This window comes from Monoglobus pectinilyticus (genome assembly GCF_002874775.1).
Classification (GTDB): domain Bacteria; phylum Bacillota; class Clostridia; order Monoglobales; family Monoglobaceae; genus Monoglobus; species Monoglobus pectinilyticus.
The window spans coordinates 1,054,896-1,112,566 of record NZ_CP020991.1 but is presented as its reverse complement, the minus strand read 5'-3'; the positions used below and the strand labels follow the sequence as shown (position 1 = coordinate 1,112,566).

52 protein-coding genes, 3 tRNA genes and 1 pseudogene (2 of these 56 cut by a window edge) are annotated in these 57,671 nt (G+C 39.8%); 36 read left to right on the top strand and 20 right to left on the bottom strand.

Annotated elements, in window-relative coordinates; translation table 11 throughout:
* The 4 genes in view from rho to B9O19_RS04930 are tightly spaced (at most 55 nt apart) and all read left to right on the top strand, a layout consistent with a single transcriptional unit that may run on beyond the window.
* Positions 1-1,248: the 3' portion of a transcription termination factor Rho gene (gene rho / locus B9O19_RS04945; RefSeq protein WP_102365372.1), read on the top strand. Its footprint begins 204 nt before the window's first position; 1,248 of the gene's 1,452 nt are visible here — the last part of the coding sequence; its start codon lies beyond the left edge, outside the window; the stop codon is at positions 1,246-1,248.
* Between the two features lie 20 nt (positions 1,249-1,268).
* Entirely contained in the window at positions 1,269-2,369 is a 1,101-nt protein-coding gene (locus tag B9O19_RS04940) for a polysaccharide deacetylase family protein (protein ID WP_102365371.1), read from the top strand.
* A gap of 55 nt (positions 2,370-2,424) precedes the next feature.
* A complete protein-coding gene (gene trxA / locus B9O19_RS04935) occupies positions 2,425-2,736 on the top strand; it encodes a thioredoxin (protein WP_102365370.1) in 312 nt (103 codons plus the stop codon).
* A 10-nt stretch (positions 2,737-2,746) separates the two neighbouring features.
* Positions 2,747-3,634, top strand: a complete 888-nt coding sequence (locus B9O19_RS04930; protein WP_102365369.1) for an NAD(P)/FAD-dependent oxidoreductase — start codon at positions 2,747-2,749, stop codon at positions 3,632-3,634.
* Between the two features lie 52 nt (positions 3,635-3,686).
* Here the strand turns inward: B9O19_RS04930 and B9O19_RS04925 are convergent, their stop codons facing one another.
* From B9O19_RS04925 to B9O19_RS04885, 9 genes are all read right to left on the bottom strand, one after another.
* Positions 3,687-3,938, bottom strand: a complete 252-nt coding sequence (locus B9O19_RS04925; protein ID WP_102365368.1) for a hypothetical protein — start codon at positions 3,936-3,938, stop codon at positions 3,687-3,689.
* A 190-nt stretch (positions 3,939-4,128) separates the two neighbouring features.
* On the bottom strand, positions 4,129-4,539 hold the full coding sequence (locus B9O19_RS04920) for a VOC family protein (RefSeq protein WP_102365367.1): 411 nt from the start codon (positions 4,537-4,539) through the stop codon (positions 4,129-4,131).
* Positions 4,540-4,809: 270 nt separating this feature from the next.
* Positions 4,810-5,754, bottom strand: coding sequence for an alpha/beta fold hydrolase (locus B9O19_RS04915; RefSeq protein ID WP_102365366.1), 945 nt, complete (start codon positions 5,752-5,754; stop codon positions 4,810-4,812).
* 61 nt (positions 5,755-5,815) lie between these two features.
* Entirely contained in the window at positions 5,816-7,168 is a 1,353-nt protein-coding gene (locus B9O19_RS04910; RefSeq protein WP_245863042.1) for an MATE family efflux transporter, read from the bottom strand.
* Positions 7,169-7,252: 84 nt separating this feature from the next.
* The gene (locus tag B9O19_RS04905) at positions 7,253-7,975 is read right to left on the bottom strand and encodes a hypothetical protein (RefSeq protein WP_102365365.1); all 723 of its coding nucleotides are present in this window, start codon (positions 7,973-7,975) and stop codon (positions 7,253-7,255) included.
* The gene (locus B9O19_RS04900) at positions 7,972-8,280 is read right to left on the bottom strand and encodes a hypothetical protein (RefSeq protein WP_102365364.1); all 309 of its coding nucleotides are present in this window, start codon (positions 8,278-8,280) and stop codon (positions 7,972-7,974) included. The genes B9O19_RS04905 and B9O19_RS04900 overlap by 4 nt, the downstream gene beginning before the upstream one ends.
* Positions 8,280-8,759, bottom strand: a complete 480-nt coding sequence (locus tag B9O19_RS04895; RefSeq protein WP_102365363.1) for a hypothetical protein — start codon at positions 8,757-8,759, stop codon at positions 8,280-8,282. The genes B9O19_RS04900 and B9O19_RS04895 overlap by 1 nt, the downstream gene beginning before the upstream one ends.
* 198 nt (positions 8,760-8,957) lie before the next feature.
* A complete protein-coding gene (locus tag B9O19_RS04890; protein WP_102365362.1) occupies positions 8,958-9,650 on the bottom strand; it encodes a response regulator in 693 nt (230 codons plus the stop codon).
* 255 nt (positions 9,651-9,905) lie between these two features.
* Positions 9,906-10,790, bottom strand: coding sequence for a ComEC/Rec2 family competence protein (locus B9O19_RS04885; RefSeq protein ID WP_102365361.1), 885 nt, complete (start codon positions 10,788-10,790; stop codon positions 9,906-9,908).
* Between the two features lie 226 nt (positions 10,791-11,016).
* Here B9O19_RS04885 and B9O19_RS04880 point away from each other — a divergent pair, with 226 nt between their 5' ends.
* From B9O19_RS04880 to rlmH, 10 genes and pseudogenes are all read left to right on the top strand, one after another.
* A complete protein-coding gene (locus B9O19_RS04880) occupies positions 11,017-11,643 on the top strand; it encodes a YigZ family protein (RefSeq protein ID WP_102365360.1) in 627 nt (208 codons plus the stop codon).
* Between the two features lie 8 nt (positions 11,644-11,651).
* A pseudogene (locus B9O19_RS12250) lies at positions 11,652-11,990 on the top strand (GNAT family N-acetyltransferase); the annotation flags it as partial.
* A gap of 105 nt (positions 11,991-12,095) precedes the next feature.
* Positions 12,096-12,707, top strand: coding sequence for a sugar O-acetyltransferase (locus tag B9O19_RS12245; RefSeq protein ID WP_169925280.1), 612 nt, complete (start codon positions 12,096-12,098; stop codon positions 12,705-12,707).
* A gap of 148 nt (positions 12,708-12,855) precedes the next feature.
* Positions 12,856-13,437, top strand: a complete 582-nt coding sequence (locus B9O19_RS04870; RefSeq protein ID WP_102365358.1) for a helix-turn-helix domain-containing protein — start codon at positions 12,856-12,858, stop codon at positions 13,435-13,437.
* 100 nt (positions 13,438-13,537) lie between these two features.
* Entirely contained in the window at positions 13,538-14,257 is a 720-nt protein-coding gene (locus B9O19_RS04865) for a ZIP family metal transporter (protein ID WP_102366611.1), read from the top strand.
* Between the two features lie 64 nt (positions 14,258-14,321).
* The gene (locus B9O19_RS04860) at positions 14,322-15,284 is read left to right on the top strand and encodes an L-lactate dehydrogenase (RefSeq protein WP_102365357.1); all 963 of its coding nucleotides are present in this window, start codon (positions 14,322-14,324) and stop codon (positions 15,282-15,284) included.
* Positions 15,285-15,413: 129 nt separating this feature from the next.
* The gene (locus tag B9O19_RS04855; protein ID WP_102365356.1) at positions 15,414-15,674 is read left to right on the top strand and encodes a DUF3795 domain-containing protein; all 261 of its coding nucleotides are present in this window, start codon (positions 15,414-15,416) and stop codon (positions 15,672-15,674) included.
* Positions 15,675-15,785: 111 nt separating this feature from the next.
* Positions 15,786-17,087: an apiosidase-like domain-containing protein gene (locus tag B9O19_RS04850; protein WP_102365355.1), complete on the top strand. Its 1,302-nt coding sequence runs from the start codon at positions 15,786-15,788 to the stop codon at positions 17,085-17,087.
* Positions 17,088-17,341: 254 nt separating this feature from the next.
* Positions 17,342-19,285, top strand: a complete 1,944-nt coding sequence (ftsH, locus tag B9O19_RS04845) for an ATP-dependent zinc metalloprotease FtsH (protein ID WP_281254342.1) — start codon at positions 17,342-17,344, stop codon at positions 19,283-19,285.
* Positions 19,286-19,351: 66 nt separating this feature from the next.
* On the top strand, positions 19,352-19,819 hold the full coding sequence (gene rlmH, locus B9O19_RS04840) for a 23S rRNA (pseudouridine(1915)-N(3))-methyltransferase RlmH (RefSeq protein WP_102366610.1): 468 nt from the start codon (positions 19,352-19,354) through the stop codon (positions 19,817-19,819).
* A gap of 1,942 nt (positions 19,820-21,761) precedes the next feature.
* Here rlmH and B9O19_RS12240 read toward each other — a convergent pair.
* Both B9O19_RS12240 and B9O19_RS11635 read right to left on the bottom strand, forming a co-directional pair.
* Positions 21,762-21,944 carry a helix-turn-helix domain-containing protein gene (locus B9O19_RS12240; RefSeq protein WP_281254347.1) on the bottom strand — a complete coding sequence of 61 codons (183 nt, stop codon included), beginning with the start codon at positions 21,942-21,944 and terminating at the stop codon, positions 21,762-21,764.
* Between the two features lie 162 nt (positions 21,945-22,106).
* A complete protein-coding gene (locus tag B9O19_RS11635; protein WP_158648918.1) occupies positions 22,107-22,283 on the bottom strand; it encodes a hypothetical protein in 177 nt (58 codons plus the stop codon).
* Between the two features lie 319 nt (positions 22,284-22,602).
* On the opposite strand from B9O19_RS11635, the gene B9O19_RS04830 reads away from it, so the two are divergent.
* The 8 genes from B9O19_RS04830 to B9O19_RS04795 all read left to right on the top strand — a co-directional run bounded on the left by B9O19_RS04830 (position 22,603) and on the right by B9O19_RS04795 (position 30,648).
* Positions 22,603-22,869, top strand: a complete 267-nt coding sequence (locus tag B9O19_RS04830) for a helix-turn-helix domain-containing protein (RefSeq protein ID WP_102365353.1) — start codon at positions 22,603-22,605, stop codon at positions 22,867-22,869.
* Between the two features lie 186 nt (positions 22,870-23,055).
* The gene (locus tag B9O19_RS04825) at positions 23,056-23,292 is read left to right on the top strand and encodes a helix-turn-helix domain-containing protein (RefSeq protein WP_102365352.1); all 237 of its coding nucleotides are present in this window, start codon (positions 23,056-23,058) and stop codon (positions 23,290-23,292) included.
* Positions 23,293-23,891: 599 nt separating this feature from the next.
* Positions 23,892-25,214 (top strand): DUF1015 domain-containing protein, encoded by a 1,323-nt coding sequence (locus B9O19_RS04820; protein ID WP_158648917.1) that lies wholly within the window; start codon positions 23,892-23,894, stop codon positions 25,212-25,214.
* Between the two features lie 62 nt (positions 25,215-25,276).
* A complete protein-coding gene (locus B9O19_RS04815) occupies positions 25,277-26,506 on the top strand; it encodes a homoserine dehydrogenase (protein ID WP_102365350.1) in 1,230 nt (409 codons plus the stop codon).
* Between the two features lies 1 nt (position 26,507).
* Positions 26,508-27,416 carry a homoserine kinase gene (gene thrB / locus B9O19_RS04810; protein ID WP_102365349.1) on the top strand — a complete coding sequence of 303 codons (909 nt, stop codon included), beginning with the start codon at positions 26,508-26,510 and terminating at the stop codon, positions 27,414-27,416.
* A 90-nt stretch (positions 27,417-27,506) separates the two neighbouring features.
* Entirely contained in the window at positions 27,507-28,712 is a 1,206-nt protein-coding gene (locus tag B9O19_RS04805) for an aspartate kinase (protein WP_102365348.1), read from the top strand.
* A gap of 53 nt (positions 28,713-28,765) precedes the next feature.
* A complete protein-coding gene (gene ymfI / locus B9O19_RS04800; protein WP_102365347.1) occupies positions 28,766-29,488 on the top strand; it encodes an elongation factor P 5-aminopentanone reductase in 723 nt (240 codons plus the stop codon).
* Between the two features lie 11 nt (positions 29,489-29,499).
* On the top strand, positions 29,500-30,648 hold the full coding sequence (locus B9O19_RS04795) for a class I SAM-dependent methyltransferase (RefSeq protein WP_102365346.1): 1,149 nt from the start codon (positions 29,500-29,502) through the stop codon (positions 30,646-30,648).
* A gap of 1,182 nt (positions 30,649-31,830) precedes the next feature.
* On the opposite strand, the gene B9O19_RS04790 is transcribed toward B9O19_RS04795, so the two are convergent.
* Together B9O19_RS04790 and B9O19_RS04785 are read right to left on the bottom strand one after the other, a co-directional pair.
* Positions 31,831-32,769: a peptidoglycan DD-metalloendopeptidase family protein gene (locus B9O19_RS04790; protein ID WP_102365345.1), complete on the bottom strand. Its 939-nt coding sequence runs from the start codon at positions 32,767-32,769 to the stop codon at positions 31,831-31,833.
* Positions 32,770-33,374: 605 nt separating this feature from the next.
* Complete coding sequence (locus tag B9O19_RS04785; protein ID WP_158648916.1) at positions 33,375-34,328, bottom strand: ComEC/Rec2 family competence protein; 954 nt, start codon at positions 34,326-34,328, stop codon at positions 33,375-33,377.
* A gap of 209 nt (positions 34,329-34,537) precedes the next feature.
* Here B9O19_RS04785 and B9O19_RS04780 point away from each other — a divergent pair, with 209 nt between their 5' ends.
* The 3 genes from B9O19_RS04780 (at position 34,538) to B9O19_RS04770 (ending at position 36,521) form a co-directional block, all read left to right on the top strand.
* Positions 34,538-34,879, top strand: coding sequence for a helix-turn-helix domain-containing protein (locus B9O19_RS04780; RefSeq protein WP_102365343.1), 342 nt, complete (start codon positions 34,538-34,540; stop codon positions 34,877-34,879).
* Between the two features lie 34 nt (positions 34,880-34,913).
* Positions 34,914-35,252, top strand: a complete 339-nt coding sequence (locus B9O19_RS04775) for a helix-turn-helix domain-containing protein (RefSeq protein ID WP_102365342.1) — start codon at positions 34,914-34,916, stop codon at positions 35,250-35,252.
* A 993-nt stretch (positions 35,253-36,245) separates the two neighbouring features.
* On the top strand, positions 36,246-36,521 hold the full coding sequence (locus B9O19_RS04770; protein WP_102365341.1) for a helix-turn-helix domain-containing protein: 276 nt from the start codon (positions 36,246-36,248) through the stop codon (positions 36,519-36,521).
* Positions 36,522-37,375: 854 nt separating this feature from the next.
* Here the strand turns inward: B9O19_RS04770 and B9O19_RS04765 are convergent.
* The 4 genes from B9O19_RS04765 to B9O19_RS04750 all read right to left on the bottom strand — a co-directional run bounded on the left by B9O19_RS04765 (position 37,376) and on the right by B9O19_RS04750 (position 39,109).
* Positions 37,376-38,134: a hypothetical protein gene (locus B9O19_RS04765; RefSeq protein WP_102365340.1), complete on the bottom strand. Its 759-nt coding sequence runs from the start codon at positions 38,132-38,134 to the stop codon at positions 37,376-37,378.
* Between the two features lie 135 nt (positions 38,135-38,269).
* Positions 38,270-38,345 (bottom strand) — tRNA-Ala (locus B9O19_RS04760).
* 67 nt (positions 38,346-38,412) lie between these two features.
* A complete protein-coding gene (locus B9O19_RS04755) occupies positions 38,413-38,850 on the bottom strand; it encodes an RrF2 family transcriptional regulator (protein ID WP_102365339.1) in 438 nt (145 codons plus the stop codon).
* 70 nt (positions 38,851-38,920) lie between these two features.
* A complete protein-coding gene (locus tag B9O19_RS04750) occupies positions 38,921-39,109 on the bottom strand; it encodes a hypothetical protein (RefSeq protein ID WP_102365338.1) in 189 nt (62 codons plus the stop codon).
* Between the two features lie 129 nt (positions 39,110-39,238).
* Here B9O19_RS04750 and B9O19_RS04745 point away from each other — a divergent pair, with 129 nt between their 5' ends.
* Positions 39,239-39,523 carry a helix-turn-helix transcriptional regulator gene (locus B9O19_RS04745; RefSeq protein ID WP_102365337.1) on the top strand — a complete coding sequence of 95 codons (285 nt, stop codon included), beginning with the start codon at positions 39,239-39,241 and terminating at the stop codon, positions 39,521-39,523.
* A gap of 72 nt (positions 39,524-39,595) precedes the next feature.
* Positions 39,596-39,682: transfer RNA gene (locus B9O19_RS04740), tRNA-Leu, on the top strand.
* 825 nt (positions 39,683-40,507) lie between these two features.
* On the opposite strand, the gene B9O19_RS04735 is transcribed toward B9O19_RS04740, so the two are convergent.
* Together B9O19_RS04735 and B9O19_RS04730 are read right to left on the bottom strand one after the other, a co-directional pair.
* On the bottom strand, positions 40,508-41,002 hold the full coding sequence (locus B9O19_RS04735) for a TM2 domain-containing protein (RefSeq protein WP_102365336.1): 495 nt from the start codon (positions 41,000-41,002) through the stop codon (positions 40,508-40,510).
* 15 nt (positions 41,003-41,017) lie between these two features.
* The gene (locus B9O19_RS04730) at positions 41,018-41,395 is read right to left on the bottom strand and encodes a DUF2752 domain-containing protein (protein ID WP_102365335.1); all 378 of its coding nucleotides are present in this window, start codon (positions 41,393-41,395) and stop codon (positions 41,018-41,020) included.
* Positions 41,396-41,556: 161 nt separating this feature from the next.
* Here B9O19_RS04730 and B9O19_RS04725 point away from each other — a divergent pair, with 161 nt between their 5' ends.
* Together B9O19_RS04725 and B9O19_RS04720 are read left to right on the top strand one after the other, a co-directional pair.
* On the top strand, positions 41,557-43,347 hold the full coding sequence (locus B9O19_RS04725; protein ID WP_102365334.1) for a HAMP domain-containing sensor histidine kinase: 1,791 nt from the start codon (positions 41,557-41,559) through the stop codon (positions 43,345-43,347).
* Between the two features lie 242 nt (positions 43,348-43,589).
* Positions 43,590-43,666: transfer RNA gene (locus B9O19_RS04720), tRNA-Lys, on the top strand.
* A gap of 168 nt (positions 43,667-43,834) precedes the next feature.
* On the opposite strand, the gene B9O19_RS04715 is transcribed toward B9O19_RS04720, so the two are convergent.
* Positions 43,835-46,900, bottom strand: a complete 3,066-nt coding sequence (locus B9O19_RS04715) for a pectate lyase family protein (RefSeq protein WP_102365333.1) — start codon at positions 46,898-46,900, stop codon at positions 43,835-43,837.
* Positions 46,901-47,346: 446 nt separating this feature from the next.
* Here B9O19_RS04715 and glmU point away from each other — a divergent pair, with 446 nt between their 5' ends.
* From glmU to B9O19_RS04680, 7 genes are all read left to right on the top strand, one after another.
* Positions 47,347-48,717 carry a bifunctional UDP-N-acetylglucosamine diphosphorylase/glucosamine-1-phosphate N-acetyltransferase GlmU gene (glmU, locus tag B9O19_RS04710; RefSeq protein WP_102365332.1) on the top strand — a complete coding sequence of 457 codons (1,371 nt, stop codon included), beginning with the start codon at positions 47,347-47,349 and terminating at the stop codon, positions 48,715-48,717.
* 24 nt (positions 48,718-48,741) lie between these two features.
* Positions 48,742-49,308 (top strand): aminoacyl-tRNA hydrolase, encoded by a 567-nt coding sequence (gene pth / locus B9O19_RS04705; protein WP_102365331.1) that lies wholly within the window; start codon positions 48,742-48,744, stop codon positions 49,306-49,308.
* 19 nt (positions 49,309-49,327) lie between these two features.
* Complete coding sequence (gene mfd, locus B9O19_RS04700) at positions 49,328-52,861, top strand: transcription-repair coupling factor (protein ID WP_154058623.1); 3,534 nt, start codon at positions 49,328-49,330, stop codon at positions 52,859-52,861.
* A gap of 182 nt (positions 52,862-53,043) precedes the next feature.
* Complete coding sequence (locus B9O19_RS04695) at positions 53,044-54,495, top strand: peptidylprolyl isomerase (protein WP_102365329.1); 1,452 nt, start codon at positions 53,044-53,046, stop codon at positions 54,493-54,495.
* Positions 54,496-54,643: 148 nt separating this feature from the next.
* Entirely contained in the window at positions 54,644-55,216 is a 573-nt protein-coding gene (locus B9O19_RS04690; RefSeq protein WP_102365328.1) for a YdcF family protein, read from the top strand.
* A gap of 259 nt (positions 55,217-55,475) precedes the next feature.
* Positions 55,476-57,596 (top strand): sodium-translocating pyrophosphatase, encoded by a 2,121-nt coding sequence (locus tag B9O19_RS04685; RefSeq protein WP_102365327.1) that lies wholly within the window; start codon positions 55,476-55,478, stop codon positions 57,594-57,596.
* 15 nt (positions 57,597-57,611) lie between these two features.
* Positions 57,612-57,671, top strand: the start of a protein-coding gene (locus B9O19_RS04680; RefSeq protein WP_102365326.1) for a zinc-ribbon domain-containing protein. The gene runs 348 nt beyond the window's last position; only the first 60 of its 408 coding nucleotides appear in the window; the start codon lies at positions 57,612-57,614; its stop codon lies off the right edge, out of view.

Sequence of the window (57,671 nt, the reverse complement as noted above, 5' to 3'; positions counted from 1 at the left end):
CAGGCGTTGCAAAAAAATAATGTTTCAGAAAAGGAACCTCAGAATAACAGCCGCCCGGGCGGAGAAAATAAAAATGATAAACCGGCTGTTCAGCCTGTAAAAAATGAAGTTATAGAATACAGCGACCCGGTTCGCCGCACAAACTTAATGAGCGGAGTTCTTGAGGTTCTTGAAGACGGATATGGATTTTTGAGGTCGGATAATTACCAGTCGGGTCCTGACGACGTGTATGTGCCTCAGGCTCAGATTAGAAGATTCAGACTTAAGACGGGGGACTATATTGTCGGAAACACGAGAATGCAGCATGAGGGTGAAAAGTATCAGGCTCTTCTTTATGTTCAGTCCGTTAACGGCGATAAGGTAGACGTGTCAATACGCAGAAAAGCTTTTGAGGATTTGACGCCTATCTATCCCAGAGAGCGTTTGAAGCTTGAGACAGTCAAGACGGATTATTCTATGAGGATAATTGACCTAATAGCGCCTGTCGGAAAAGGTCAGAGGGGAATAATAATTGCTCCGCCTAAAGCCGGAAAAACAACGCTTCTTAAAAATATAGCGAATAGTATAACCCAAAATAATCCTGACGTTAATTTGATAGTTCTGCTGATAGACGAGCGCCCTGAAGAAGTTACCGATATGCAGAGAAGCATAAAGGGCGACGTTATATATTCTACCTTTGACGAGGAGCCGCAGAATCATACAAAAGTGGCAGAAATCGTATTGGAAAGGGCAAAGCGTTTGGTTGAACATAAAAAGGACGTTGTTATACTGCTGGACAGCATAACACGTCTGGCCAGAGCGTATAACTTAACTATAGCTCCAACCGGAAGAACTCTTTCAGGCGGATTGGATCCCGGCGCCTTATATAAGCCCAAAAGATTTTTTGGCGCGGCCAGAAATATTGAAGGGGGCGGAAGCCTGACAATTTTAGGAACCGCGCTCATAGAGACCGGCAGCCGCATGGACGACGTGATTTATGAGGAGTTTAAAGGGACCGGAAATATGGAGGTTCATCTTGACAGAAAGTTACAGGAGCGCCGTGTATTTCCGGCAATAGACATAGCCAAATCCGGCACGAGAAAAGAAGAGCTCTTGTTAAGTCAGAGAGAAAAGGAAGCTGTTTGGCGTATCCGCAGGGCTCTTGTGGGACAGAATACAGCAGATGTAACAGAGACTATACTTAGGTACATTGTAGGTTCACAGAATAACGATGAATTTATTAGTGTAATAGAAAAAGTTTTTAAGTAAACAATAAAGGAGAATTGATTATGAAGAAATTATCCCTGGTTTTAGCGGCGATGATTGCTGCTTCATCAATTTCATTTTATGGAACGGCGGCATTTGCCGAAGAAACCGGTCTTGATTATGATGGCAGCGTTAACGTTGCTTTTGGAAATACTACGGGAAGCTCAAGCGCAAACTCCGAGACGGGAAATCCGCCTTCTTGGATAAAGGATATATATTCGACCGCCACTCCGGAGCCGGCTTCCACAAAAGACCCGAACGCTACGCCTGAACCGACTAAGAACCCAGATGCCACGCCTGAACCAACAGCAGCGCCTACCCAAAAACCGTCGGCGACGCAGCCTCCTAATGAGGTTAGAGCCGGAACACCGGAAGCTGATGTTGTTAAGGTGCCAATATTGTTATATCATCATATATCGGATGATTTTGACAGCTCAAATGCGATATCTATTATCTCACCAAGAGATTTTCGTTTGCATATGACGGCGATTAAGACGCAGTATACTCCTATATCATTAAGAGATTATGTGGATTTTGTGAAATGCCGTGACGGTTCTAAGACTATCCCAACAAATCCTATTATAATAACATTTGACGACGGATACTCGTCAAACTATGAAGTGGCGTTTCCAATTTTGAAAGAACTCGAGATCCCGGCGACTATTTTTGTAGTAACCGATACAGTAGGGGCTACAAAGGAAAGCGGAAAGGTGAATTATTCACACTTCACATGGGAGCAGGCAAGAGAGATGCAGGACAGCGGTCTCATTGATATAGAATCGCACACAAACGACCATGTTAAACTCGGCGAGCTGGATAAGGACACTCTTAACTACGAGCTTCGCAAGTCTAAATATTTGATAGAAAAGAACTTGGGAAAAACATGCGATATGATTGCATACCCCTACGGTTCATATTCTGATATTGCTATCGACGCTTCACACAAGGCGGGATTTATTGCTCAGTGTTTGGTTGGAGACGATGCGACGGATATAGATTATGAGGTGAATATACCGCGGGACGGGGTTGAGAATATGACAAGGATAACTGTCAGCGGGCTTATGGGAAACGTCAATGTAATTGAGCTTATAAGACAGGCGGTTTCGAATAAAATTATAAATTAAAATATTAAAATTCAGAAAGGAAAAGCAGGGCGATAAACCTTGCAGGTAAAAGCTTATGTCAAATGTAATAACTGTAACATCTGAAAATTTTGAATCTGAAGTATTGAATTCGGAAAAACCGGTATTGGTGGATTTTTGGGCTTCATGGTGCGGACCGTGCCGTATGCTTTCTCCGATTGTTGACGAGATAGCCGAAGAGGTTCAGACCATAAAGATTGGAAAAGTTAATGTTGACGAACAGCAGGATTTGGCGGGTAAATTTGGTGTAATGTCTATTCCTACCCTTATATTATTTAAAAACGGACAGCCGGTAAACAAGTCTGTCGGCGCAAAATCGAAAGCCGCTTTGCTTGACTTTATAAAATAGAGGTGAGACAATGTACGACGCAGTGATTATAGGTGCCGGAACCGCAGGAATGACTGCAGGAATATATCTTGCAAGACAAGGCAAACGCGCGATAATTCTTGAGGGAAACACTTATGGAGGACAGATTGTTAATTCTCTCGGGGTTGAAAATTACCCCGGAATAAAAAACATATCCGGGTTTGATTTCGCTACCGCTCTTTATGAGCAGGTATTGGAGCTGGGCGGAGAGATAGATTATGGAGAAGTCGTGGGGATAAAGGTTAACGATAATTCCAAAACAGTGCTGACTGCCGATAAAGAGTACGAATGCGAACGTGTTATAATAGCCACAGGCGCAGCAAACCGTAATCTCGGCGTTGATGGCGAGGAGGATTTAGTTGGTCTCGGCGTGTCTTATTGCGCAACCTGTGACGGAGCCTTTTTCAGAGAAAAGAAAGTTGCCGTTGTCGGAGGCGGAAACACAGCCTTAGAGGACGCGGAATTCTTATCGGGATTATGTGAGACTGTATATATTATTCATAGGAGAGATGAGTTCAGAGGCGACCAATCCACGGTTGAAAAGCTGAAACAAAAATCAAACGTGGAATTCATACTCAACTCTACAGTAACGGCGTTTAAAAAGGGCGAGGATGGCAGGCTGAACGGAGTGGAACTGCAGAATAAAATAAGCGGTGAAATTTCAGGGCTGGCTGTGGATGGCCTTTTTGTAGCCGTGGGACAGATTCCGAACACTGGTTTTTTAAAAGGCTTGGTAGAGTTAGACGCCGCCGGATATGTCATTTCCGGCGAAGACTGCAAGACAAATATTGATGGAATATATGCAGCCGGAGACTGCAGAACAAAACCGCTCAGACAGCTGGCAACAGCCGCCGCAGACGGCGCAGTGGCTACAATGTAGAAAATTTTTGTTTTAATCGAATTTTTTATCGTTAGGATAGCAATTTCAGGCGTCATAAGGCGGCAAGCTGTTTCATAGCTTTCCCCGCAGACCCGCATGAAATGGGCGTTTCCTCAAATCCGGCGACTAAACCGGCACAATCTGTAACAGCATGGTTTTGTAAATCCCAGCACCATTTGGGCACCACAAAACAAAAAATCAGCAAGCCCTTGTCCGGCCTGCTGACAGCCTTATTATACAGCGTATGCCCTGAAAAAGCAATCCCTGAAAAGCTGCTAACGGTAAGCAGACGCAGTCTGAACAAGCCCCGGCATGAGAAGTGTGCTATCTCATACCGGGGCTATTTTCATGCGCGGCGGGAATTCCGATTCCACCGAAAATAATAGTGGCAAGCAGGGCAAAGTGCCCTGCTTGCCACTATTGAAAACGGCTAAAGAAGGAATACGTATTATGCAAATAAGGCGCATTTAATCAGCCCGGCAAACTGGGATTTGTCATTTGTCTTTTGTTTCAAAGGGTTTGTTCCACGAACCGATTTCAATAAGGTTTCCTTCAGGGTCAGCTATATAACAGGTTCTCTGTCCCCAAGGCTCTGTTGTGGGGTCCAAAACAGCCGTTGCGCCTTTATTTATTGCATTTTTGTATTCCAAATCCACCTCTTCAAAAGTATCAACATAAAGTGCAATTTCCGAATGACCGTTCAGGCCCTTCACATATTCATATTTTTTGCTTGTCATATTCTCAAAGTCTTTTCTGCCATAAAGCAAAAACAATGTGCCATCTTTCACAAGATAAACATTCGATGTCTGCTCATTTTCCTTAATTGCGAAGCCGAGCACATCTCTATAAAATCTAATCATAGTTCCCATATCGTTTACGAACAATCCAAAACCGTCTAACCTCATAATTAACCTCCAAATTCTAATTTGTTAAATACGCTTTATCCGCCTAAAGCCTACAAGCCCATAACTATCTTTTTCATTTTAATATGGCCGCATGGAAATGTCAAACAGCTCATTTCGTTTCATTACTTCATGCTGCTGTTTATAACTGTATGTTCGCTTGGGCACCATTTTACCCTTTGCAGGACGGTTTTTCAGATGACAGAAATGCTGATTTCATAAGCCTTTCCGGCTGAAAAAAGTATTTTATAATCACCAAAAATTTACTATTTTCTATAATATTTTTTTCATCTGTTTAAAGAGTTCGATATGCTTTAATATGTCTTCATATACCTGCTCTTTGCCAATTTCATTTAGTATCTCGTGTCTCATACCGGCATACATCTTGCTTCCTACATAATAATATCCGGCTTCCTGCTGTTTGGAAACCGCCTCGATATGTTTTTTGTATCCCAGCATACATGAATCTTCACAGCCTGACATAAATATGATTGGAAGCATGGGGTTTCCGGCTGTTAATGTGTTGTCGAGATACGTTCGGTTGAGAAGCTCCAGCAAGCCCATGTATCCGTTAATCGTAAAAGAAAATCCGCACAGCGGGTCGTTTACAAACTCGTCAACTACGTTTTTATCACTGCAAATCCATGCGCTTTTTTGGTTCTCGTCTTTAAATACAAAATCAAAGATTCCGACAAAAAGGTCGTTTATCAGCTGGTCTTTATAATGGTCCCCCCGGAGTTTGGCATATTTATCAAGCACAGGGGTTATGACGCCTGTAGAGTTGTCAGAGCTCGGCGCGCCGCATAGAAATACCCCGGAAGGTATATAGTCATATTTTTTTAAATAAACCCGGGTTACTAAGGTACCCATGCTATGGGCAATCAGATATAGAGGTAAATCCGGATAGAGGTCTTTAACATATTCTGACACACGGCGCAGATCTTCAACTATACCCGTAGCACCGTCTTCGTAAAAATATCCTAGGTCATCACGGTTTTTCACACTTTTTCCATGGCCGCGGTGGTCATGAATTATACAGATATAACCTTTTGAAGTAAAGTATTTCATAACGTTTAAATACCGTTCTTTATGTTCGGTCATACCATGTGAAAATTGAAGTATCCCTTGTATGTTTTCGGTGGTATCAGGCGTGCATAACATTACGCTAAGTATAAGCGAATCGTGCTCAGAAATTAATTTTAACGTCTTTGATTTCATGGAATTATCACTTCCCAATATATAAGCTATAATTATATTATAGCCTTAAAATATTAATTAATCACAACTTTTTGTATACAGTCAGTATCATAGTGGTGAAAGCGGCAGCGCCTCCTATCAGATTTGAGATAGGCTCCGCCCAAAACACGCCGTTTACATGCGGCGTCCAGAAAACGGGGAGCAAAATTGTCATAGGGACCACAATAATTATTTTCCTGAACATAGAGAAAAAAACAGCTTGCTTCGGTTTGTCCAAAGCGGTAAAGACTGTTTGAGCGCAGAATTGCAGAGCCATAAAGAAAAAACCAAAAAAGTATATGTGCAGAGCCGGAACGCCTCCGGCAAGCAAATCTGAATTCTCCGTAAAAATCCGTATAAAAAATTGGGGAAAGACAGCAACGGTCATCCAAGCTAAAACAGTATATGATATTAAAATCACAGACATATATTTTATTGCTTTCTTGACTCTGCCATTTTTTTCAGCCCCGTAATTGTATCCAAGCACGGGCTGAGCTCCTTGTGAAAATCCCTGAACAGGCAGAACAAGTATATCCCTGACAGATGTTATTATCGTCATGATTCCAATATATAAATCGCTTCCGTATTGTTTTAGCGTCATATTGCAGACCATTTGAACTGCCGCGTTTGTAGCGAGCATTGTAAACCCTGCCAACCCGAGCGACAGTATTTTTTTAATCCTTCTGGAATTAAGTCTTATCATATGGCGAAGTTTTATGGTATATGTGGCCTTTTTGCTGAGTAAAAAGCCTACTGTCCAAATGGCTGAAGCAATTTGAGAAATCACAGTTGCAATCGCCGCTCCTGCCACGCCCATATTAAATACAAAAATCAGTATCGGGTCAAGAATAATATTGAGCATGGCGCCGATAGCTATGGTGAGCATACCGGTTTTTCCAAAGCCCTGGGCGTTTATTATACTGTTAAGCCCCAGAGCTATCACCGGGAAAATGGCTCCTATAAGGTAGATAGTGATATATGAATCAGCGTATGGAAGTGTTGCGTCGCTTGCTCCAAGAAGCTTTAAAATCGGAGTTTTAAAACATAAGCCCAAAACAGAAATTGATATACCGACAATTATAAGCAGACTGCAGGCGTTTCCGAGAATACTTTCCGATTCCTCGCCGTTGTTGCGGCCGCGCTCAATTGATATGAGCGGCGCGGCTCCGGCGCCTATCAGATTTGAAAAAGCCATTATAATTGTAACGATGGGAAGGCAGACTCCCACTCCGGTAAGCGCGTCAGTCGTTTCTACACCGCCTATTCGCCCTATAAACATTCTGTCCACTATGTTATATAGTATGGTTATCAGCTGCGCTATCGTCATAGGTATAGCTAAACGCAGTATATGTTTAAGAATGCTTCCCTTTGAAAAATCATTAGCGCGGGTTTTAATATCGTTCAATTTTTAGGCTCCTTTCCGCAAAATTCAAAAAAGAGGTTATAAAACCCCTTTTAAATATATTTAATTTAGTCAATGTTATATGTCGTTGAAACGCTGCTCAAGCTTTGGGTATACCTTTTCTTCAACAAAAATATACCAGTCGAGCAGATTTTTGGTTTCAAAATAGTATTTTTCAACATCCTCGTCTATATAGTAGTCGTTTGTGTCAGACTTGCGGTTTCTAATTTCGCTTATTTCTTGATTTATTTGTATAAGCTGAAGTCTGACTGTGTTGTAATCGTCCCACACTGAGGCAATCTGCGGATATGTAAAGCCGTTTAAGCATTCAGCTATTTTCTTTCTGAGTAATATTGAGAGAAAGTCCGCCGTATCAAAGAATGCTTTGCACTCATGCCCCAAAGCGGCCCTTAAATTGTCGAGAACATACTTTGGGTTGGAATCGGAATTACCGATTCTTGCCATATAGTCGTTGGCGCACACATGAATGATATTCTCATACGCGTTTTTAAGGCTGTTTATCGGAAGAAAGAAAGTCTGAAGTTCAGAGCCGTACTCTTCAGCTAAGATATACAGTTCCTTTGTTTTGAGGTGAACATAGAAAATACGTTCCCAATATTCATTCTCAGTCATCTCATTTTTCCTATAAGAGTTTATTCCTTCAAACAAAGCTTTGTTTGAAGCGTCTATGCTATCCTTGTCAGGGGCGCCGTCAGTTGTCTTTTTTATATTTTTATCATTTTGGACAACCGGTATGACTTTAGTGGTTTGGTCAGCGACAGCAGTTTTTTGTCTTTTCATATATTATACCTACCTTTCGGAAGTTTAATCGGCGATGTTTTTCTTCTCAGAGCGTTAACATTTTCATCTGAATAGAACAGTCCCATAGCAAACCTTGCCTCGGACGCGGGTCTGTTATAAAAATCTTCAAGTTTTTTCACATTTTTTTTGGTAAGATGTTTTGTAGTGCTGGGGAACTCAGCGTCTATAAGCCGCGTCGAGTGCCAGGCTTCCGAGATTTTATAGGACATATAAACTATACAAATAAGTATACATACTCCGGTGATTATAACAGAGGCCAGTAAGAAAGAAAATCCCATATTCATTATTTTTCAGCTCCTTCTCGTACCCTGAAACTAACTGACAGGAATAATACAAAAGCTAAAACGACTGATATAGTAACAGCCCAAATATTAATTTTATATACTGTTTCTCCAAACAAAACAGGGTCTCCTTCCAGCATTAAATACCCCATCATAGCCAAAAATATCCCAACAACCTCCAAGACTGCAATGAGATATACAGCCACAGAGTTCCTTTTTCCTATTAAAATCGACATACCCACGGCGACTACTGATATTGCAACGACAAGATATAAAACATCATTGTCACTGAACACCATAATCCAGTATCCAATATCCATTGTTTCAGCAACATTGGTAAACATAGGTCTTAAAATAAGGGGGAAAAACGAGAATATGGCGCATACGAGCCACACGGAAAGCATCCCAAAAAATCTTCGGTAATCAAAATATAAAGCGTTTCCAACTTTTCGGCTGCTGATTTCTTCCTGAATATTTACCAAGATAATACCCCCCAATTGTTATATACGGCAATAAATCCTATATGTTATTACATATTTCGACATATTTCATAATAAAAAGGTACCATAAAACAGTTAGAAAGTCAAGAGCGTTTTAAATATTGGAAGATAATTGTTAAAATATTCACTACCATATATAAATAAGCAATAAAAAAGAGCCGAATTTTCGGCTCAATTAAATTATATTGCAAAGTAATAACCAACACCGCGTTTAGTCATTATATGTTTTGGCTGAGACGGGTCGTCCTCAATTTTTTCTCTGACGCGCCTAACAGTAACGTCAACAGTTCTGACGTCGCCGTAGTACTCATAATCCCAAACATATTCAAGCAGACTCTTTCTGGAATATATTTTATTCGGCTGTGCTGAAAGAAATTTAATAAGTTCAAATTCCCTGACTGTTAAATCGATAAGCTTTCCGTTTTTATAAAGCTCATATCTGTTACAGTCAAGAGTGAAACAGCCGATTTCAACTATATCGTTTTCAACCTCAGCCTGCTGAGGAACTATATCGCTTCTTCTCATATTGGCCTTGACTCTTGCCAAAAGTTCACGTACGCTGAAAGGTTTGGTTATGTAATCGTCAGCTCCGAGCTCAAGCCCTAAAACCTTGTCCACTTCTTCTTCACGTGCTGTAATCATTAAGATTGGAACAGAAGAAGTCTCTCTGATTTTTTTGCAGACAGAAAAGCCGTCCATATTCGGAAGCATAACGTCAAGCAGTATCAAATCAGGTTTTTCGGATTCCGCCTTCCTAACGGCTTCTTCGCCGTCATATGCCTCGCATACCGTGTATCCTTCATTTTTTAAGTTAAGAGTCAAAATTTCAACAATGCTTTTTTCATCGTCAACGACCAAGACTTTTTTACCCATACCGGTTTAGCACCCCCATAGTTTTCCAATGAATTATATGTAAATCTATACCACTTCGCCTAAAGGCGGTAAAAACCAAACACAAAACAATGCAATTAAAAAATAGGAATAATTACATTTCCATTACATATACACTAATTTTATACTACTTCTCTTAAAAAATCAAGGTTTTTATTAAAATATTTTTAAATCTTTTATACTATTTAAATAAACGGTATTATATTTGGGAAAAAATAACAATTAAGGCGGCGCTGTTTAAGTCTCCGCAATAATAACTTCGGGACCATTATCATCAATTTTAAAGTATACCGCACCGTTTTTGGTTTCAAAGACTTCTGTTCCCAAATCCTTATATGCTTTCAAAACCTTTTCCGAGGCAGGTTCGCCGCCACTGTCGGTGATTACCGCGTATTTTGCAGAGACGGCTTCTGCAAGTTCTAAACTTTCGTTTCCGTCCTTTTTGCCGTGGTGAGGCACCTTAATAAAATCGCAGCCAAGTTCAATGCCTGAATTTAATAGTTCCTCTATTCTCTCGCTCTCGGCGTCTCCGGCAAATAATAGCCGAACTCCGTTATATTCTGCTATAGACACAATTGAGAAGGCGTTGTCGTCTTCGTCTTTTGTGTATGGCTCAGTTCTCTTCGACGGATATAGGGAAATAACTGCGTTTCCCAAAGAAATATTTATGTCGTTTTTAAGAGTTAAAGGCTCAATATTTTTTGCATTTAACGCATTCATAAAGCTATTATAATTTTTACTGTCCCTTACGTAATCAGGGATAATAACGTTTTTGACTGATGTTCCGCTAACGACTGCAGCTGCGCCGCCGACATGGTCATTATCAAAGTGTGTGATTAAGAAGTATTTTATATTATCTATGCCGCAGGATTTGAGATGAGCTAAAACATCGTCTCCGTTTTCAGTTTCCCCGGCGTCTATAACCATCGTTTCCCCATCAACTGTAAGTATTATTGCATCAGACTTTCCGGTATTGAGTATCGCGCCGTACACTCCGCTTGCCGGTAAATTCCCGGAGCCGTCTGTATACGGTGAATTATGGCTCCCTGTGCAGGAGGTAAGAAAACTGATTGTAAAAATTAATAGTATGGAAAATAAAATGTTGGTTTTAAATCTTTTCATAAAAAATCACCTCATAATAATTTTGGTGTTTTTCATATAATATTTCTGACGTTTTAAAAAGAAATTCCATTCTTAATAATTTTATCATATGTTAGAAATTTAGGTGTTAATATTTTGTAAATTAGCCGTAGCTTACTCAATATGTATTTATAAATCAGAACTATTGATAATTGATTGTGTTAGTGATATAATCAACTTTATAAAAAGAACATATGGAGAAACTAAAATGAAGGATAGATATAAGACTGTTAAGAATATGGCGAGCGCAGAAATAGTCGAGAAGCGTTCCAGATTCATAGCGTCAGTAAAACCTGTGGAAAGCGAGCATGAAGCCGTAGAGTTTATAAACGAGCTCAGAAAAAAATACTGGGACGCCAGCCATAACGTTTATGCCTATATTGTCGAGGAAAATGGTGTAATGAGATACAGCGACGACGGCGAACCGTCAGGCACAGCAGGAATGCCTGTGCTTGATATGTTAAAAAAAGAAGGATTAACAAACACGGTCGTTGTTGTTACTAGATATTTTGGAGGAATATTGCTGGGTACCGGCGGATTGGTTCATACGTATTCAAAAAGCGCAAAGGCCGGAGTTTTAGCGGCAAATATTTTAGAAATGATACTGTGCCGCGAGCTTTCTGTTATCTGTGATTACAATATGCTGGGAAAGATTCAGAATGAACTGCACAGCTGGGAATTCATACAGGGTGAAACACTATATTCCGACAGCGTAGAGCTTTCATTATATGTTCCGATAAGTGACTGTGCCGGATTAAAGGAACGTATTGTCGATATAAGCAATGGAACTGTTAAAATTATAGAAGGTTCAGAAATCTATAAGGAGAAAGTTTAAACAATTATATGAAAATAATAAAAGTTGAGAACAATAAAAAGAAATACTTAGATCTTCTTTTGTTGGGCGATGAGCAGGAAAGCATGATAGATTTGTATTTGGATAAAGGCGATATGTTTGTCGCCGCTGACAATGGTGTTAAAGCCGAGTGCGTTGTTGTAAAGTGTGAAGACAGGGTGTATGAGCTTAAAAATATCGCGGTCGCTCCTGAGTTTCAAAGAATGGGATACGGAAAAAAACTTGTTGAGTATATATTATCTTATTATAACGACTGCGATACTATGTACGTAGGAACGGGGGATTCTGAGAAAACCCTTAATTTCTATAAAGCGTGCGGATTTAAAGAGTCGCATAGAGTTAAGAATTTTTTTGTTGATAATTATGACCATCCTATGTTTGAGGATGGAAAACAGCTTGTTGATATGATTTATTTAAAAAAGGAGACAACAAATATGGATAAGTTTAAAAAGATTCTAAGCGGTGAGCTTTATGACCCTATGGACCCTGAAATAGCAAAGGAACAGTTTCCTAAAATAGATAAAATCATATTGGAGTATAATAATACAAGCATAAATGATACTGAAAAGCGGGAAAAAATGCTTGGAGAAATTTTAGGCCGAGCCGGGAAAAATTGTTTTATACTGAGTCCATTCTCCGCTACATGGGGATGCAATACTTATGTTGGGGATAACTTCTTTGCAAATTTCAATTTTACACTTCTGGATGACGCCGAGGTACATATCGGGAATAATGTTAAATTTGGACCCAACGTAACTATTGTAACCGCCGGGCATCCTATATATCCTGAACTGCGTGAAAAGGGTATAGAGTATAATTTACCTGTCAGAATCGGCAATAACGTTTGGATGGGAGCGGGAGTAATCGTTCTGCCCGGTGTGACAATAGGGGACAACAGCGTCATAGGAGCAGGAAGCGTTGTTACAAAAGATATACCGCCCAATACTGTGGCGGTTGGAAGCCCGTGCAGAGTTATGAGAGAAATCGGCGAAAGAGATAAAAAGTATTACTACAAAGATATGGAAATAGGCAGCGAGTGGAAATAAAGTAACTCAAAATCCTTAGAGGTTCAGCGGTTTTTGTCATCCAAACGGAGCGTTTGTTGTGCAGTCTTATTTATCACGGTATAATAAATGAGTAAAATAAAGTAATTTTAGACTGCAATGTAATAAAAATGAGCCGGGAGGTGATAAAATGGATTGCAGAAAAGTAGGAGAGTTAATACAAAAGCTGAGAAAAGAAAGAGGCTGGACGCAGAAATATTTGGCTGACAAAATGAATATCAGTGACAGAACCGTTTCAAAATGGGAGCGCGGACTGGGTCTGCCGGATGTGGGACTGCTTAAAAACTTATCTGATATATTCGGAATAGATTTAGGAAAAATGCTGGACGGCGATTTAAACGAAAGAGAGACTGACGGAGGGAATATGAAGAAAGTAAAGTTTTATTTCTGCCCTGTTTGCGGCAATCTAGTAACCGCGGCAAGCGGCGCTGACGTGATATGCTGCGGACGCAAACTTGAGCCTATGATAGAAAATGAGACAGACGAAAAACATCTTGCTGAAGTTAAAATAATAGATGGGGAGTATTATATATCGTTTGGGCATAAAATGGAAAAGGAGCATTATATAAATTATGTGCTGTGTACGGGATATGACAGGGCTTTGGTTGTCAGACTGTATCCCGAACAGGGCGGAGAGGTTAGAATTCCGCGGATTTCCGGCGCAAAAATTTATTTGGTGTGCAGCAGAGACGGGCTTTTTAGGATTATGTAATTAAAGAAATTAAAATGAATCAGGTGATATTTTGAACGATACTATAAAAATTTGTCTAGGAATAATTATTCCGCTTGTCGGAACATCTTTGGGCGCCGCTATGGTGTTCTTTCTTAAAGATAAAATGCAGCCTATGCTGCAGAAAGTTTTGCTGGGTTTTGCCTCGGGCGTAATGATTGCCGCCTCTGTGTGGTCGCTTATTATACCGGCTATCGATATGGCGGAGGAGAACGGATCCATTCCGTGGGTGCCGGCGGCAGTTGGATTTTTGCTCGGTATCGGATTTTTGCTTCTGCTGGACAGTATAACGCCGCATTTGCATTTGAATTCCGATAAACCTGAGGGGCGGAAAGCAAAACTTCGCAAATCAACAATGCTTATTTTTGCGGTGACGCTTCATAATATACCGGAAGGTATGGCGGTAGGCGTTGTCTTTGCCGGAGTGCTCAGCGGAAACGCCGCCATTTCAATGTCCGGCGCGTTTGCTCTCGCTATAGGTATCGCTATTCAGAATTTCCCTGAAGGCGCTATTATATCAATGCCTTTGCTTGGGAATGGAATCTCAAAGCGCCGCTCCTGTTTATACGGGATTCTTTCCGGGGTAGTTGAGCCGATAGGCGCGATAATAACTATAATACTCACATCATTGATTGTTCCAATACTTCCGTATATACTTGCGTTTGCGGCAGGCGCTATGATTTACGTTGTTGTGGAGGAACTGATTCCCGAAGCTCAATCCGGAGACCACAGCAATATTGCCACTATCGGCGTTGCTGTTGGTTTTACAATTATGATGATTCTTGATGTTGCTCTTGGATAAAACTATATATTATGGATTATAATAATGTGTATACTGGAATTATAGTATAGAGGAGGAATACACTTTGAAAAATTCAAATTGTGATGTCAATTTAAGAAAAGTGGCGGTAATCGGATGTGGTTTTGTGGGTTCAGCTTCAGCTTTTGCGCTTATGCAGAGCGGAATGTTCTCTGAAATGGTGCTGATAGATGTTGATAAGGACAGGGCGGAGGGCGAGGCTCTTGACATAAGTCACGGCGTGCCTTTAAACAGACCGATGAAAATATATTCCGGCGAATATAAGGACGCATCCGACGCGGCTATAGTTATTATTACCGCCGGCGCCGGGCAAAAACCGGGAGAGACCAGGCTTGAGTTGGTGCATAAAAATGTCGGTATTTTTAAGTCAATAATTCCGCAGATAAATGAGTGCAATTTTAAAGGAATTCTGCTTATCGTTTCAAATCCTGTGGATATTTTAACGTATACAGCTATAAAATTGAGCGGTTTGCCTGAAAATAGAATAATAGGTTCCGGAACGGTTCTTGATACGGCAAGATTAAAATATCAGCTGGGTCAGCATTTGGGGGTAGACAGCAGGAGCGTGCACGCGTTTATAATCGGCGAGCATGGAGACAGTGAAATTGCGGCATGGAGCAGCGCTAACGTTTCGGGTATCCCAATTAATTCATTCTGTGAGATGAGAGGTTATTTTAATCATGAAGAAGCAATGATAAGAATAGCCGACAGTGTAAAAAATATGGCTTATGAAATCATAGAAAAGAAAAAGGCGACATATTACGGTATAGCTATGTCGGTAAAGAGGATATGCGAGGCTATACTCCGCGATGAAAAATCAATTTTGCCTGTGTCGTCTATGATGCATGGGGAGTATGGTATAGAAAACGTTGTTCTCAGTATGCCGTCAATAGTCGGAAAGGACGGTATAGAGACAAAGGTTCCGATAACAGTAAATGAGAACGAGTGCACTCATCTTATGAAATCGGCAAACGCTCTAAAAGAAGTAATTTCTGAACTTGAATTTTAATAAAAATAAAATAAAATAAAACGGAAATGTGCAAGAGGCGGAAGAATAGATTGATAACTTGACATAATTATAAAAAACAAAAAAGCTTTTTTGCGCATTTCCAAATATTAAAAGGGAGACGCGGTACATATGTTTGAATCAAGATGCGGAATCGGATGCGATTCCTGCGAAAGAAAAGAAGAGGTTGGCTGTACGGGATGTTTAACGATGAAAAAAACTTTTTGGGGCGGAGAATGTGAAGTTAAAACCTGCTGTGAGAGCAAAGGGCTCAATCATTGCGGTGAATGCGAAGAATTCCCGTGTGAAATGGTCTCTGCCATGGGCGTTGAAATGGGATTTGACCCAAAGCCCAGATTGGAAAACTGCCGAAAATGGGCTAAAGAAAAATAATCTGTACATATGCGCAGGTCCAAATTCGGACTTGCGTATTTTATTGTTTTAATTTCCGAACGTATGTGATATAATTGCAGGATAATAAAATGATATAATGAGGTGAATAAAATGTTAGCTGTTTACAAAAATAATAAAAATTTGGCAAAAAAAGATATTTCCGGAGAACTAAAACCATTTTTTTGGCTTGGGGATACAGCGTGGCTGCTAGCTCAGAAATTGACCGCTGACGAAGCAAACGTATATTTTGCGGACAGAGCTGAAAAGAATTTTAATGTAATTCAGACAGTTCTTGTACATAATATGAATGTTGAAGAGCCGGATGGAAAAATTACGGCTGTACTAGATAATGATTTTTCTAAAATCTGCAGTTACAGCGGCTATTGGGAAAAAATAGATACCCTTGTGGAGATGGCTGCCGGCTATGGTTTGTATATGGGATTGCTTCCAGTGTGGGGATCGATGGTCAAAAAAGGATATTTAAACGCTGATAATGCGGAAAGCTATGGAAAGTATCTCGCTGATAGGTACGGACAGCATGAGAACGTCATTTGGATTCTTGGAGGGGATATAAGGGGCGAGACCGGTTTTGATGTATGGAACATATTAGGAAATACTATAAAAAAATATGCGCCGGAACAGCTGGTAACATTCCATCCTTTCGGCAGAACCTCGTCTGCTATGTGGTTTAATGACTGCGGCTGGCTGGATTTTAATATGTTTCAGTCTGGGCACAGGCGTTATGACCAAAGCTCGCTGGGCTTTTGGGACGATAATAATGTTTCAGAAGATTTTTACGGGGAGGATAACTGGAGATATGTAAGAAGAGAACTTGCGCGTACGCCTTTAAAACCTGTTCTTGACGGAGAGCCTTCTTATGAAAATATACCTCAGGGACTGCATGATTTTTCACAGCCGTTATGGAAAGCAAAAGATGTAAGAAGATATGCGTACTGGTCAGTGTTTGAAGGAGCCTGCGGCCATACCTATGGGGATAATGCAATAATGCAGTTCTATAGGGAAAACGACAAAGACGCAGGGTATAATGTTAAAACCTGCTGGAGAGAAGCCCTGAACGACCCGGGTTCAGCACAGATGGGATATTTGTATAATCTTATGACGTCTGTAAATTTTCAAGACGGTAAACATAACGATAACTTAATAAATAACGGCGGTTTCACAAAATACGACCGTATCACAGCTTTTTCAGGAAAAGACTTTGCCTTGATTTATAACTACAGCGGCCGCAGTTTTGAATTAAATCTTGAAGCGCTGGAATTTAAACCTGTATCAGCCCGTTGGTATGACCCGGCAAGCGGTGTGTTTTTAGATAAAGAGACCGCTTTTTCGGATGTGATTGACGTACCGAAAAATTCCTCCGGTGAATCCGATATGATTTTGGTTTTGAAATAGTAAATTTTGGGCAGGATAAAAACAGAAAGTTATTTAAATAGTAAATATTATTGATAAGTTTGATAAAACGGGCATAAGGTAAAATTGGGGCGTATTGGTATTATAACAAAACATTTGAATTTTTTGTTAAGATATCAATAATTTGGTTGTATTTTTATTTTATGTATGATATAATCACTCATTGTATCAATATTAAAATAGCATTTAAACTGGTGTTATATGTGTATCAAAATTTTTTGACAGGAGGCGACAGAGTGAAAAAATATTTAAAGGGTATCGGGTTTTACTTGTTGTTGTTTTTAGTTATCCTTATGGTATTTTTTATGACGAGAGTTACGCCTAAACAGGATAAAGACGTATATTCAGAATTAGTAAGAGATATCCAAAATCACGAAGTCAGCGAGATTAGTATAGCTGACGATGTTGCTACGGTAAAGATGAAAAACAGCGATTCAATAATTAAGGTTGAAGTTCCGGGTTATGAAACACTGAGGAGCGACGTCGGAGACGAGATGGAAAAACAGATAAAGGATGGGTCGCTTAAGGTTGAGACTCCTCTTCCGTCCAGTATACCTTGGTGGGTAACATGGCTGCCAACGCTTGGAATGGTCTTGCTTTTCGCTGTATTCTGGTTCATGTTTATGCAGCAGTCAGGAAGCGGCGGCCGCGGTATGATGAACTTTGGAAAGAGCAAGGCAAAGCTTACCAACGAAGGGCAGTCGAAAAAAACTTTTGCCGATGTAGCAGGCGAAGAGGAAGAAAAGGCCGAACTTGAAGAAATAGTCGAGTTCCTAAAAACGCCGGAAAGATTCAGGCGTTTAGGAGCCAGGATACCAAAGGGCGTACTTTTGGTGGGCCCTCCGGGAACAGGTAAGACTTTGCTCGCAAAAGCTGTTGCAGGAGAAGCCGGAGTTCCGTTCTTCTCAATATCAGGTTCTGACTTTGTTGAGATGTTTGTCGGCGTGGGCGCGTCGCGTGTCAGAGATTTGTTTGAAAACGCTAAGAAAAACGCCCCATGTATAATTTTTATAGATGAAATCGACGCAGTGGGCCGTCACAGAGGTGCAGGACTTGGCGGCGGACATGACGAGAGAGAGCAAACCCTTAACCAGTTGTTGGTTGAGATGGATGGTTTCGGTGAGAACGACGGCGTTATTATAATTGCCGCAACCAATAGGCCTGATATCCTTGACCCGGCGCTTTTGAGACCCGGCAGATTTGACAGACAGGTATTGGTTGACGCGCCTGATGTTGTCGGACGTGAAGCGATTTTAAAAGTACACACTAAAAATAAGCCTTTGGGCGATGATGTTAAACTTAATGTTTTAGCTAAGACTACAATCGGATTCACCGGCGCAGACCTTGAAAACCTTGTAAACGAGGCGGCTTTAGCTGCCGCGCGCGCAAATAAGAAGGTTATAAACATGATAGACCTTGAAGAATCTATCATGAAAGTGGTTGCCGGGCCTGAAAAGAAGAGTAAAAAGGTAACCGATAAGGAAAAGAAGCTTACTGCTTTCCACGAAGCCGGTCATGCGGTTGTGTCAAAGATGCTTCCGACACAGGACAGGGTTCATCAGGTTTCTATAATCCCCAGAGGCAGAGCCGGGGGATATACTTTGTCGCTCCCTAAGGAGGATACCAGTTATAACAGCAGAACCGAAATGGTTGAAGAAATAATAGTTTTGCTGGGCGGCCGTGTCGCTGAGAGTTTAACTTTGGATGATATAAGCACAGGCGCTTCAAATGATTTGGAGCGCGCTACCAAAATCGCCAAGAGCATGGTTACAAAGTATGGAATGAGTGAAAAGCTCGGCGCAAGAACATTCGGCGAACAGAACGGCGAGGTGTTCCTGGGGCTCGAAGCTGGACATTCGGCTGATTACAGCCAGGAAACTGCAGCTATTATTGACGAGGAAATCCATAGGATTATAAGTGAATGCTATGAGAGATGTAAAGTAATCCTCACAGAAAATATGGAAAATCTCAAAAAAGTGGCGGAACTCTTGCTTGAAAAAGAAAAAATTGAAGGCGACGAGTTTGACGCTCTGTTCCAAACCGGCGACGCTGAGGCGATTGACGCGGCGCTTGAGGTTATGAATGATACGGATAACGCCAGAAAAGAGAAAGATATAAAAGAGGAAACCGGCGACGTTTCCATGAAGAAGACAGAATTTAAAGAAAAACCAAACGCTTAAATAAATAGGTGCCGTACAGTTTGCGGCACCTATTGTTATGTAAGCTTTAAAGAGGGATATATTATGTTGAATATAACTTTGATTTGCGTCGGAAAAATAAAAGAGAAGTTTTATTGCGGCGCCATCGACGAGTACAAAAAACGTCTCAGCAGATTTTGCAAGCTTAATATCATACAGGTTAAAGATGAACCCAACGAGGACGGGCAGCAGAAAATTGTTTTAAATAAGGAAGCCGAGAAGATTGCGGCGAAAATACCGAAAGGCGCATATATAATTTCCCTTTGCGTTGAAGGAAAGCAGCTTTCATCAGAACAGCTTTCCGAAAAAATAGAGTCCCTTTCTGTTACCGGGGAAAGCCATATAGTATTTATAATTGGAGGGTCACTGGGCCTTGATGACAGCATAAAATCAATTTCTGATTTAAAGCTGAGTTTTTCAAAGATGACGTTTCCGCATCAGCTGATGAGGGTAATTCTGCTGGAACAGATATATAGGGCGTTTACAATAAGCGCCGGAATAACCTATCATAAGTGATTATATTTTATAACCAAACTGTCTTATTTTGATAAACCTGCAAGGTGCTGCACCTAAAAGGTGCGTGTAAGCCAAAGTAGTTTGTATTGATGAACCTGCAAGGCCTGTGACCCCACCTTTCAGGTGGGTGTGATACTAAATAACTTGTTTTGCCATTATCTACAGTGTCAATTGTGGCTACACTTTTGTTTAAAAGTGTATGTTATATAAGCCATATAATGTTATACAAACTATAAATGCCAATAATTAACATAGTTGTTATATAATAAATTACTTAGTTGTGATGTATTGTGACCCCGCCGGTATGGTGGGTGTGATACAAAGAGACTTGTTTTGCCATTACCTACAGTGTCAATTGTGGCTACACTTTTGTTTAAAAGTGTATGTTATATAAGCTATATAATGTTATACAAACTATAAATGCCAATAATTAACATGGTTGTTATATAATAAATTACTTAGTTGTGATGTATTGTGACCCCGCCAGTATGGTGGGTGTGATACAAAGAGGCTTGTTTTGCCATTACCTACAGTGTCAATAAATTACTTAGTTGTGATGTATTGCGCATTTATGCGCCGCATTAGGTGAGCTATCATCTGAACACGCAGTGTTCAATATATAAATTTAATAAATATATTTTGTTTATTAAAAATAATATATATCAACTTTGTATATGACCCCATATAATATATATTATTTTACTTATAATAGGTGTTTGAACCATTTCTTTTTCTGGCAAGAAAAAGAAACGCTTTACCTGTGACCACACCTGCAAGGTGTGTGTAATATAAAGTATCTTGTTTTGCCATTACCTACAATGTCAATAATATGTATACGCAAAGAAAGAAAAAGTGCTTGCTCGCTTAGGTCGCCTGCGGCTCCAAGGGGCGCTCGCACCCCGCTCATTTCACCATGAAGCCATGGCTTCATGATGAAAAAAGCCCTACTACTTTCCCGTTGACTTTGTGAACTGCCGTGAAAAAAATATTCCGAGTTCCTATTAGTTTAACTTATCAAAAAACTAAGTTTTCAGCTTTTATAATACATAAAAAAAGTAGGTTTTTCAGTGAACTTCGGTAGGGCGTGCGTGCACGCCGCGTGAGGTGAACTATCATCTGAACACGCAGTGTTCAATATATAAAATTATATTATTTTGTTTATAAAAAACTATCTATGTACTTTGTATATGACCCCATATAATATATTATTTTACTTATAATAGGTGTTTGAACCATTTCTTTTTATTTGAGTTTGAGTATACATATTATTGACATTGTAGGTTATGGTAAAATAAAATCATATGTATAACACACACTATCAAGAAAAGTGTGGTCACACTCGCAAGAAAAAGAAACGCTTCACCTGTGACCACACCTGCAAGGCGTGTGTAATACAAAGTTACTTGTTTTGAATAACCTACAATGTCAATAATATGTATACTCAAAAAAAGAAAAAGTGCTGCTCGCTTAGGTCGCCTAACGGCTCCAAATGGCGCTTGTGACCGCCCCTGAAAGGTGCGTGTGAACCAAATTGACTCGTTTTGATAAACCTGCAATGTCAATTGTGGCTACACTTTTAAATAAAAGTGTATATTATATAAACTAAATAATGTGATATAAACTACAGATGCCAATAATTAACTCAGTTGTCATATAATAAATTGCTTAGTTGTGATATATACGCCTCCGCTAATTTCATCTTGAATCTGCGCTTCAAGATGAAAAAGCCTTGTTTTTTTCCCGTTGACTTTGTGAACTGCCGTGAATAAAGAGATTTTGAGTTCCTATTAATTTAACTTATCAAAAAACTAAGTTTTCAACTTTTATAATACATAAAAAAGTAGGTTTTTCAGTGAACCTCGGTAGGCTTGCGCTAGCAAGCGCGTTAGGTGAGCTACCATCTGAACACGTAGTGTTCAATATATTTGTAAATATTATTACTTTAATGTGGATTTATTTCATTTGTGAGATTTAATATGTAATCAGTTGATTTATTATAAAAGTCTGCAAGTTTCACTGGAAAATGTAACAGTATAGTTTGAAACCCTCTCTCATATCGAGAGTATACCGTTTGTTGTATTCCTAATATTTCAGCAATTTTTGTTTGCCCTAATCCTGCATTTATACGCAGAGTTCTTCATCTTTTTAAATACATTTTATTACTTCCTCTACTTATCTTCTAATTTTTTCTCTTCTTCATCTTTATTAAAATAGGACGATGGCAAATTAAGATTAAGCAGGTCGCCGGGTTTAACTTCTAAAATATCAGCAATATTGAAGAATACTTCTAAAGAAAATTAGGAAGATATATTAGGAGCTTCAATAGAACTAAGATGAGAACAGCTGATTTGTGCCCTCTCTTCGAGTTGTATTGGGTGTAGCCCTTGGCTTTTCTCAAAACTGAAATTACCAATCCCAGCTCAACGAAAGGGTTCCTGTTTTCAAAACCTGCTTCTTTTTTCATAAATTATATTATCTTTTTTTAAATTATTATTTCAAAAATTATTAACATAAATTTATATGTAATATTAAGGCAGTTATAGATGTTAACTGTTTAAAGTATAATCGCCATACATATTTTTTATTTTAATTTTGTTGCAAATTATGTCATTTTATTATATAATTTTTCATTAATAGCTTTTTAGATGATTAAATTATAATTTTATAGAGTAATTTGATTTTAATATAATAAATGTGTTATTATACCGCAAAAAAATATGCCGAGTATTTTACTTATATTGTGGAAAATTATCGCTTGTTAACAAAAAGGAGCAAAATGTCTTATGCAAAACTTACAAATGACAGAAAGAATAAAACTAAGAGCTAAGCAAAAAGGAATTTCAATTAAATACCTTTTAGAAAAATGCGGTATAAATAAAGGTTTTATTTATGATATTGAAAAGCAAAATAAAATACCGTCAGTAGATAAAATTGAACGTATTGCTGATTGTCTTGACTGCTCTGTTGACTATCTCCTCGGGCGTACTGATGTAATAGAAATTAACAGCAGTGCAGTAAATACTGAAAACAATAATTTTAAAGTTTTATAATAGTTTTGTAGCAGTTAAACTGCTCTTGATTAATTATATTACTATCTACAGGTGTAATATGGTATAGTCATATGAAACTTATAACTGTTATGAAAATACTGCATTTCTAAGTTTAGTTGTTGTCGACGGTGAAATATCTATATTTAGATTTTTGCAATAAATGCACAAAATATGGAGGTTAAATTTATGTATATTTCCGGCAAGGTTGCTGATAGAATTAGGCTAGTAGCAAAAATGCGCAATGTCACCGTCAAAAAAATGCTTAAAGATATTAATTTAGGGCTTAATACTATGTCAAATATGAAGAATTCAATGCCTAAAGCTAATAATCTTGCAAAGATTGCTGATTACCTTAATTGTTCAGTTGATTATTTACTCGGCCGTACCGATGTGATTGAAGTTAATAGGGACGGAAATGTATAAAATAATATTTAAGTTAAAGTATTATATTTTAAATATTAACCGTAGTTAAAATTAACTTTATTGGCTTTAGAATTTATTTAATGTACTGCATTTGACGAGTAAACGCAACATGCGAACCATTTGTTTATATACAAATGGTTGATATTATTTTATTATTAAGTTTATAAAACTAAGAGCCGCGCAAATTTGCGCGGCTCTTAATAATTGGTGTTTGGAGGTTAAAAGTGCATTCCGTTCATCATCTTTTTTGCTTTTTTAACATTCTTCTTGTCGAGCATTAGAATTCCTATTCCAAACACTGTTCCAAGAAGCATACCGGTACTGAATTTTCCCATGGGATCTCCTTTCCAACAAATTCTACTATGTTTAAATAGATTTGTAATAATTTCATTAATTATCACAATAATATTATTTGTAGATTAAATCTAAAAAATCCAGGAATTTTTGGGAAAATATTTACATGCGCAGAGTAAATTTACCTTGACGTATTGACAAATATGTTGTATTATCTAATATGATATGTTATCGATTATGATAAATTGTCCGTGCTGTAACATTTGTCAGCGCGAAAATTAAATTATTCCGGAAGGATGATAATAATGGCAAAAGTAGTACCCTTTAAAGGGCTTAGATATAATACAGAAAAATTTAAAGATTTAGATATGGTTACAGCTCCTCCGTATGACATAATTTCAGCGGAAGAACAGCAGGAGCTTTATAATAAGGATGAGTATAACGTTATTCGCTTGGATTACGGTATGGAATTTGAAAGCGATGATTCTGACAATAACAAGTATACCAGAAGCGCGGCGTATTTGAATAAGTGGATAGAGGAACAGGTTCTTGTGTTTGAAGACGAACCGGCGTTTTATATCTATGAGCAGGTTTTTCAGCTTGATACTGAAGAATCCCCTACACATTCGCTGAAGGGTATTATCTCTTTGGTTCAGCTTGAGGAGTTCTCAAAAAAAGTTATTCTGCCTCATGAGGAAACTTTGAAAAAGGCAAAGCGTGACAGACTTGATTTAATGGAAGCAACTAAGACAAATATGAGCCAAATATATTCGCTTTATATGGACCCTGACCAGGCAATCGCTGATATTATTTCAGAGTGTTCAGACGGAGCTCCTGATATTAGTTTTACAACCAGGGAGAATGTTATTCAAAATATTTGGATTATAAAAGACCCGGCTATAATTAATGTTATTTCTAAAAAGTTTGAAAATAAGCAATTGTTTATTGCCGACGGTCACCATAGATACGAGACTGCTCTGAATTACAGAAACGCCCGTCATGAAGCTGACGGAACTGAAATCGGCACCCAGTCGTATGACTATACTATGATGATGCTTGTTTCGATGGATGACAGCGGTCTTTTTGTATTTCCCACACACAGAATGATAAAAAACGTTAAAAACTTCTCTGAACAGCTTACAATCAGTATGCTGACCGATGATTTTAACGCGTCTAAGATATACTTCACCGAGGGCGATTTTGCGGAGATAATAATGACTAAACTACGCAACACCGTTGATGAAAAGAGGTTTGCGTTCTATACCGGCGGAAATTATTATTATCTGCTTGAACTCAAAGATGTTCATATAATGGATGATTTAATAAAGGATAAGAGCAATGCTTATAAATATTTGGACGTTACAATACTGCATAAGCTTATATTAGAAAAGTATTTTGATATAGATGACGCAAGCTTAGCCAACCAGGATCACCTTGTATATACAAGAGACGCGTCTGACGCGGTTAACTGTGTAAAGAACGGCGATTATCAATGCTCGTTTTTGATAAATGCGACAAAGATTTCAGAAATAAAGGATATTTCTTTGGCTAATGAGAAAATGCCTCAAAAATCTACCTATTTCTGGCCTAAACTCATAACGGGTATAGTTATTAATAAGTTTGACTAATATTTTTAACTTGATAACCGGTTTATGTTTTTAGAAGATAACAGAGCAGGAGGAATATACCAATGAAGATAGGAATTATGGGATTCGGTGTTGTAGGGGGCGGCGTCGGAGAGCTTATTGCCACTAACGCCGAATCAATAAAACGCCGCAGCGGCGAGGAAATAACAGTCGGGAAGATACTGGATTTAAGAGATTTTCCGGACAGTCAGTATAAATGCTTTACTAAGGACTTTCAGGATATTTTAAACGACCCTGAAATCGGAGTTGTGGCGGAAGTCATGGGCGGCACAAAACCGGCTTATGAGTTCACAAAACAACTGCTTGAGGCCGGTAAAAGCGTTGTAACTTCAAATAAAGAACTTGTTGCAAAACACGGAACCGAACTTCTTAAAATAGCTAAGGACAATAACGTTAACTATTTGTTTGAAGCGAGCGTAGGCGGAGGTATCCCGATTATAAGACCTCTTTACACCAGTTTGGCCGCAAATGAGCTTACTGATATATATGGTATTTTGAACGGTACCACGAATTACATTTTGACCCAAATGATTAAAGAAGGGGAAACCTTTGAGAACGCACTGAAAGGCGCTCAGGAAAACGGGTATGCAGAAAAAGACCCGACCGCTGATATTGAAGGTCACGACACCTGCCGTAAGACTGCCATACTGGCGTCTTTGGCGTTTGGCAAATTTGTTGACAGTGATGAGATTCCGTGCGAGGGTATCACAAAAGTAACCCTTGAGGATGTGGAATACGCGGCTAAGTTCGGCGCAGTAATAAAATTGCTGGGTATAACTTCAAGGGCTGAAAACGGCGTTTATGCTATGGTTTGCCCGGCTATTCTGGATTCTTCACATCCCCTTGCGGGAATAGATGACGTATTCAATGGTATTATGGTCAGAGGCGAGGGGCTGGGAGACGTGATGTTTTACGGCCGCGGCGCCGGAGCGCTTCCGACAGCCAGCGCGGTGCTTTCAGATATAATAGATACTGTAAAGCATAAGGATAAGCATATCAGGTTAGGCTGGAGCGAGGGGCAGGAAGGCTATTTGCTCGACGCCAAAACTTTGCCGTCAAGATTTTATGTGAGGCTTTCAAAGACGGAGGCGGCTCCGGAGACGTTTGCTAAAAAAGGATACGATGTTATAACTTTGGACGGCGAGAAATATAAAGATGAGTTTGCGGTTGTAACGCCTGAAATGACCGGTTATGAATTTGACAAACTTGTGTCAGTTGACGGCGAGCTTGGCGGATATAACGTTTTGGGAAAGATAAGATTGGTGGCTGAATAAAATGGTTAAGGTCAGAGTTCCTGCAACATCGGCCAACATCGGCCCCGGATTCGACAGCATGGGTATTGCGCTGGGGCTGTATAATTATGTTACCGCCGAGGAAAATAATTCGGGCAGACTGCAGATTAATATTTTGGATGACTCAAAAAAATTCCTGCCTGAAAATGAGAACAACTTAATATATAAATCCATGAAAAGAGTTTTTGAGATGGTCGGCCATAAATGCCCTGGTCTTAAACTCACCCTGGAGAATAACATAATGATTACCAGGGGGCTTGGAAGCAGCAGCGCCGGAATAGTCGGAGGAATAGTTGCGGCTAATAAACTTTCCGGAGACAGACTGTCTATGAATGAGCTGTTAAAGCTGGCTGCGGATATTGAGGGGCATCCCGACAACGTGACGCCTGCTCTGCTCGGCGGATTTACCGTGAATGTCAGAACCAAATATGCTATACGGTATGTTAAGACTGAGCTTAATCCGAAAGATTTGTGTTTTGCGGCTCTAGTGCCGGACTTCTATCTTCAAACCAAAAAATCAAGAGGGGTTCTGCCTAAATCCGTGTCTCATGACGACGCGGTATATAATGCCGGGCACAGCGCGCTGCTGACAGCAAGCCTCATGTCCGGGAAGTATGAAAACATAAGGACCGCAGTAGGCGATAAACTGCATCAAAATTACAGAAAGCGGCTTATCCCTAATATGGACAGCCTGTTCAGGCTTTGTTATGACAACGGCGCGCTTGGCGTGTATCTGAGCGGAGCCGGACCGACTATAATTGCAATTATAAAAGCCGACAATCAAGCGTTTAACTGCAACATCAGCAAGGTGCTTATAAGCAAAATGAAGGATTGGAAGCTTCATCTTTTAAAGCCCGATAATCTCGGAGCGTGTATAATAGAAAATACCTAAGTAAATTATTTTAGAATTTTCAAAAGGAAAACTGTGTTTACGGCATGGAATTCTTATTTGAAAAGATATATAAAAACAGGAGGGGTTTTTTTGGGACTTATCGTTCAAAAATTTGGTGGTAGTTCTGTGGCTGACGCCGCAAAAGTAATCAATGTTGCAGAGAGGGTTACCGAGACTTATAAGGCGGGAAATCAAGTTATTGTGGTAGTGTCTGCACAGGGCGATACCACAGACGACTTAATCACAAAGGCGAATGAAATAAATCCTGACGCTTCAAAGCGTGAAATGGATGTTTTGCTTTCAAGCGGCGAGCAGATTTCTATAGCTCTTTTGGCGATGGCGATAGAAAAAATAGGATGCCCGGTGGTATCTTTAACCGGCTGGCAGGCAGGGTTTAATACAAACGCCGCGTCGGGAAATGCGCGTATCAACAATATAGATACTGAGCGTATGCAGTCTGAACTTGACAGAAGAAATATTATCGTGGTTGCAGGATTCCAGGGCTTGGATAAATATGATAATATAACGACGCTGGGCCGCGGAGGCAGTGATACTTCCGCTGTTGCTATAGCGGCTGCTATGCGTGCAGATAAATGTGAGATTTATACTGATGTCGACGGGGTCTATACTGCCGATCCGCGTATTTGCAAGGACGCAAAAAAGCTGGATGAAATCACATACGACGAGATGCTTGAACTTGCAAGCCTCGGGGCGAATGTGCTTCATAACAGAAGCGTTGAGATGGCGAAGAAGTATAATGTAAAATTGGAAGTTAAATCTAGTTTTGAGAGAGTGCCGGGCACTCTTGTTAAGGAGGTAGTTAGTGTGGAAAAAATGTTGATTAGGGGAGTAACTCGTGATAACGATGTTGCCAGAATAGCGGTTGTCGGTCTTGAAAACACACCGGGGATTGCTTTCAGAGTATTTTCTCAGCTTGCTCAGGAGAATATAAATGTTGATATGATACTCCAGTCAGTAGGCCGTGAGGGAACAAAGGATATAGCGTTTACGGTTACGCGTGAGAATGAGGCTAAAACGCTGGAAGTTTTGGAAGGGTTAAAGGATATTTTAAATTATAAAGAAGTCAACCACAGGGATGACCTGTCAAAGGTTTCTATTGTCGGTGCCGGAATGGTGAACAACCCCGGGGTTGCTGCAAAAATGTTTGAGGCTCTGTTTGATAATGACATAAATATTCATATGATTTCAACTTCCGAAATAAAGGTTTCGGTTCTGATAAAGCTTGAAAATGCTGAAAAAGCAGTTAAAGTTATACATGATAAATTCAATATTTAAAAAACATACTGGAACGGTTTAAACCGTTCCTTTATACTTTAAAGGTGGTTTTTATGAAAACTGTATTGATTACCGGAGCTTCAAGAGGAATCGGCGCTGAAACCGCACGGGTATTTGCAGAGCACCGAGGCGAATATAGCGTTATAATCAACTATAACAAATCCGCCGGTGAAGCAAAGGCTTTGGCGGAGGAGACGGGCGGTTACCCTATAAAGGCGGATATAAGCGTACCGGAGCAGGTTGAGAGCATGATTGATAAAATAGAAGATAAATTCGGCGGAGTTGATATACTTATCAACAACGCCGGAATTTCAAAGTTTAATTTGTTCACGGATATAACCGAGGAGGAATGGTCGGAGGTTATGGAGGTCAATCTAAACGGTCCGTACAGAGTGACGCGCGGCGTTGTCAGACATATGATAAACAATCATTTTGGCTCAATAATAAATATATCCTCTATGTGGGGAGTAGTGGGCAGTTCGTGCGAGGTGGCATATTCAACGGCCAAATCCGGTCTTATCGGCATGACTAAGGCGCTGGCAAAAGAACTTGGCCCCTCAAATATAAGAGTCAACTGCATAGCGCCGGGGGTTATAGATACTGATATGAACGCAGGGCTTGATGAAAATACTGTCAGAGAATTGATTTCCGAAACCCCGGTGATGAGAATCGGAAAACCCCGTGACGTGGGCGAGCTGGCTTACTTTCTGTCAGGAAGCGGAGCGGAGTTCATAACTGGTCAGGTTATCGGCGTCAACGGCGGGTTTGTGGTTTAGGAGGAACTGAAATGGAATATATAAAAACAATTTTCAGTGAAAGAATCTTAAAGGCTGTAATAAGCAATCCAAAACATAAAGACGGCAAATATAAAAAGATTGAAATAGAGCTGAAAAAAATCGGCGGCACAGAGAAATATCAAATCGCCTGCTACACAGAAAAACAGGTTTTTCACGAGAACGTAGAACCGGATTTGATAACAGGCACCGTTGAGGAGATAATGCGGTCAGAGAGCTTCAGACAGCTCGACGCTTGGGGCGCGGATTTTTTCTATATGCTGAAGGTTTCAAAAAAAGGCAAAGAAAGTCTGATAAAAAAACGGATTGCGAGTAAAACTGACGAAGCCATAACCGGCAACAACAGAAAGAAAAAGTATCTGCTGGAGGAAAACACGTCAATACCGCCGCTGGTTGATTTAGGCGTGTTTACTAAGGACGGACATATCGTTAGCTCTATGTATGATAAATACAGGCAGATAAACCGTTTTGTTGAGATAGCGGACAATGTTGTGGATTCTTTAAAACTCAGCAGTATAAACATACTGGATTTTGGCTGCGGAAAGTCGTATCTCACATTTATATTATATTACTATCTGACTGAGATTAAAAAAATGAAAGTGAGCATAACAGGTCTTGATTTAAAAGCTGATGTAATAGAAAAGTGTAATAAACTGGCTGAAAAGTATCGGTATGACGGACTGAGCTTTGAAATAGGGGATATAAACGGATATAGCGTTAAAACTCCACCGGATATGGTCATTACTCTGCACGCCTGCGATACGGCAACAGATTATGCGCTATATAACGCAGTATCATGGAATGCAAAGGCTATAATATCGGTTCCGTGCTGTCAGCACGAGCTGAACGGGCAGATAGAGACAGAAAACTTTTCTGCGCTCACAGATTACGGTCTGATAAAGGAACGTTTTTCAGCGTTGGCTACCGATGCAATACGGGGAAAAATATTGGAATGGCAGGGCTATAAAGTGCAAATGCTGGAGTTTGTGGATTTTGAGCACTCGCCTAAAAATCTTTTAATAAAAGCTGTAAAGCGCAGCACCTCAAAACATGTGATGGAGACTGCAAAAACAAAAGCCGAAACGCTGATGAAAGAGTTTAATTTCAGCCCCACACTGTATGAATTGTTTCAATCCAAATAATAATCATGTAATTTATATTAATAATAAAAAATTATAAAAGTCAACAGAAAAATTAAAGGTGTTTTTAGTGAACCTTGCAGTGTGTGACAGTGACTGCCTTACAGACGGGTTTACAGACATTGCAGATAAATCAAAACGAATTAAAAAGAATCACATCCACCCTACAGGTGGGGTCACATCTTCCAATGTTTGCTGAAAAACTGACTTTTTAATGGATTGAATCAATATGAGCTCGAAATATCTTTTGTCACGGTAGTACACAAAGTCAACGGGAAAGTTACAGGGCTTTTTTCACCATGAAGCCATGCTTCATGGTGAAATGAGCGGGGTGCGTATACATCACAACTAAGTAATTTATTATATGACACCTAAGTTATTTATTGGCGTTTATAGTTTATATAACATACACTTTTAAACAAAAGTGTAGCCACAATTGACGTTGAAGGCTATAATAAAAGAAGTCACTTTGTATCACACCCGCCAAAGGTGGGGTCACACCTACCGATGTTCGCCGAAGACCAGCTTTTTTGATGTGTTAAATTAATAGGAACTCGGAATATCTTTATTCACGGTAGTACACAAAGTCAACGGGAAAGTTACAGGGCTTTTTCATCTTGAAGCGCAGATTCAAGATGAAATTAGCGGGGGCGAGCGCTTCTTGGAGCCGTTAGGCGACCTAAGCGAGCAAGCACTTTTTCTTTGGTGAAGCGTTTCTTTTTCTTGCCAGAAAAAGAAATGGTTCAAACACCTATTATAAGTAAAATAATAAATATTATATGGGGTCATATACATAGAAAAGCTATATAATGAACACTACGTGTTCAGATGGTAGCTCACCTAACGTGGCGCATAAATGCACAATAAATTACTTAGTTGTGATGTGCAAACTATGTTTGCCGCGTAAGGCGCGCAGTCACGGAAAAATATATTAGTAAAAAAAATTATGATATACTTTTTTAAGAATGTTCACGAGGTGCGTGATTATTGACTCTAACATTTTTATCCGCTTTATTGTTGTAACCGTCTTATAAGACGTGTCCGCCGACATAGACAAAAAGACCCTCCTATGAGCATTCATAGGAGGGTCTTTTATTAATCAATTATCATTGTTTCAGCGTCTTCATCGCCGTAGTCATAGTCGTCGTCGGAAACTTCAGGCGATGATTTGGCAGGTGAAGCCGTTCAGGGATTCGAAGTGGTGGGAACCGAACTGTTTGAAGTTGTAGGAGCCGCACTGCTTGAAGTAGCAGCGCTGGCCGACGCTGAAGCGGACGGCTCCGGCTGAACATAATCTACTTCTTCAAATTTAACAAACTGTTTCGGGTCAAGGAAGTTGTCGTCAAGTTTGATTTCAAAGTGCAGGTGCGGCTGGTCGTTCACTTCAGACACCGCTGAACTTCCGACTTTGCCCAAAACATCGCCCATCTTTATTGCCGCGCCAATAGGCTCAGACGTTGCGTCTTTAAGATTGCAGTATACACTGTCGATTCCGCTGTCGTCATGGTGCAGAATCACGGTTGTGCCGAAAAGACTGTCCTCGTATACCTTTTTTAGAACCCCGTCCTTTATGGCTGTTACAGGCGTATCCTTGTTGGCGGCTATATCAACTCCGGCGTGGGTTCTCCAGTCCTTCATCGTGTCAGAATAGAGCAGTTCAGAGTCAGAAAAATCTTTTATAATTTTTCCGGACACAGGCGGCTGAACCAGTTCTGCTGCTTCGGAATCAGATGTTGTTTCAGCGTCAGGCTTTTCGGTTGCCTTTTGAGTTTGAGAGTTGATTTCGTTTCTGCTCAGCGGCTCGCTTGCGTCATATGGTGTTGTCTGAGCGTTTGCGGGAACGCTGTCATAGTTTGGCGCCGCAGTGCTGTAGGCTGAGCCGGTTTTGGTTTCATTTGGTTTTTTTGCAGTGGTGTGCGGAAGCAGTGAGTTCAGAACCGCATAAATTCCGATTGCCGTAATCCCCAGTAAAAGGATTATGTAAAATCCTTTTCTTCTTGATGAAACGGCCTCTTCCGGCTGCTTTTTCTGCTCATCGCTGGGCGGATCGACTATTATTCTACGGTCATAATTGTCATTTCTCCCTTTGTTTCTGTCATCTCTGTCTTTCGGATTTTTACTCATTTTATCACCTCAGATAAAAGTCTTTCCCAAAACATGAAAAAAATACATGTGTTTATAAAATTTTAGGAGAATTTTTATAAAGTCTTTTATCTAATAATGAAAGATAAGATATGTTAATCTACTGAACAATTTTTAAATTCATAAAGGGTCGAACCTGCAAGATGTATGTAAGCCATAATACACTTTCCTTTAATGTGGAAAGTGAAAACCAGACAAAAAATTAAAGCTGTTTAAATTAAAAATATATAAAAATGTGGTTTGCAAGCCTCGGAAAAGTCTGATATAAAGGGAGTTATAGCAAATTTAACTAAGTATGTACACGCTTCGCGTGATATGTCAGTTCACCGCCTATTGGGGTGTGCAAGCGCATATACTACATCTAGGTAACTTATTAGCGGACGAGTGCCTGCATTATAGTTTTGCAAGTTTAATAAAAAATATATTATATTTCTATCAGGCGCATGCGGGTGTGTTTAACAGTTTCAGAAGGGCGCAATCCTAGGCTTTTATTGATATTTTTGCGGCCAATATCAAATAAAATTTGTGTGTTTATTTTTTTATATGAGTCAAAATTTTAAAAATTGCGCCCTTCTGAAACTGTTAGCTTATAATTGTGTTAATAATGTGCCGTCTGAACGAATAATTATAGTACCGAGCTGGTCGGTGCGTAAGACTGCCGAGCCTATACTTTCAAGATTTTGAAGCACTGTGCTGTCCGGGTGTCCGTATTTATTATTTTTGCCGCAGGAAATTATGGCATATTTAGGAGAGACTTTTTCCAAAAACGCCGTTGTGGAGGAGGTGTCGGAACCATGGTGCCCGACCTTTAAAACATCCGCCTGAACGTCTTCATCCTGCAGTTTTACTTCCGTCTCTTTTTCTGCGTCTCCCATGAACAGGAAAGAGGTATTTTTATAGTCCATTTTTATTACAGCGGAATAATTGTTTAAGTTCTTATATGCTTCTGAGTCAGGAGCCAAAATACCGATTTTTAAGTTTCCGGTGTTTAAAATCTCTGTTCCCGATTCGGCTTTTTCCACTGAAATATTCATATCCAGTATAGTTTGGAGCAGGTTTTCAAACGTTTTTGTATTGGTTGATTTTTTCGGCATATACATATGAATGATGTTCAGGTTTTTAATCACATAGGACATTCCTCCGATATGGTCGGCATGAGGGTGGGTAGCCACGAGGTAATTTATAGTATCATAGCCGAGGTTTTTTATATATGCGGTGATTTCGGGACCGCTGCCCGAATCTCCGGCGTCGATAAGCATTGTTTCATTGTTCGGCAGTTCGATAAACTCACAGTCGCCCTGACCCACATTGATGAAGTGCGCCGTCAGTTGCCCGGCGCCGGGCTTTTTCGCCGTTTGTGCCGAATCTGTTTGTGCCGGCTGTTCCGCTGACGGCGTTATTTCTGTTGATAATATGTATGGTGATGTCAGCGCTGATGTTTCTGTGACTGTTGCCGCAGGGTTTTGGGTTAAGAATATGGCTGCTGAACATGCGGAGAGCAGCAGTATGATTGTTATTATAATTATGTGAAGTTTTTTCACTTTAAATCCCTTCCAAGCTTTTTTTATTTATTATGTTTTTTTATATGATTGTATAATTTAATAAATAAAAATTTTAGCAAACTTTGTCGAAAAGGAGAAATTTTTCTCAAAACTCAATCCATAATATGTAGTTATCATATCATGGATGGTTATAAAAATCAAGTATAAGTTTTATAATTAATATGCAAACTTGAATTAGAGGTGAGCATGTGAAAATTAAACCGTACGATTATGCTCCAGTTGGGGAAAGAGTAAAAAATGCTAGAGTTATGAGAGAACTTACGCAAGAACAAGTGGCAAATTATATTGGCGTTAATAGTAAACATCTTAGCAGTGTTGAACGAGGAGAGCGTGGGTTATCTATTTCTTCGCTAATGGATTTATGTAAATTTTTAGATATAGATGCGGACTACATTTTATTTGGCACTATTACCCGTGACAATAATAACCCGTTTAATAAATTGTTATTGCAGATGACTCCTGAACAAAGCCAGTATGCAGAAGAATTAATAAAAGTGTATGCAAAATCATGCGGTATTTTCATAAAATAAAAATTAGTTTTTATATGTGTATGGAGGTGAGATTGTGAGAATAAGAGAATATGATTATGGGCCAATAGGTACGAGATTACGTAATGCACGTACAATGAAAAAATGTACTCAAGAATATGTAGCGAATAAGTTAGGCGTGAGTAGTCAGCATATTAGTGAAATCGAAAGAGGTTTAAGCGGATTATCAATTCCATCATTAATGGAAATATGTAGGATATTAGATATAGATGCAGATTATATTCTATTTGGTACAGTCACAAGAGATAATCACAATCCACTAAATGAAATATTAGTGAAAATGACACCTGAGCAAAGTAGTCATGCGGAAGAAATAATTAAAGCATATGCGAAATCATTTGGAATAATAAGTTAAAAGATACGTTTGTAAATTACATAACGTATCTTTTTTATTTAAATACTGATAAAAAGTGGTTTTTAGTGAACATCGGAAGGGCGGCTATGCCGCCGCGTTAGGTGAGCTACCATCTGAACACGCAGTGTTCAATATATAAAGAAAATAATTATTATTTTACTTAACTAAAAAAACCATTTATATACTATGTATATGACCCCATATAAAAAAATTTATTATTACATAATAGGGTGTTTGAACCATTTCTTTTTCTGGCAAGAAAAAGAAACGCTTCACCAAAGAAAAAGTGCTTGCTCGCTTAGGTCGCCTGCGGCTCCAAAGGGCGCTCGCCCCCGCTAATTTCTTTTGCGCTCCACGCACAAAAGAAAAAGCCTTGTAACTTTCCCGTTGACTTTGTGAACTACCGTGAATGAAGATTTTCCGAGTTAGTATTATGATAGATTTGAGCAAAAAGTAGGTACTAATTAAAACGAATATAAAAAAATATAGAATAATTATAAAATTTATCAATAGATTAGAAAATAAATAATTAGTTTATATATTGAACACTGCGTGTTCAGATGTTGGCTCACCTAACGCGGCGGCATAGCCGCCCTTCCGATGTTCGCTGAACCCCAGCGTTTTTGACGAATTAAATAAATAGGAAACTCGAAATATCTTTTTTCACGGTAGTTCACAAAGTCAACGGGAAGTTACAGGGCTTTTTTCATCATGAAGCATGGCTTCATGGTGAAATGAGCGTAGTGCGAGCGCCCCTTGGAGCCGCAGGCGACCTAAGCGAGCAAGCACTTTTTCTTTGGTGAAGCGTTTCTTTTTCTTGCGAGAAAAAGAAATGGTTCAAACACCCTATTATGTAATAATAAAATTTTTTATATGGGGTCATATACATAGTATATAATTTAAAATAATATATAATAATATAATTTAACCCTCTTTCGTATTGAAAATATTATTTAAATATGATATAATATATTAAATTCAGGGGGGTATTTAATGAGTGAAAATATTGGATTTGATAACAGAGACCGTTTTATTGAATTAGGTATTACAATTTCCGCAATAAGAAAAATGAAAGGATTATCTCAAGAAGAACTAGCAATAAGAGCAAATATTAGCCGCTCTCATTTAAGTTCTATAGAAGCTCCAAATATCGTGAGGCCTTTCTCATTGGAAGTTTTATATAATATAGCAGATGCGTTGGACGTTAGTGCCGGTGATTTGTTGAATATAAAATTCCCATTTAGTGATGTAAAAAAAGAATCTAAATGATTGAAACAAATACTCTTATTATATTTTAAGAATGAAACCATTTAAACCATTGAAACTAAACCTTGTATATTGTTTTTTATAAAAAATTATGTTTTTTCAAACGTCGGTAGGTGTGACCACACCTGCGAAAGTGGGCGTGAGCCTTAATAACTCTTTATCCGTAACCCTTCAACGTCAATAATTTGAATACTCAAATGCGGCAATGCCGCCGCTTTAGGTGAGCTAACATTTGAACACGCAGCGTTCAATATATCGTTAACAATTATAAATATAAAAATAAAATATTCTTGACAAATAAAGAAAAAGAGAATATAATAAAAGCAGATAAAAGGTAACCGTTAAACGGTTGTCACAAAAACAGATTTTAAATTATATAACTGTCCTGTGTCAGAGGACAGTTATATTGCTTTTATGGATACTATTATAAAAATTATTATAATAGATATAATTACCTTAAGTAAGTATTTCCACATAAGAGACACCTCCCTTCTGCTGTAAGTAACAGCATATGGAGATGACAACCGTCCTACAATTCCCTTTTACCTGCTAAATATAATTATATATGGTATACCGAATAAAGTCAAATTAAAAATTCTTTACATAAATTCACATTACTTAAAAACTATCTTGACAAATTAAGAGAAAGATACTATTATAAAAATAATTTAAAGTAGGCTCTCTTCGACCGACTTAGAGACAGCTCCGCAAGCAAGCTTGCTGATTAAAGATAAAAGGTAACCATTAAACGGTTGTCACAAAATTCGACATTATAATAATATAGCTGCCCTTTGCACGAGGGCGGCTATATTGCTTTTATGACAATATCTAGACAATATACTGCCGTATTATATAAATTAATATCCGTTCTGCATTCTCTCTATCAATATCCGCTCTATCTCAGCATAATCACTCTTATTGCCATCGCTGTAATTATTAAGCCCCGGCGATTTAACTACTCCTCTGTCGGCTTTCTGTCCCTCATATTCCGCCCATTTTTTTATCGCCAGTAAATAATTTTTATACTTGTATCCCTTAAGCTCAATTCCCTCTGACAAAGTTTCTATACGGTCAGACCAATCGTTTGGATAGAATTGTTTAAGCTCTGAAAATTCCTCATCAGATAAAAAAACATTTTTGTATTTTCCATAAACATTTTTATCTGAATTATCTTTTCTTTTATTATTTTCTTTTAAAATAGTTTTGTCTTGTTTTGTTTTGTCTTGTTTATATAATGGTCTACTCCTCTGATTACTACCTTGATTACTTTCTTGCCTGCTATCTGCAATACCGCTTGGACACTTTTCAGCAATGTTATTACTTATTGATTTAAAATCTTCGCAGAATGAATTAATCGTATATCTTGCGGCCTTCCCTTTAAAAGCCTTAAAATCTATAAGCCCCAATTGTTTAAGAACCTCACGGTTTTTGTATATCCCTGATTTTGACAACCCGGTGTGGAGCTCTAAAGTAATAACTGGAACCGTAAACCATTTTTTCCAGCCGCTTTTATTGTCTATATGCATGAGAGCGTACCAAAGCGCAATCTGTCCCGAGGAAAGCCGCTCTCTCAGCAGCAAATCATTAAACCCTTTTATTTCGGTTATATAATTCATATGTATAGCTCCTTTTCATTTTGTTAAGAGCCATTATACAACTAAATTTGTGCCATAACGTGCCGTCATGATTCCATATGAGAACAGGGGTATTTTAGACGCAAAAAAAGCCGGAATATTCCGGCTTACGCTGATTGGTGGAGATGAGGAGAATCGAACTCCTGACCCCCTGCTTGCAAGGCAGGTGCTCTCCCAGCTGAGCTACACCCCCATATTTCAGCAACGACAAATATTATAACACAAAATTTTCAACTTGTAAAGACCTTTTTTAAACTTTTTTATATTACGTAGCTGCTGGTATCTAACAGTCTTTGCTCATCCACCAAATCCTGAAGCGTTGTGTTGTCGACAACACTTTTTATAGCGTCATCAAGTTTTTTCCAAACCATAAGGGTTGCGCACGCGCTTTGCCTCTGACATGTATTAATATCACCGTCTAAGCAGGACACAGGAGCCAGGCTGCCCTCGGTGAGACGCAGGATTTCCCCGACTGTATACTCCGGCGGACGGCGGGTTAGTCTGTATCCGCCGTTTGATCCACGCTCAGATTTAACGAATCCGGCACGGTTCAAAATTGTCATTATTTGCTCAAGGTATTTGCGTGAAATATTTTGACGCTCAGCTATTTCTTTTGTGGAACTCAGTCCGTTTTCACCGTTTATCGCCAAATCTATCATTAGTCTCAAAGCATATCTGCCCTTTGTAGATATTTTCATAACCCAGCACTCCCAAGAATATTATTATATTCTTATATTATATACGTTTACCGGGAAAAATCAAGTCTGTCTACTCATGATTTTCAGACATAAGTTTTTTAAAATAATTTATAGCTTCACATATCCCTTTTATATTTCCTTTATCATTGAGCTTCTCAAAATTGAATCTGCATATATCGCAAATCTTAATATTCCTGCCATTATATTTAGTTTCTGTCAGCTGTTCAGCTTCTCTTCCGCATAAAATACATTTCTTCATAATTTTCACCTGGCTTTGTCAAACTAACTTTTATTTAATTTTGTCCACTATTACAATACCATAGTATTTTTAATTAGTCAAGCGACAATTATATTATAGTATTATAATAATTGACAGGGCGGTGAATTTATGTTGAGCGAAAAAATAAGAGAATTGCGTAAGTCACACAGAATAAGTCAGGTGGAGTTGGCTCAAGTACTCTGTGTTACAAAGCAAAGCGTTTCAAATTGGGAAAATGACAACATACAGCCGTCAATTGATATGCTGATAAAGATAGCCAAGTACTTCTCTGTCTCTACGGATTACCTGTTAGACCTTGATAATAAGCTGACAATTGACGTTTCCGGACTTACTCAGGAACAAATTGCGCATATAAAACTTATAATTTCAGATATAAAAAGCCGGAAAAATTAAAATAATTCTAAAAAAAGTCTTGATTTTTATATTTTATTATGGTATACTAATACGCGTGTCAAATTAAGATTTGCCGGTGTGGTGGAATTGGCAGACGCGCTGGACTCAAAATCCTGTGGTAGTGATACCGTATCGGTTCGACCCCGATCACCGGCACCATGTCGGAGCAAGCAAAGCTTGCTCCGATTTTTGTTTGCGCAAAAATCAATTATCTGCGCGGCTTACACGCAGATTTCATCTGCATTGAGTATTTAAATTATTGCCATTAACTATAATGTTATTATTATGAATGTTTAAATAAAAAGAAATGGTTCAAATACCTATTATAAGTAAAATAATAAATATTATATGGGGTCATATACAAAGTAAAGTTATATAATGAACACTACGTGTTCAGATGACAACTCACCTAACGCGGCGGCATTGCCGCCCTACCGATGTTCGTCGAAGACCAGCTTTTTTGATGAGTTAAACAAAATAGGAACTCGGAATATCTATTTTTACGATAATTTATTAAGTCAACGGGAAAGTTACATGGCTTTTCTCATCAAAAGGCATAGCTTTATGGTGAAATGAGCGGAGTACGTATACATCACAACTAGGTTAATTATTGGCGTTTATAGTTTATATTGCGTTATATGGTTTATATGACATATACTTTTAAACAAAAGTGTAGCCGCAATTGACGTTGAAGGCTATAGCAAAACAAGTAACTTTGATAACACGCGCCTTTCAGCTGCGGTCACAGTCACACCTGCCGATGTTCACTAGAAATACCATTTTTTTATATAATTTATTTATGATATACTTGACATAATACTTTTTTAGTTTGCAGACTTTTTATTGCATAAAAATAGAGCATCAGACTATGATGCTCTATAAAATTTTTCTCTTGATGGTCATTAATTGTCTGACCTTCTATTTTTGTTAACTGTTACAAATAATTGCAAACAGTCCATAAACCTTAAGCAGTATCAATTCTTTTTAGCAGTCATCCTTGAGCGGGAAGTTATAAGCGTCAAGATTTATCTGATGGCATATTATTAAAATTCCCTCAATAAATCCCCAAATACTTCCTACGCCGCAGGTAATCAAAGTTACCACTATCTGTACAACCGCACGGGTAGTAAATCCCAAATAAAAATTGTGTACTCCGATACCGCCGAGGAATATTCCCAAAAGACCCGCTAACAGCCTCGATTTCGGAACATAGTTCATAGGCGGCTGGTATGGCGGCTGGCGATAGTTCTGACCCCCGAAATTATTCTGACCTGCGTTGTTCTGAGCGTCCCCGTTATTGCTTTGTGCACTGCCGTTTATTGGCGTGCCGCAGTTGGTGCAAAAATTTGAATTGTCACTTACTTCTGTTTTGCAGTTAGGACAAACTTTTGCGGACTGACCGTTATCTGCAGCTCCGCATACCGGGCAAACGTTTGCGCCGTCTTCAAATTCCTGACCGCAGTTTTTACATTTTTTCATGTTTTACAGTCCCTTCTATAAGTTTATAAAATTTCTAATTATTCCCCATGTTATAAATACCGCCGCCAAAGTAACAAGCGCGGCGGCAGCGTATTTTGAAAAATTCTTTCCTGTTATATATATGTAAGGCAGATATATCAATATGTATAAAAGAGTGAATACTTCAGGATAAAACATTAAGTTGAATTTTACAGGGGCAAGAAAATCTCCGTTTAACAGCGCCAGCATACCATTTGTATTGCCGCAGCCGGGGCACTTGAACCCGGTCAAATCCCGAAACAGACACCGAAGGCCAAGCTTTCCGTTAAGCAAAAGATATCCGGCGGCAATGCCCAAAACAATCAGAACTAAATACAATAAAACCACTCTTTTTATCCTGACAGCCTTTCCCATAGAATCCACCTCTTACAGTAAGTACATTATACAGCATATGCAAAGTTATTGCAATGCTTTTTTAAAATAATAAAATTTTTGTCAAACAAAGAAAATTATACTTGTGCGGTCTTTATAATAATGATATAATTAAAATATAGACTACTTTGTGAGGTATAGTGATGTTTAAAGGCAAATTGATATACAGAACGGTCGCTTTGTTTATGGCCGTTGTTATACTGCTTATTGCCGCATTCGGCGTTGCGGCAGTTTTTTGTGTTACCCGGAATTATGAAAATTCTTTTATTGCTCATGCGGACTCTGCAATACAGTCAGGACTGCCTGATTCTCTTCAAACTATTCTGAACTCGTCGAAAAGAGAGTTTGTAAAGCAATACGAGATTAAAAAACTGCTGGATTCATACTCTTCTGTTTTAAAGCTGGACGAAAACAGGAAATGTTATATTCTATCCGGCGCCGGAGGAGAAGTGATTGCTCCGTCAGCGCTTATGCAGGAAAAAGTTCAAAAAACTCCAAACCTGACCAATGCGCTTGATAAGCACACAAAGGGAAGCAACAGTAATTTCTCTTCTGATGTTCTTGACTATGCGTACTACATTAAGCCGGTGACTGATACGGCCGATGGTTATATTATATATATCAGGGATAATAAAAACGTATTGCGGGATATTATAAACCAACTGCTGTGGGTCTTGTTATGGACGCTTCTTGCAGGAATAGCTTTGGCAGTTTTGACGGCTGTGTATGTTTCCCGTTCTGTGACCGTGCCTCTGCGGAAGCTTTCCAGGCGCGCCGACAGCTTTGCAAGAGGAATATATGACCTTCCTGCCGAAACAGGGCGCAACGATGAAATAGGTGCGCTTTCTAAGGCGTTTAACCATATGGGCAGTGTAATGAGCAGAACAATAAGCCAGATTGGGGCTGAAAAGCATAAAGTCGACGTTATTTTGGAGCATATCACCAACGGTATAATGGCGTTTGACACTGACCAAAAACTCATACATATCAATCCTGCTGCGGCGGATATGCTTAATATTGATTCTGATTCAGTTTCAGAATTTGACCCGTTTTTTGAAAAACTGAACGCCGGAGTTTGTATGGCGGAGTTTATGTATTTGGATAAATACGCTACCGAAATAAGAGATATAACATATGACGGTAAACACATCCGCATATACTTTGTTCCGTTTAAGATGGACAACGACAAGACCGCCGGAATCGTTTGCGTATTTGAAGACTTTACTGAGCAGTTCAACCTTGAAGTTGCGCGGAGGGAGTTTGTTGCCGAGGTATCTCATGAGCTGAAAACGCCTTTATTTATAATTAAAACCCATACTGAAACACTTTTGAACGGTTACATGGATGATAAAAAAATGGCGAAGAAATTTCTGTCCACAATAGAAACCGAAGCGGATAAAATGACTGCTTTAGTTCGAAATCTTTTGGATTTGTCAAAATTTGACGTACAGAAATTTGAAATGAAAAAACAGGTATTTTCAATCGACCAAATGCTGCGGGGGATAGTAAACAGGTTTGCGCTTGAAGCGGAGATAGAGGATATAGAATTGAAATATCTGCCGGCAAATGAGCTGCCGCAGATGTACGCAGACCCGGAGCAGATAGAGAGGGCTATAGTAAATATAGTATCAAATTCTATTAAATATGGTGAAAAGGGCGGGTATGTGAATGTGGCCGCCGGAAGTATGTATAATGAAGTATATATAAAGGTTGAGGACAACGGTCACGGTATACCAAAAGCGGACTTAGAGCATGTGTTTGACAGATTTTTCAGAGTTGACAGAGCGAGAACAAGAGAAAAGGGCGGCACGGGCCTTGGTCTTTCCATAGCTAAAGAAATAATTGAAAGCCACGGCGGTTCTATAGTCATAGAGAGTGAGTATGGCAAATTCACAAGGGTCACAATTAATCTGCCAACCGCCAATGTGAATTGAGTTGTTTTGCATTTTGGTTTATGGGGTTATATATGTTTTATAAATTATAAAATTATAAAGTAAAATTTTTATATGACCCCATATATTTTATAAATCAGAACACCATGTTTTATACTTACACATATATAATTTAACCAAATATTTATAAATAAATTTGATAAAATTAGAATAATTTACATATTGTAAAATTTTATGGTTTGCTGTATAATATCATATGTTGTTCGCTGAAAAGCGAAGGATATGCACCTTTAGCTCAGCTGGCTAGAGCACCTGACTCTTAATCAGGGTGTCCGGGGTTCGAATCCCCGAAGGTGTACCAAATTTTTAAGAGAATGGGACAAGTCCCCCGATATTGCGGGGCTTGTCCCATTTTTGTTTTTTCATTAAAATGTTTTTTTATAATTTGTCAGACACCTTGTGTATTTTGGAGTTTTCCACAAAATCAAGGCGTCTGATTTATTCTAAATTAAACAACTGTTTTAATAAATTATTCCTCTGTATAAAGCGGTTGCATATTGCCGTCCCAAACAAAGACCTTTACCAAATCTCCGGAGCTTACAGGTAATTTAACATCGCTTCCTGTCTGCATGTCTGTAAGGCATTCGTCCCTGTATACTGCGGTGTATATTACGCTGTTGCTTGTGTCAACGCCGTCGGGAATAACTATCTTTGATAAAACAGAGTCATTTTCAATAACAGAATTATTTTTTATTTCATTCCCGTTTTCATCATATATTTTTAGCTGAGTATTTTTTTCCGCTTCTGATAATGTCACGTTAAATCCGAATTCTGCCGCATACTTTATCAAGGTTGATGAACTGCATGAATCCTGAGCAACACCCAAATAAACCGTTTCAGGCAGTGTTGTGTCTTCAATAATATACGGCTGTCTTATATTATCTGTGAAGTCAGTTCCGTTTTCCGAGACGGACATTGTTAGTCGCTGTCCCTTTCTTGTCATTCTCAGATATTTCGGCATATCGTATGTTATTGAGTCAACATTCTCTACCGGGGTGCCCTCAGCGTCAAACATATATGAGTTTGTAACCGCCGTTCCTTTTACGGGTCTTTCAAAAACCCTTATGTTTTCGCCATACTTCAGCCAGCTGTCCGCAAGAAGATACATTTCAGAACTGCTGTCCAGGCTGCTCCTCACCATAAGTCCCGACTTAACATTGTTTTCAAACTTAGGCACATTCTTGGTTTCCAGTATTATATCAAAGTCCCCTGTAAACTCACGGTACATAAAACCGAACGAATCCATCTTGCCGGCGCTGTTTCCGCCGACTGAACCGCTCGCAATAATGCTGAACCCGTCCTTGTTTTGAGTGTATCCGCCTTTATACGGCACACTGCCAATATCTGCATATAGCCACTCGCCGTCTGACAGCCCGCGGATATATATTATTGATGTGTCCGACGACGTGCTTTCACCTTTGTCGTTATAGGCGCGGCTTGTTATATAATGAGTGCCGGGAGATAGATTAATCGTTATGTTTATTGCCTCTGTTCCCTCTGACATCTCAATTAATTGTTCACCGTCGTAAACTTCAATTTTGGTTATTTTTGTACCTTCGGCAGGTTCGGATACAGCGCCGTATTCTATACTTCTTTTGTCTGTTGAAATATATGGAGTGTTGTCATAAATATTTGCATATCCGGTTACGGTTTGCGTTCCGTCCGATACTTTTGATATTGTTATTTTGGGATTGGTCGGCGTTATTGAATTTGTCCAGCCGGATTCGGTATACGACAGTTTTTCAATCTCATCAAACACATAAGCTTCAAGCCAGGTATATCCTTTGTATAAACCCTCTCTGATTATATCAGTTTCATCCGCGCCGCCCATATTGTTTGCTTCTTTCCATGGTTCGGAAATTTTAAATATTTTGCTTTCGCCGGACATATCAACGTATCCGCCGACCTCATATGCCTTATTGATTAAACGCCCGGTCTGATTTTTCATATCCTCAACCACACGTGCGTCTATGCTGTCTCGAACCGGCAAGACTGCCCCGGCGCTTTTTACAGATTTGTCATAAGCCGCCTCGGCGCTGACTTCATTCACTTTATACTCTCCCATGTCGAACGGTTCATTTTCCCTAACCGCGTTAGCCATGTTATGAATGAGCGCCTCGTCTGCCCAGTTGTCATTCAGGCCGTTATTGTTATTTTCTGATTCATAGCCGTAAACGTAGTTACCGTTTATATAATAGTGCGAACCTGTTCCTGAGACGTCAAATATCTTATACTTTGCCTTTGTGCTCGGACCAAACTTGTAGTATGAGTTCACCATATTGACTTTTGTATAAAAGTTTTCAGCAGTCGATTCGCCGCCGTAACTTGAATTGCCGCCCCAATTATATATTACGTTATTTTTTAGCTCAGTATAGCTTACATTGCTGGCAAGTCTTGGGTTTCTGCTGTCATGATGGGCTATAATATTATTATAGTAGCTTGTGTTGGTTCCTCCCCATATCGCTCCGTAACCGTGTGCGCCTTTATAATGGTTTGACAGACGCAGGCTTTCTGATATGAGACAGTTTGAAATTGTATAGTTACCGGTGTCAGCGCCGTCTGGATTAAGGCCGCCGTACAGGGACATAAGTTCATCAATCCCCCAGCTGACGCTGCAATGGTCTAAGACAATATCATTTATGTGCGCGCCGCCCAAACAGTCCCATTCACCTTCAACACTGTCTCCGGGGCGAACTCTCAAATATCTTACTATGACGTTATCTGCTGCAATCAGAACGTCGGTTCCGGCAATGGTTATTCCCTGCCCCGGCGCAGTCTGTCCCAGAATCGTTATATTTGAGTTGCCGATTTTCAAACGTTCGGTCAAGTTAATTGTTCCGCAGACATCAAAAACGACAATTCTGCCGGGACGCGATACGGCGTCACGCAGCGTTCCCGGGCCGTCGTTTGCAAGACTTGTAACGTGATAGACGCTTATGTTTTTATTTCCCCTGGCGCCGGTGGTCTTTTTTCCGCCGCCTTGAATTCCCGGAACCGCGTCAGGAGATACTGTATCATACTTTAGCCCGGCGCCGTAAAAGATAAGCCCATATTTTCCGGTGACATATATGTATACAGGGATTCCTTTTTTAACCTGCATAGGCTCAGTGGTTATCATTGTTTTGCCGTCAAGGGTGAACGAGCCTAACACTATACCGTCCTGCTTCACCTCAAAGCTTCTGAGACCTGATCCTTCCGCCGCCACGTTATACATATCAACAAACAGCATACTGTCGGTTTCAGGTATAATACTCACGGCGCAGTCGGGATTTTCAACATTTTTACATGGGCTTAGAACCGCCCGGTTGACGTAGGTTCTGCCCTCAAACTTTTTGATGCTGGGATTCACGGTAACGCTGCCGCCGCTTGCGTGAACATACAAATTATTAGGCAGAATAATATCTTCAGTGATTTTACCTTCTCCGACATCGCTGAAATCATAGAGGTCAGTTATCGTTGTTATATTTTCCGCGTTTACAGATACGGATATTAACAGTAAAATAACTAACACTGTAATCGGAAATATCTTTCTCATAATAAATCCTCCCAGTCAAGCAAAATTAATAATTTTATTATAACATAATTTTTGAAATTTGTATATAAGTAATAAAATTACAATTTTGCGACCTGTTATGACGTAAAAAAGTAATTTGCTAAAAGCATATTTACATAATCGTTTTATAATGTCTTCCTTGCTTATATAGATATATAATTAAAAATTGCAGGCGAAAATATAACGTGGATTGTCTGCACAATAGATTAGTAAAATCCATATTTAGGAATACTGAGATAGGAAAATAGTCTGCTATGATAATTATGCAATATTTTTTTAGTTTATAATATAACTGTCATATGCTCTAGGCAGTATTTTATTAAGCTAGGCATACCGGATATCAATTATTGTGATAGGTATTGAAAATAATACTATATTATGATATAATGCAAAAATTGTGATATAAAATTTTGTTTGGAGGAATAGAAATGGGATTATATAGCATTATCCTTGCGGCCGGTGAGGGAAAGAGAATGAAATCAAATATTGCGAAACCTCTTCAGCAGGCGGCAGGAAAAGCCCTTGTGGAATGGGTTTTGGATACTGCGGAAGAAACCGGAAGCGATGAAAATATCGTCGTTATCGGTCATAAGGCCGAAGATGTTAAAGCATATCTTGGGGACAGGGCGAAGTATGCCTATCAGTATGAACAGCTGGGAACAGGCCACGCTGTTATGCAGGGTATTGAAAGCATAAAGGACGTAGACGGCACTGTTATGGTTCTATATGGGGATTCGCCTCTGATAGAGGCTGAGACTTTAAAGAGGGTGCGTGAAGACCACAGCAAAAAGATGAGGGCCGCTACTGTAATTACTGCGATAGCCGACGAGCCGTACGGATATGGAAGAATAGTCAGAGAAAACGGTGAAATCGTCAGAATCGTTGAGCAGAAAGACGCTTCTGAGGATGAGCAGAAGATAACTGAGGTTAACTCGGGTATGTATTTCTTTGATATTCAAAAACTAAAAGAATCCTTGTCTAAAATTACTAATGATAATTCCCAGGGAGAATACTATATAACCGACGTAATTGAAATAATGCTGAGCGAGGGCGAAAAGGTCGGAGCGTATGTCACCGATCTTGAACAGACTATGGGAGTAAACGATAAACTCCAGCTGTCACAGGTCGGAAAGATTTTAAACCGCCGCAAAGTTGAAGCTTTAATGCTTGCCGGTGTTACAATTATCGACCCTGATAAAGTTCAGGTTACAACAAATGTTAAGGTAGGAAGAGATACCGTTTTGTATCCCGGAACAGTTCTTGAGGGAGACTCTGTAATCGGTGAAAACTGTGTTATCGGCTCCAACACATCTTTGAATAACTGCAAGGTTGGGAATAATACTAAGATATTGGAGACTGTGGGTATCGACAGTGAAATAGGCTCTGATACAAATGTCGGACCTTTTGCATATCTGAGACCCGGAACCAAAGTTGGTTCTGAAGTTAAGATAGGCGACTTTGTGGAGGTTAAGAATTCTACAATAGATGATGGAACCAAGGTGGCTCATCTGACTTATATTGGAGACGCCGACGTAGGCAAGAGAGTTAACTTCGGGTGCGGAACCGTTGTCGTAAATTATGACGGCGTGAATAAGCACCGTACAATTATTGAAGACGACTGCTTTATCGGCTGTAACACCAACCTGGTGTCTCCCGTTGTAGTAAGGCACGGCGCGTACACTGCGGCAGGGTCAACGATAACAGACGAGGTGCCGCCTGAATCTTTGGCTATAGCCCGTTCTAAGCAGGTTGTTAAGGAACAGTGGACGGCAAAAAGAAAAGACAGCAAGAAAAAATAATAAAATTTACTTGAGGTAAATATAATGTATATGATAGTGGGATTGGGAAATCCGGGCAGAAAATATATTAATACCAGACACAATATCGGTTTTGATGTTGTTGACGCGTTCTGTGCCAAGAACAATATAAAGTTTAAGTCAAGCAAGTTTAGGGCTGAGGTTGGAACGGGTATAGTATGCGGCGAAAAGGTGATTGCGGTTAAACCTACAACTTTTATGAATCTGAGCGGCGAGGCCGTTGCGCCTATTGCCGATTATTATGATATACCTGATGAAAATATTATTGTCATCTCAGATGACAAAACTATGAGTTTAGGAAAACTGAGAGTGAGACCAAGCGGCAGCGCCGGAGGGCATAATGGGCTGAAAAGTATTATACTCAATCTTAACTCAGACCAGTTCCCTAGGGTAAAACTGGGGATAGGGGGAAATGATATGGATGAGCATGAGGATATATGCAATTTTGTTTTGGGAAGGTTTTCTAAGGCGGAGACTGAAATCCTGACTGACACAGCGGTAAGAGCTGTGAAAGCGGTTGAGGAGATAATCAGGACAGATGCCAGGACGGCTATGCAAATGTATAACGGATAAGGATTGTATGTGATTGGCTATGAAAACAAACGGTTTTTATGAAGTTATGGAAGACCTTGCCGACTTTGAGGAGCTGGCAGGGGCTTTACAAAAAAATATTACGCCTATAAACGTAGCGGGTGTGTCGGACTCTGTGAGGGCACACCTGGCTTTTTGTGTGTCCGAAAAATTTCAGGCTCCGATTTTATTGGTTGCCGAAAACGAGGCTGCCGCAATGGAAATAGCCGACGACCTCAGATTTTTCTCAGGTGCGGAGGTTCTGTATTACGGAAACTCCGATATACTTTTTTACGATGTAGATGTAAAGAGCCATGAGATACAGAAGCAAAGACTTGAGGTGCTCGACTATTTGTTCAGAAACAAAGGCCGGCGAACCTATGTTGTGACCACGTATTCGGCTTTGCTCAGTGTGACTATACCGTTTAAGAAATATCAGGAAAACGTTATAACATTAAAAGTTGGGGATGACATTGAGTTAGAAACGCTGATCGGTAAGTTTGAAAGTTTAGGATATAAGCGTGAGGAATTGGTTGAGGGAGCCGGTCAGTTCAGCGTCCGCGGTGGAATACTTGATTATTTTCCGTATTACAGTCAGTATCCGCTGAGAATTGAATTTTTTGACACAGAGGTTGACTCGATAAGAACCTTTGACAAGGACAGCCAAAGAACGATTGACAGATGTGATGAGGCCAGGATAACTCCGGCAGGCGAGCTGGTGCCGGATGATAAAGAACGTGCTAAATTAGTAAAAAAGCTGAACAGCTTGCTTAGCGATACTGAGAAGCCTGTATCCGAAAAATCGGCTTCGGTGTTGAACAGGGATATTGAAAGACTTAAGCAGGGGATTAGATTCCCTTCAATAGAAAAGTATATTCCATATATATATCGTGAAAAGCCCACAATTTTGGATTATTTGGCAGATGATACAATTATTTTTTGGTGTGACGGCCGCAGAATAAGCGAGGCGTATGAAGGCGAGACGGTAAGGTTTGCGGAAGACATAACTGAGATGACTGAAAGGGGAATAATCCCCAAGGCGGATATGGAATACTTTTTGCCGCTGAAGAAGGCGGTAAAGCGGCTTACGGCGCATAGATTTGTCGGGGTCAGCGGTATTTCAAATTATTCAGCTGAATATAGGGCAAAGAGAACCTATGCTGTTGGCTCCAAGTCTTTGGCAGGTTTTCAGGGTAAGCTTGAATTTTTATATGAGTCTCTCAGATTTTATAAGTCCAGCCAATACCGTACGGTTGTGCTGGGCGGTTCTGAGATAAGGGCTAAGAATCTGCTGAACCAGCTGGAAAACGAGGGTTTTAACTGTGCGTACACAGACGTTCTGACAGAGCTTCCTCCGCCCGGAGGAATAGTTATAACCCACGGTTCTATCTCGCATGGATTTGAATTTCCTTCCACGCAGACAGTGGTGATTTCTGATAAAGAGATATTCGGGCATGAAAAGAAAAAAAGAAAGCGCTACGGCAAGGTTAAAGGCGAAAAGATTGACAACTTTACCGACCTGAATATGGGTGACTATGTTGTTCACCGAAATTATGGTATCGGTCAGTATATAGGCATTGAGCAGCTGAATGTTGACGGCGTCAGAAAAGATTATCTCAAAATAAGATTCAAGGGAGACGACTTTTTGTATGTGCCGACAGACCAGCTGGATATGGTCTACAAGCACATCGCCAAAGACGGAGCAAGAATAAAAATGAACAAGCTGGGCGGCGGAGAATGGAGCCGTACCAAACAGAGGGTAAAAGCTGCCGCTGCCGATATGGCTAAGGAACTTATAGACCTCTACGCCAAGCGTGCGAATACTCCGGGAATATCATTCCCAAAGGATGATGAGTGGCAGAGCGATTTTGAAGCAAAGTTCCCGTTTGAGGAAACTGACGACCAGCTCCGAAGCATACAAGAGATGAAAGAGGATATGGAAAAGCCGTATCCTATGGACAGACTGCTGTGCGGAGATGTTGGATACGGAAAGACCGAGGTTGCGCTCAGAGGTGCGTTTAAGGCGGTCATGGCAGGGTATCAGGTGGCGTATCTCGTGCCGACAACAATTTTGGCTACACAGCATTTTAACACGTTTAAGCAGAGAATGAAGGATTATCCGATAAACGTTGCAATGCTGTCTCGTTTTTGTACCGCGGCGGAAGAAAAGCGTATTGTAAAAGGTTTGGCAACGGGTGAAATAGACGTTGTTATAGGAACCCATAAACTGCTGGGAAAGCATATCAAATATAATAAGCTGGGACTTTTGGTGATTGACGAGGAACAGCGCTTTGGGGTTGCCCATAAGGAAAAAATAAAAGAGATAAGAAAAGAAGTGGATGTGCTGACGCTGTCCGCAACGCCGATACCGAGAACTCTTCATATGTCGCTGACCGGAATAAGGGATATGAGCATAATAAACGAACCTCCGGCGGAGCGGTTTCCGATATCGACTTATGTTCTTGAGTATGACGAGGACGTAATTCGGGAGGCTATAAATAAGGAATTAGGCCGCGGCGGTCAGGTGTATTATCTTTATAATAGAATAGACGGCATATTTAAAGTCGCCAACAGAATAGCGGAGCTGGTGCCGTCTGCAAGAATAGCCGTGGCTCACGGCAGAATGCACGAGAACGAGCTGGAGCAAATTATGATGGACGTGTCAGACGGAACTATTGACGTCCTGGTCTGCACAACGATAATTGAAACAGGGCTTGATATACCAAATGTAAACACAATAATTCTTGAAAACGCTGACCGCTTAGGCTTGGCGCAGCTGTATCAGCTGAGGGGCAGGGTCGGACGTTCAAACAGGCTGGCATACGCATATCTGACCTACAGGCGGAATAAGAGTTTAACTCCCGAGGCTGAAAAACGGCTGCTGGCGATAAAGGAGTTTACTGAGTTCGGGAGCGGTTTTAAGATAGCAATGAGAGATTTGGAAATAAGGGGCACCGGAAATCTTATAGGCGCCCAGCAGCACGGGCATATGGAAGCTGTGGGTTATGAGATGTACTGCAGGCTGCTTGAAGAGGCGACGGCTGAGATTAAGGGGATAGAGACGAAAAATGAGACCGAGACACAGATAGATTTACCTGTATCAGCATATATTTCAGATAAGTATATAAAGAATCACAGTCAAAGGATAGCAGCATACAAGCGGATAGCCGCGATAAAAAATCAGGATGAGCTGTATGACGCGTATGATGAAATAGAAGACAGATACGGAACTGTTCCGCCGGAGGTTGAAAACCTTATGGAGGTGGCCCTGATTAAGGCGTACGCTTCAAGTTATAATATAACCGAAGTTATAGGAAACTCAGAGAGGATAACGGTAAAATTTGACCCTGAAAATATACCCGATATGAAACCGTGTTTGGAACTGATAGACAAATATCCCGGAAAAATATCGATATTGACGCCCAATAATCCTAAATTGGCAATAAAACTTGTTCCTCTGTCCTCTGACAAAGGCGGGAAGAACTATTTGGCTCAGATAAAAGAAATGATGAGTTTTTTATCAGAACAAAGCAAGGCAAATTTGAATAAATTGTAAACATTTGAATAAGTTTTAACAACAATAGTGGAAAATTAACTTGCTTTGATGTATAATAGAAAAATATTTTGGGATTGTGTAGTTATGCAGGTCAATATTTTGGGACTGTGTAAGTATTCGGGCTGTCCCGGGTTTTATGAGATTTAAAATTATTTAAACATAACATAAAAGGAGAAAAAAAGATGGCTAATGACAAAAAGGACATTTTGAACGATGAAAAAGTTCAAAAGATGAAAGATGACGTAAGCTCTAAAATAGCTGACGCCGCGTCTGAAATCAAGGAAGAAATTTCTGAGGCTGATCAAAAGGCAAAAGAAGTTATAGGCGATAAACTTAATGACGCCGGAGAAGTGATTTCAGAAGCCGGAGATAAGCTTGAAGACTCTATTACAGAGATAAAAGCAGACGCGCTGGAAAGCGTTGATAACATTAAAGAAGTTATTGAAGAGAAGAAAAAAGGCGTCAATATTTCTGTCGGCGCTTTGGTTGGAATCATAGTTGGATGTGTTGCGGTTGCAGCGCTGATAGTATTTCTGATTATGAACTTTACGGCCGCACAGCCAAAGTATGGCAAGGCTGAGGGCAAGACAGTTGCAACGGTTAACGGTGAAAAAATCACAGATAAAGATTTAGGTTATTATATCTATGCTGAAGCTATGACTCAGTACTATGATATTGAAGGCGAAAGCGCAGACGGCGACCTCAGCAGTTTTGACTGGGATCAGGAAATCGACGGCAAAAAACTTTCTGATACTATAAAAGAAAATGCAATGAAAAATGCTGTTGCCGATATGGTTACAGGACAGCAAGGCGAAAAGCTGCTTACAGACGATAATGCTTGGACAGAGAAGAACGACCAGCAGATTCAGTCTACAGTAGACAGCTATGTTCAGCAGTTCGGCGAGGACGGATTCAGCCTGAGAGCAAGAAGCATGGGTATATCTTCTGCAAATGAATATGCTAGAATGTATACAACTGTTATGAAGGCGCAGAATGTTCAGGCGGCAATGGAAGAAGATATTTCAAAGTTTACTCCGGAAGGCGTTGACCTTCAGAATTATACACAGGATGACAGAGCGTCTGTTAAACACATTTTGATTGAGACAACTGACCCTGCAGCTGCAGATCCGGCCGCAACACCTGACCCAACAGCTGTTGACGACGCTACAGGATTAGCTACAGCTCAGAATGTTGCGCAGCAGGCTAAATCGGGCGGCGACTTTGACCAGTTAATGACTCAGTATAATACTGATACAAGCGAAACATCAGCCGGATATACCTTCAAAAAGGGCGAAATGGTTGAAGAATTTGAAACTGCAGCATTCGCTTTGAAGCTTAACGAGATTTCTGAACCGGTTAAGACCGATTATGGTTACCACGTAATCATGAGAATCCCTGGATTATATGAGATACAGGGTTACTGGGTTGAACAGGCTAAAGTAAGCGAAAACAAGGGGAACCTTGATAAGGTTTCAGTTAAGGCAATTTTGGATGATGTTCAGGCAGCAACAGAGGAACTTGAAAACGAGCAGGCTGCTGCAAGCGCCGCTTCAGGCGCCGGAACTTCTACATCAGGCGGAAACTCCGCAGCAGATGGAAACTCTGCAGCAGGCGGAGCTGCCGCTGGGGAATAATCCAAATATAAATTTTGGTTATATAAGATTGCACCGCTTAGGCAGTGCAATCTTTTTATATATTTGTAATAATAAAGGTTATTTTTTATAAACTTATATTATCTGAATTAAGATAACAAACAAATCATATAAGTTAAGGGGTAGGTTTATGCCTAAGTTATCTGAGCTTGAAATAAAAGAAATAAAAAATATTAAGTATTTGATAGTTTTGGGGTGCCGCTTGTTTGGCGTAACTCCAAGCCGATGCTTATATGAACGTCTCTCAGCCGCGCTGAAACTGGTTAAAGTAAACCGGGATATTATAATAGTCTGCAGCGGAGGGCAGGGAGATAACGAAGACACAACCGAAGCCCGGGCTATGAAAGATTTTTTTGTCAGTAACGGTGTAGAGGAAAGTAGAATTATCCTTGAACCGGATTCACACAGCACTTATGAAAACTTTGAATTTTCAAAAGAAAAAATATTAAAGACCGGAGGAAGTATAGAAAACAATTCCGCATTTGTAACCAACAGTTTCCATGTCTTTCGCTCTAAAAAAATAGCCGAGCTTATTGGATATAAAAATATTGTTGAAATTTCAGCATATACGCCGAAGGCTTCCAAAATAAGCAACTATTTAAGAGAGGGTTTATCTATTATAAATTACTATCTCAATCTGCGGCGGAAAATCAAAAAAATGCAAAAAAACAGTAGAGACTATGGTAATAATATAAAATATTAGTTTTTGATACTACAATTATGTTACATGACTAAAAAAAACTTGACGAATTATATGTTTATTATGTATAATAAACACAAAGAAATTATAGATATATATAGAATATAATTGAAATTTTGTTAAATTTTTGTCATATTATGGAGTTTTTTCCTTAACCATGCAGTTTTTTCTGCGTCTTAATGATTTTAGAAAAAATCCCAGTTTTTTTATGTATTTGTAAAAAAATAAACTTATATATTTTGTTGTTATGGGAGGTTTTACAATGGGTATTGTAGACATTGCACCGTGGATTGTTTTGGCCGCTTCAATATGTGGTCTGGCTTTTGCGATGTACAAATTTTTCTGGGTTAAAAAACAGCCTGAGGGAACAAAAGAAATGGCGAATATTTCTGCTAAAATCAGAAAAGGCGCTATGGCGTATTTAAAGAGACAGTATAAGACAGTTGGTATTTTCTTTATCGTTATGCTGATAATTATTTGCGTAATGGCAGCGTTTGGTCTTCTCACATGGTTTGTTCCGTTCGCATTTGTATCCGGCGGATTTTTCTCCGGACTTTCAGGATTTATAGGAATGAAGATTGCTACATATGCTAACTCAAGAACTGCTAACGGAGCCCAAAATAGTTTGAATAAAGGCCTGAAGGTAGCGTTTTCAAGCGGTACGGTTATGGGTCTTACAGTTGTTGGCTTGGGTCTTTTGGACATAAGCGTTTGGTTCATAATTTTAAAAGCCGTTCTGAGTGATCCGAACGAGATTATGGCGGCTATGCTGACGTTTGGTATGGGAGCAAGCTCTATGGCTTTGTTTGCCCGTGTCGGCGGAGGTATTTTTACAAAGGCTGCAGATGTCGGCGCTGACTTGGTTGGAAAAGTTGAGGCCGGAATACCTGAGGATGACCCTCGTAACCCTGCTGTTATCGCAGATAACGTAGGTGATAACGTTGGCGACGTTGCAGGAATGGGCGCTGACCTTTATGAGTCATATGTCGGTTCAATCATATCAACAGGCGCGCTTGCCACAGCGGCAGGTTTGGGCTTTAAGGGCATAGTTGTTCCAATGATGATTGCCGCTATAGGAATAATCGCTTCAATTATAGGTACGTTCTTTGTTTCTACAAAAGAGGGCGCTACACAGAAAAATCTTTTGGGTTCTTTGAGACGAGGCACATATGTTTCGGCTATACTTTCAGCTATTTCAGCCGCAGTTTTGATATTTACACTGCTTCCGCAGAATACAGGCGTATTTTGGGCAGTTATATCAGGTCTGGTAGCAGGTGTGCTGATAGGATTCTTTACTGAATATTATACATCTGATTCATATAAGCCGACCCAAAAGCTTTCTGAGTCATCAAAGACGGGAAGCGCAACTATAATAATCGACGGTATAGCGCTAGGTATGAATTCAACAGCAATTCCAGTAGTTATAGTGGGTATCTCAATCCTTGTCAGCTTCTTTGCCGCAGGCGGCGGCGGTTTCCTTGCCACAGGAGATTTGAGCAGTTTCTCATTGGGTCTTTATGGCGTTGGAATATCTGCTGTAGGTATGCTTGCAACTTTGGGAATAACATTGGCTACAGACGCTTATGGTCCTGTTGCTGATAATGCCGGCGGTATAGCAGAAATGGCCGGCCTTGATGAGGAAGTTAGAAACCGTACAGACGCTTTGGATTCTTTGGGTAACACTACTGCAGCAACCGGTAAGGGATTTGCTATCGGCAGCGCAGCTTTAACAGCCTTGGCTTTGATAGTTTCTTATACTGATAAAATTCAGGCTCTCGGAGGACAGCTTCAGTTGTCGCTCACAAATCCGCCTGTTTTGATTGGTTTGTTTGTGGGAGCAATGCTTCCGTTCCTGTTCAGCGCGTTTACTATGCAGGCTGTAGGACGTGCGGCACAGAAAATTGTTGTTGAGGTAAGAAGACAGTTTAAGCAGATAAAGGGTTTGATGGAAGGCAAAGCGGAAGCGGACTATGAGACATGTGTTGATATATGCACACGTTCATCGCTTAGAGAGATGATTTTGCCGGCGGCTCTCGGTATACTCGCTCCTATAGTTGTAGGTTTGGTTCTCGGAGTAAACGGAGTTGTTGGTATGCTCGCAGGAGCTTTGGTTTCGGGATTTGCTATTGCTATCATGATGGCTAATTCAGGAGGCGCCTGGGATAATGCAAAGAAATATATAGAAGCCGGAAACTTTGGCGGAAAAGGCAGCGACAATCATAAGGCGGCAGTTGTCGGAGACACAGTTGGAGATCCGTTTAAGGATACTTCAGGTCCGTCCGTTAATATTTTGATTAAGCTGTTATCTATGGTTTCTATCGTTTTTGCAGCGCTTATTGTTAAGTTTAACCTTGTGGATTTGATTACCGGTTTACTCAAATAAAGGAGTGACGATTAGATGAAATATTGTACCAAATGCGGCAATGCGATAGACGATAACGCCGCTGTATGCCCAATA

Excerpts from the sequence above, each read along its gene's own strand:
- B9O19_RS04795 (WP_102365346.1), top strand. The coding sequence starts at position 29,500 with ATGGAATATATAAAAACAATTTTCAGTGAAAGAATCTTAAAGGCTGTA.
- B9O19_RS04770 (WP_102365341.1), top strand. The coding sequence starts at position 36,246 with ATGAGTGAAAATATTGGATTTGATAACAGAGACCGTTTTATTGAATTA.
- B9O19_RS04755 (WP_102365339.1), bottom strand. The coding sequence starts at position 38,850 with ATGAAAATATCTACAAAGGGCAGATATGCTTTGAGACTAATGATAGAT.
- B9O19_RS04730 (WP_102365335.1), bottom strand. The coding sequence starts at position 41,395 with ATGGGAAAGGCTGTCAGGATAAAAAGAGTGGTTTTATTGTATTTAGTT.
- B9O19_RS04930 (WP_102365369.1), top strand. The coding sequence starts at position 2,747 with ATGTACGACGCAGTGATTATAGGTGCCGGAACCGCAGGAATGACTGCA.
- B9O19_RS04915 (WP_102365366.1), bottom strand. The coding sequence starts at position 5,754 with ATGAAATCAAAGACGTTAAAATTAATTTCTGAGCACGATTCGCTTATA.
- B9O19_RS04750 (WP_102365338.1), bottom strand. The coding sequence starts at position 39,109 with ATGAAGAAATGTATTTTATGCGGAAGAGAAGCTGAACAGCTGACAGAA.
- B9O19_RS04745 (WP_102365337.1), top strand. The coding sequence starts at position 39,239 with ATGTTGAGCGAAAAAATAAGAGAATTGCGTAAGTCACACAGAATAAGT.
- B9O19_RS04870 (WP_102365358.1), top strand. The coding sequence starts at position 12,856 with ATGGATTGCAGAAAAGTAGGAGAGTTAATACAAAAGCTGAGAAAAGAA.
- pth (WP_102365331.1), top strand. The coding sequence starts at position 48,742 with ATGTATATGATAGTGGGATTGGGAAATCCGGGCAGAAAATATATTAAT.
- B9O19_RS04880 (WP_102365360.1), top strand. The coding sequence starts at position 11,017 with ATGAAGGATAGATATAAGACTGTTAAGAATATGGCGAGCGCAGAAATA.
- B9O19_RS04685 (WP_102365327.1), top strand. The coding sequence starts at position 55,476 with ATGGGTATTGTAGACATTGCACCGTGGATTGTTTTGGCCGCTTCAATA.
- B9O19_RS04815 (WP_102365350.1), top strand. The coding sequence starts at position 25,277 with ATGAAGATAGGAATTATGGGATTCGGTGTTGTAGGGGGCGGCGTCGGA.
- B9O19_RS04725 (WP_102365334.1), top strand. The coding sequence starts at position 41,557 with ATGTTTAAAGGCAAATTGATATACAGAACGGTCGCTTTGTTTATGGCC.
- ymfI (WP_102365347.1), top strand. The coding sequence starts at position 28,766 with ATGAAAACTGTATTGATTACCGGAGCTTCAAGAGGAATCGGCGCTGAA.
- mfd (WP_154058623.1), top strand. The coding sequence starts at position 49,328 with ATGAAAACAAACGGTTTTTATGAAGTTATGGAAGACCTTGCCGACTTT.
- B9O19_RS04690 (WP_102365328.1), top strand. The coding sequence starts at position 54,644 with ATGCCTAAGTTATCTGAGCTTGAAATAAAAGAAATAAAAAATATTAAG.
- B9O19_RS04765 (WP_102365340.1), bottom strand. The coding sequence starts at position 38,134 with ATGAATTATATAACCGAAATAAAAGGGTTTAATGATTTGCTGCTGAGA.
- B9O19_RS04715 (WP_102365333.1), bottom strand. The coding sequence starts at position 46,900 with ATGAGAAAGATATTTCCGATTACAGTGTTAGTTATTTTACTGTTAATA.
- B9O19_RS04825 (WP_102365352.1), top strand. The coding sequence starts at position 23,056 with ATGTATATTTCCGGCAAGGTTGCTGATAGAATTAGGCTAGTAGCAAAA.
- B9O19_RS04920 (WP_102365367.1), bottom strand. The coding sequence starts at position 4,539 with ATGAGGTTAGACGGTTTTGGATTGTTCGTAAACGATATGGGAACTATG.
- B9O19_RS04900 (WP_102365364.1), bottom strand. The coding sequence starts at position 8,280 with ATGAATATGGGATTTTCTTTCTTACTGGCCTCTGTTATAATCACCGGA.
- glmU (WP_102365332.1), top strand. The coding sequence starts at position 47,347 with ATGGGATTATATAGCATTATCCTTGCGGCCGGTGAGGGAAAGAGAATG.
- B9O19_RS04905 (WP_102365365.1), bottom strand. The coding sequence starts at position 7,975 with ATGAAAAGACAAAAAACTGCTGTCGCTGACCAAACCACTAAAGTCATA.
- B9O19_RS04940 (WP_102365371.1), top strand. The coding sequence starts at position 1,269 with ATGAAGAAATTATCCCTGGTTTTAGCGGCGATGATTGCTGCTTCATCA.
- B9O19_RS04855 (WP_102365356.1), top strand. The coding sequence starts at position 15,414 with ATGTTTGAATCAAGATGCGGAATCGGATGCGATTCCTGCGAAAGAAAA.
- thrB (WP_102365349.1), top strand. The coding sequence starts at position 26,508 with ATGGTTAAGGTCAGAGTTCCTGCAACATCGGCCAACATCGGCCCCGGA.
- B9O19_RS04890 (WP_102365362.1), bottom strand. The coding sequence starts at position 9,650 with ATGGGTAAAAAAGTCTTGGTCGTTGACGATGAAAAAAGCATTGTTGAA.
- B9O19_RS04830 (WP_102365353.1), top strand. The coding sequence starts at position 22,603 with ATGCAAAACTTACAAATGACAGAAAGAATAAAACTAAGAGCTAAGCAA.
- B9O19_RS04865 (WP_102366611.1), top strand. The coding sequence starts at position 13,538 with ATGGTGTTCTTTCTTAAAGATAAAATGCAGCCTATGCTGCAGAAAGTT.
- B9O19_RS04790 (WP_102365345.1), bottom strand. The coding sequence starts at position 32,769 with ATGAGTAAAAATCCGAAAGACAGAGATGACAGAAACAAAGGGAGAAAT.
- B9O19_RS04735 (WP_102365336.1), bottom strand. The coding sequence starts at position 41,002 with ATGAAAAAATGTAAAAACTGCGGTCAGGAATTTGAAGACGGCGCAAAC.
- B9O19_RS12245 (WP_169925280.1), top strand. The coding sequence starts at position 12,096 with ATGGATAAGTTTAAAAAGATTCTAAGCGGTGAGCTTTATGACCCTATG.
- B9O19_RS04695 (WP_102365329.1), top strand. The coding sequence starts at position 53,044 with ATGGCTAATGACAAAAAGGACATTTTGAACGATGAAAAAGTTCAAAAG.
- B9O19_RS04850 (WP_102365355.1), top strand. The coding sequence starts at position 15,786 with ATGTTAGCTGTTTACAAAAATAATAAAAATTTGGCAAAAAAAGATATT.
- B9O19_RS11635 (WP_158648918.1), bottom strand. The coding sequence starts at position 22,283 with ATGAAAAAAGAAGCAGGTTTTGAAAACAGGAACCCTTTCGTTGAGCTG.
- B9O19_RS04820 (WP_158648917.1), top strand. The coding sequence starts at position 23,892 with ATGGCAAAAGTAGTACCCTTTAAAGGGCTTAGATATAATACAGAAAAA.
- B9O19_RS04885 (WP_102365361.1), bottom strand. The coding sequence starts at position 10,790 with ATGAAAAGATTTAAAACCAACATTTTATTTTCCATACTATTAATTTTT.
- trxA (WP_102365370.1), top strand. The coding sequence starts at position 2,425 with ATGTCAAATGTAATAACTGTAACATCTGAAAATTTTGAATCTGAAGTA.